This window comes from Olleya sp. AS48 (assembly GCF_038900355.1).
In the GTDB taxonomy this organism is placed as follows: Bacteria; Bacteroidota; Bacteroidia; order Flavobacteriales; family Flavobacteriaceae; genus Olleya.
The window spans coordinates 57,672-115,342 of record NZ_JBBMRD010000008.1 but is presented as its reverse complement, the minus strand read 5'-3'; the positions used below and the strand labels follow the sequence as shown (position 1 = coordinate 115,342).

Sequence of the window (57,671 nt, the reverse complement as noted above, 5' to 3'; positions counted from 1 at the left end):
GTAACTGTGAAGGCAGTTAAAAAATTTAAAGATAGAGATGGTACAATTGGTGGCGAAATTTTAAAGCGATTTAATCTAATTGTAGATTATTCAAACTCTAAGATTACTCTTAAAAAAAATAGTAGTTTTCATGATGCGTTTAGTTATAATAAAAGTGGTTTGCAAGTAGAGCACGATGGTGTAAGAGTGGTCATGGAGATTAATGTTGAAGAAAACAGTGCTCATATTAGAAGTGAACAGTCCAATTCCATTGCAGTTAATAGTGTAGTAAAGACAAATCGTAATTTTTCATTAAAACCAACATATATAGTACATAATGTTGTCAAAAACTCTCCTGCTTATTGGGCTGGAGTCCAAAAAGGTGATGTTATATTAACAATAAATAATAAAATTACTTTTGATTTAACATTAGATCGTATTGTTAATCACTTTTATAAAAAATCAGGTACTCAAATTAAATTGTTAGTCAATAGAAATGGTTATGAAAAAGAAATTAAATTTAGATTAAAATCTCCCATAGAATAGACCATAAAAAAAGCCGAAACATATGTTTCGGCTTTTAAAATATGATTTAAATAGAGAGCTTATTGCTCCATTACACTTTTTCCTTTTTTCTCTAAAACACTAGTTTTAGCAGGATCAATAACTTCTCCTCTTATTTTTAAAGATACTGTTGGTGTGTCAGCATTAGATAAAACAGTAATTGTTTTTCTAATAGGCATAACTCTGTTAGTATCATATTTTACTTCAATTTCTCCAGTTTCTCCAGGCATTACTGGTGCTTCTGGTTTTTTAGGTACTGTGCATCCACAGCTAGAGCTAACTTTAGATACAATTAAAGGTGCATTACCAGTGTTTGTAAACTCAAAAGTTCTTACACCATTATCTCCTCTGTTAATAGTTCCGTAGTCTATAGTCGTATCTTTAAACTCTATTTTTGCTACTTTGTCCTGAGCATTCATCGATAAACTAATAAGTCCGATAAATAATATTGTAAATAATTTTTTCATTGTATTTTGATTTTATTGGTTTGTAAATCTAATTACTTTTATTCCATTTTACAAAGTTATTAGATGTAATGCATACTTGCAAATACTTATAACATATTTAACTATACATTATTCATCGTTATAATTTCACAAAAACAGAAATATAAGTACTTTTGTAAGATATATTTCAAAAACTATTCCAAAGTATGCAAATTCCATCAAAATATAATGCTATACAAGCAGAAAATAAGTGGTATGACTACTGGATGAAAAATAATTATTTTCATTCAGAACCAGACGACAGAGAGCCTTACACAATTGTAATTCCTCCTCCAAACGTAACAGGAGTCTTACATATGGGACACATGCTTAATAATACTATACAGGATGTTTTAATTCGTCGCGCACGTTTACAAGGTAAAAATGCCTGTTGGGTACCTGGTACAGATCACGCATCAATTGCTACTGAAGCTAAAGTTGTTGCTAAATTAAAAGAACAAGGTATTGACAAAAATGACCTGACAAGAGACCAGTTTTTGGCACATGCTTGGGAATGGACAGAAGAATATGGAGGCGTAATCCTTGACCAACTTAAAAAATTAGGATGTTCTTGCGATTGGGATCGTACCAAATTTACAATGGACGACGACATGTCTGAAGCTGTAATTAAAGTGTTTGTGGATTTACACAACAAAGGATTAATATATAGAGGTTACCGCATGGTAAACTGGGATCCTGAAGCAAAAACAACCTTGTCTGATGAGGAAGTTATCCACGAAGAGCGTCAAGGAAACCTATATTACATAAATTATAAAATTGAAGGCAGTGACAATACATTAACTATCGCTACCACACGTCCTGAAACTATATTTGGAGATACAGCAATTTGTATTAATCCAGAAGACGAACGTTTTGCACACTTACGTGGAAAGAAAGCCATAGTGCCAATTTCTAATCGTGTTATTCCTATAATCGAAGATGATTATGTTGATATCGAATTTGGAACTGGGTGTTTAAAAGTTACACCAGCACATGACGAAAACGATAAGAATCTTGGAGATAAGCACAAATTAGAAGTTATAGATATCTTTCATGAAGATGCAACATTAAATAGCTTTGGATTACAATTTGAAGGTCAGGATCGTTTTGTGGCTAGAAAAAATGTAGCTAAAGAATTAGAAACATTAGGTGTTTTAGTGAAAACTGAAACCCACATGAATAAAGTAGGGACTTCAGAACGTACAAAAGCTGTTATCGAGCCAAGATTAAGTGACCAATGGTTCTTAAAAATGGAAGAGTTGGTTAAGCCAGCAATCGAAGCTGTTTTAGGAGAAGATGCTGAGATTAAGTTATTTCCGAAGAAATTTGAAAATACATACCGTCATTGGATGGAGAATATTCGTGATTGGAATATCTCACGTCAATTACTTTGGGGACAACAAATTCCTGCCTATTTTTATGGAGATGGTAAAGAAGATTTTGTAGTTGCAGAAACTATTGAACTAGCTGTTGAAAAAGCACAAAAAGTAACAGGAAAAGCAGATTTAAAAGCAGAAGATTTAAAACAAGATACAGATGCTTTAGATACTTGGTTTAGCTCTTGGTTATGGCCAATGTCTGTTTTTGATGGAATCCGTAACCCAGAAAACGAAGAAATTAAATATTACTATCCTACTAATGATTTAGTAACAGGACCAGATATTTTATTCTTTTGGGTTGCACGTATGATAATTGCAGGTTATGAGTATAAAGACCAAAAACCATTTAACAATGTCTATTTAACAGGTTTAGTACGTGATAAGCAACGTCGTAAAATGAGTAAGTCCTTAGGTAACTCGCCAGACGCTTTAAAATTAATAGAAGAGTATAGTGCAGATGGTGTTAGGGTTGGGTTACTATTAAGTAGTGCAGCAGGAAATGATTTAATGTTTGATGAAGCCTTATGCCAACAAGGTAAAGGTTTTGGAAACAAAATTTGGAACGCTTTTAACTTAACCAATTTATGGGAAGTTAGTGATACTATTGCGCAACCAGAATCTAGTAAAATAGCTTTAGATTGGTACCAGTCTAAGTTTAGTGAAGCTTTATTAGAAATTGAAGATCACTTCAGTAAATACCGATTAAGTGATGCTTTAATGGCTATTTACAAACTAGTTTACGACGATTTTTGTGGTTGGTTATTAGAGATTGTAAAGCCAGCATATCAACAACCAATTGATGCTGCTACATATAATAAAGTGATGTCTATTTTTGAGGATAACTTAAAAATATTGCATCCATTTATGCCTTTCTTATCCGAAGAAATTTGGCAGTATATTGCTGAAAGAACTCCGGAAGAAGCACTAATTGTTGCAAAATGGCCTGAAGCTAAACCAGTAAACAAAGAGTTAATTGCACAGTTTGAATTTGCTTCAGAGGTTATTTCTGGAATAAGAACCGTTAGAAAAGAAAAGAACATCGCTTTTAAGGATGCGATTGGTTTTTCAGTTATAAATAACGAAAACTCAAATACAGCGTTTGATACTGTAATTGCAAAATTAGGTAATTTAGAAGCTATCGATTATGTAAATGAACCTGTTGAAGGTGCATTAACCTTTAGAGTAAAATCTAACGAGTACTTTATTCCAATGGATGGTGCAATAGATGTAGAAGCAGAAATTGTTAAGCTAACGGAAGAGTTAAAGTACACAGAAGGTTTTCTTAAATCTGTACAAAAGAAACTATCTAACGAGCGTTTTGTTGCAGGAGCACCAGAGCAAGTAATTGCCAATGAGCGTAACAAAGAAGCAGATGCTTTAGCTAAAATAGAAACATTAAAAAGTAGCTTGGCTAGTTTAAAGTCGTAGCTTAAAATTATTTTATAAGTGAATAGCCTTTCCGTTTGGGAAGGCTTTTTTTTGTCTACGATTATTTGTTAATTTTTTGAATTATTCACATTTTAACATGTTGAATTTAACATTTTGTTTTATTAAAAGGTCTTATGTTCTCATTTTAATTAAATTAATGTTAATTTAATCTTCTTTTTTATGCTTATTTTATAATTTTTTGTGATTTAGTATTTCAAAAGTCTAATATCTTTGATTCAAACCAAAAATATTATTATGAAAAATTTAAAAAATGCAATCGGACTAATCACAATAACAGGACTTCTATTTACGTCTTGTATGGATGATAAAAAAAATAATCAATCTAATATGACTGATTCAGAAACTAGTCAAGACGTTAAATTAGACGCCAATTCAAAAGCAATGTCTTCAAATTCAGACAAAGTATTGACTAATAAAAATATGTCTAATGGTAATACAGCAACAACCAAGTCTGGAGATGTTGTCACTAGATCTATAAATACTAAAGTAAACGCAATGCAGATTAGTGGATGGGATGGATTTAATAAGCTTTCCATTCAAATGAAAAAAATTGAAGATGCAGACTTTAAAACTAAATCAGCTGCGATACCTAACATGGGATCTATAATTGGGTCACTTCAAAGTACACGACCAGATTGGATGAAAACAGAAGAAATCACTGAAGATATTGAAGACGTTCAAAAAGAATATAACGAATATATTAAGGAGCAAAACGGAAAGGAAAAACGTAATGTCAGAAATTTAGAAGAATTAAGTGAAGCTTATGATGACTTAGTTGAAGAGATTAATGAAACCTTTGATGAATATGTCAAAATTAATCGTAAAGCTAATGAAGAATATAAAGAAGAGATTATGGATGATGGTGATGTAGATGATGCTAGAGAAGAGTATAATGAAGAAATAAAAAAGCTAAATAAAGTAGCTGACGATAAATAATAAAGTGTTAATTATTACAGAAAAAAGCCACGTAAATTCGTGGTTTTTTTGTGCTTATAATTTTGGAGGTGTGGTTAAAATCACAATCATCGATGTAAAATACGCTTTATCGAAATGTATGTTAAACATAGTCTTAATTGCTTTAAGTAGGTTTTTTGTTTTTATACTTTAGTAGTCCCTAAATATTAATAGCATGTTTCAAAGTCCCTTTAAAGTAGTAATGCTTGTAGCATTATTTTTACCCATTTATTTGTTTTCTCAATCTGGTCCAGGTGGTGTTGGTAATTCAACAACGCAAGTGTTATGGTTAAAACCAGATGGTTTTTCTGTAGCAGATGGAACTGTATTGGATACTTGGGATGATACTTCAGGTAATGCAAACTCATTAACACAGCCTGACGCAACATTTAGACCAATAGTTAAAACTAATATTGTTAATAGTTATGACGTTGTTAGATTTGAAGCTGGTAATAGACGTTTAAGAAAAACTAATTTTACAGACTTTCCTTCAACACAAATTACTACGTTCTACATTAATAAAACTACTGATTCAGGTGATGGTATTTTGTCATATAATTCAACAGGACGTGATAATGATTATTTACTATTTAATAGTGGTAATTTACAGTACTATCGTGCAAACAATACAGGTTTAAATATTGATGCTAACGATGGTGCCTGGCATATGGTAGACATGAGTTGGATAAATACAGGTACTGGTTTGAAATCATACTTAGATGGTGTTTCAAAAAGAACAGCTAATCATAACAATGGAACAAGTATTACTCCAGGTGGAAGTCTTTCATTAGCAGGAGAGCAAGATGCGGTAGATGCTAATTATGCAGAAGGGCAATCTCATCAAGGTGATTTTGCTGAGGTTATTATTTTTAATCAATTTATCAATACTGCTGAAAGAGTTATTGTTCAAAACTACTTAACAGCAAAATATGGTTTAACTTTAGATAGTACTGTAGATTTTTACACTCAAGATAACGCTGTAAATGGTAACTTCGATTTTGATGTAGCCGGAATTGGTCAAGCTTCAGATGGAAGTAATCATACAGATTCTAGAGGAACAGGAATTGTAACAATTAATTCGCCTTCAGCCTTATCAAACGGAGACTATTTGTTTTGGGGAGAACAAACTAAAGATCCTGTATATACATTGGTAAGTGAAACCACTACTTATACAAATCAGTTAAACTCTAAATGGCGTGTTAGTAAGGTTGGAGATTTAGGTACAGTTACTGTGTCTTTTGATATTTCAAGTATCGCTAGTAGTATTCAATGTAATACATTACAATTAGTTGTAGATAATGATAGTAATTTTGGAAGTCCGTCCATATTTAATTTAGTAGTTTCAGGTAATACAGCAACAGCAACAGGCGTGTCTTTTACAGATGGAGATTATTTTACACTTAGAAATATAGATTCGATTGTTTGGGATGGTACGACATACTTTAATGGGTCTGGAGCATTAAATGCACCGAATAATACAGATTCATGCCTTAAGTTAATTGTTAAGTCCGGAAGTACTGCCTTTTTAACCGAAGATGCTTTTGTTAGAGACGTTGAGGTACAATCAGGCGCTACATTACAAGTTGAAGATGGTATTTTATTAGAAGTAGAAAATGGTATTGTAAATCAAGGTACTATAGAGTTGTTAGGCGACGCACAACTTATTCAAAAACATACAGGAACAAGTTTAAACTCTGGTTCTGGTGATTTAAAAATTAGACAACAAGGTTCTTATAATTTATATAATTATAATTATTGGAGTGCTCCAGTTAATAGAGGTGGAGATTGGCAAGTAAGTTTTTTAGAAACCGAAGCTGGTCCTGTAGGTTTTACGTCAGGTTATGATGCTAATCCTTTGGCTTCGCCAGGAGAAATTAGTAGTTATTGGTTGCATACTTTTAATAATTTAATTGATAATTATTATGGATGGAATCACATTTCAACCACCACACCACTTAGTCCAACAACGGGTTATATAATGAAAGGATCTGGAAATGTATCACCATCTCCATTCCCATCTGTGGATCAAAATTATGTATTTAGAGGCACAGCTAATGATGGCGATTACAATGTGTCAGCCTTAGGCGGAAATCAAATTTTAATAGGAAATCCTTATCCATCAGCAATTGATGCTGACCAGTTTATTACAGATAATTTATCAGTACTTGACGGAACTTTATATTTTTATGAACATTTTGAATCTAACAACTCTCATATTTTAGCCAATTATAAAGGTGGTTATGCAACTTACAATTTGTTAACGTCTATAGGTAGTCCTGCTCCTCCAACAAATGGAGGTACAACAACTAAAGGGGCTCCAACAAGTAATGTAGCTGTAGCGCAAGGCTTTTTTGTAAAGATTGCCAATTCTGGAACCATAATCTTTAATAATAATCAGCGTATTTTTGCTAAAGAGGCTGCAGGTGAAACTACTTTTTTTAGATCTGCTCAGGCAACTTTAGCGGATAACCGTATTAAATTTTGGCTTAAGTTTAAAGATAATAATGATAACGAGTCTACTATTGCTTTAGGTTATGATAATAATGCTAGTACAGATTTTGATAAAGGTTACGATAGTAAAATGTTTAACGATTTACCTAATGATTTATATTGGGTTATTCCTGATCAAAGATTAAGTATTCAAGGTCTAAATACTTTTGATGTTTCAGACGAGATTCCTTTAGGAATTGATATTTCAAATTCTGGTAATTTTACTTTTGAAATTAGTGAAACTTTGAACTTTCCAACAAATCAGAAAATCTATTTAAAAGATAATCAAACTAATACGTTATACGATATTAAATCTAATCCTGTAACATTAAATTTAGTGTCAGGAGTTGATGAGTCTAGATTCTCTATTGTATATCAATCATCAGAAACTTTATCTAATGAAGATTTTATAACCACACAGTCTTTAGTATACTTTGATAGTTCTAAAAATGCTTTAGTATTTAAAGGTGTTGAAAACCTGAATAGTATTAAAAATATAAATGTATTTAACCTATTAGGTCAAAATGTTAAAACTATAAATTCTATTGAATCTGAGGAAGTTGATTTGTCAAACATAATCTCAGGAGTATATATTGCTAAAATAGCAAAGGCTAATGGACAGTTGGTTAATCTTAAATTTATTAAACGTTAATGTCTAATAAAACTAAGTATTCTATATTAACAGCTTTAGTAATTATAGCATCGTATGGTGTAAATAATTATTTAGATTCCAAGGATAAAATAGACACTGTAATACAAGGTACAACAGTAAAAAACAATACAAACGAGTACTTTTTACCAACAAGCACGACTGGACAAATTATACACCATAATGGTTATAGTTTAAGTTATAGCGAGCCACATGAACAAGCAGAATGGGTAGCTTACGAACTAAAAAAATCTCATTTAAGTAATGCGGATTATAAACGTCCTTATTTTGAAGTGGATCATGCTGTAAAAACAGGTGCTGCACATTGGCGTAATTATAAAAAATCAGGTTACGATCGTGGACACCTTTGTCCAGCAGGAGACAGAAAATATAGCCAAGAAGCACATGACGAAACTTTTTTGACTAGTAATATCGCTCCTCAAAATCACGATTTTAATGCAGGAGTTTGGAATAGATTAGAACAAAAAACACGTTATTGGGCTAGTAAATACGATGGTGTTTTTGTAGTTACAGGAGGTGTTTTAAAAAATGGGTTAAAAACAATAGGAGAGGAAGAGGTGTCTATTCCTAATCAGTTTTATAAAGTATTAATTGACAATAATAATGGAGCTACCAAAGTGATTGCTTTTTTATTACCACACATGGAGTCTGAACAACCTTTATATAAATTTGTAACCTCTGTAGATCATATAGAACAATTAACTGGTATTGATTTCTTTTCAGAATTGGATGACGCTATTGAAGATAGGCTTGAAGCATCAAGCAGTTATAAAGGATGGAGCTTTTAAAATAATTTTTGCTTTACACCTTTCCATCTTAAATTTCTAATATATTGTCCTTCTGCCTTGGTAACTAAGCGTTCTGGTTTATTACTTGTGGCTTTTAAATACCCAACAATATAATCTTTAAAGTATCTAAAGCTTTTCTTTTTTACACTCATTTTTAAAGCAGTAATTAACGTCAGTGTAAAACCATAACGCATTTTATACATGGCTTCGCCTTGCAGGTGTTTTGCTCCTTTATTGTAGCTAGCTCCTGTAGGTTTTAAATGCTTAACATGTAAACTTTCGTCTAAGACAATAGACCAGTTGTTATACTTTGCTAAAAGCTCGTCAATTGTATCCCAACCCATTGATTTTTTTAATTGTCCTATGGCTTCAAAACAATCTTTTCGGTAGGCTTTAAGCGCTCCTCTTATGTGATCTTTACCAGTAATAGATTCTAAAACCCAGTCGTTATTCTTTTCGATATAACAATAGCCAGCAACCATACCAATGGATGCGTTTTTATTAAAATGAAAGGCTAATGTTTCTAAATAATTTAAAGGAAAAATTAAATCGGCATCAAATTTACAAATCACATCATAACTTTTGTTTGTAACCTGATAGCCTTTATAAAAGGCGTTAATTATTTTAGTTCCTGGTAAGTGCTTGTCAGATGAAGTCACATTGACTAAATCAATAAAATTATACTGTTTTTGAAAGTCTTCTACAATAGTTTTGGTGTTATCAGTAGAATTGTCATTAACCACCACAATTTGTTTAGGAGGCAACGTTTGATTGACTAGTGATTGTAATGTTACTCCAATGGACGAAGCTTCGTTATGCGCAGGAATGATTATACTGAAATTCACAATAGAAAATATTAGAATTTAAAGTTAGCTTTATTTAAGCTTTTTCAGCATAAATAATATAATATCTAGATGTAAACCATCTTAAAATAGGTCTGATTCCAATTTTTTTGGTGGGATTAGTCCATTTTTGTCTGTCAATAATTTTCCAACCTGTTTTTTCTAATAACCAATCTAATTGCCAATCTTCAAACTCGTGATAATGCCTATCCCAAGGATCTGATTTGCTTCGGTAAGCCGAAGAAAACCATAATTTAAGAGGTACGCTAATTACTAATTTGTCCGCTTTTATACTTTGTAAAACAGTAAAGGGGTTTAATAAATGTTCAAAAATTTCAAAAGCTGTAACGACTGTGGCTTGAGAGTTTTTGATACTTGAAACATCAAAATCTAAATCTTCGCCTTTAGTGTTTTCAACATTGTAACTATTGTCTTTTAATATTTTAGTAAATGGGTTTTCTACTCCTAAGTCTAAAATTGTTTCAGATTTAGATATATGTTTTTCTAAAAATTGATACGTTAGTTTAAAGCGTTTATGCGGAAAAGTTTGTTCGTACACAAAAAAAATGATTTAGTTTTATAATAAAATACAGACGTTTTATTGTTTGTAAACTATAGCATTAATATTCATACCAGCACCAACACTAGCAAAAAGTATAACATCACCTTTATTAATCTCTTGGTCTTTTAGTTTACCTTTTAAAATTAAATCGTATAAAGTAGGTACAGTTGCTACGCTAGAATTACCTAAAGTATTAATACTCATTGGCATAATGCCTTCTGGCATTTTCATGTCGTGTAGCTTGTAAAAACGTTTTACGATAGCTTCGTCCATTTTTTCGTTAGCTTGATGTATCAATATTTTTTTAACATCATTTATGTTGTAGCCACTTTTTTCTAAACATGATTTTAAAGCTAAAGGCACGTTGGTTAAAGCGAATTCGTAAATTTTACGACCATACATTTTAATGTATCTGCGTTGACTAGTAGATTCTAAATTATTGGTTTCTCCAAAAAAGATAAAATGAGCTTCATCTAATGCATAGGTAGCGGACTCGTGTGCAATAATTCCACTATCGTCATTGGTTTCTTCGACAATTACAGCTCCAGAGCCATCACTATAAATCATGGAGTCTCTGTCATGTTTATCTACAACGCGAGATAATGTTTCCGTTCCAATAACTAAACAGCGTTTTGCTATTCCTGATTTAATAAAAGCATTGGCTTGTATAACACCCTCTATCCAACCTGGACATCCAAATAGTAAGTCGTAACCAACACATTTAGGATTTTTAATTTGTAATAAATGTTTTACACGTGAGGCTATACTAGGGACAGTGTCACTTTGTTCTGTATTGTGTTTTATGTCACCATAATTGTGGGCAACAATAATATAGTCTAAAGTTTCTTTGTCGATTTTAGCATCAGCAATTGCTTTTTCGGCTGCATAAAATGCAATGTCAGAGTTTAATAATTCTGATTTTATGTAACGTCTTTCTTCAATACCTGTAATGGCTTTGAATTTATCAACGATAACTTCATTTGTGCTATTTATTTTAGAACCATCAGCATTTAAAAACTCATGATTATAAAAATCTTCATTTTTTTCAATAGTACTTGGAATGTAACTTCCTGTTCCAATAATCTTAATATTCATAAAAAAAGGATTGCCTTTAATTGTTTAACTGCTAAGATAAGCAGTTAAAAACTAAAGGCAATTTTATTGGTTAATTATTTACGATGTCCAACGTTTAGTTAGCATCCATATAAGCTTCAATTGGAGCACAAGTACATATTAAATTTCGGTCTCCATAAGCGTCGTCCACACGACGTACAGAAGGCCAAAACTTGTTGTCCACCACGTAATCCAAAGGATAAGCAGCTTTCTCACGAGTGTATGGTAATAACCATTCGTCACTTGTTAACATAGCTAATGTATGAGGTGCATTTTTTAAAGGATTATTATCGTCATCCTTAGTTGCAGCATCAATTTCTTTTCTAATAGAAATCATAGCGTCACAAAAACGATCCATTTCTGCTTTACTTTCACTTTCTGTAGGTTCAATCATCATAGTTCCTGCAACTGGAAAAGAAACCGTTGGAGCATGAAAACCATAGTCCATTAAACGTTTTGCAATATCCACAACCTCAATACCATGCTCTTTAAATGGACGACAATCTATAATCATCTCATGCGCTGCACGACCTTGTTCTCCAGAGTATAAAGTTTCAAAAGCACCTTGTAATCTGTGTTTGATATAATTAGCGTTAAGTATAGCTATTTCGGTTGATTTTTTCAATCCTTCAGCACCTAACATTTTTATGTAACCATAAGATATTAAACATGCTAAAGCAGATCCAAAAGGAGCTGCAGAAATAGCAGTTATAGCTTGATCACCACCAGTTTTTACAACAGGATTACCAGGTAAAAATGGCACTAATTGTTTAGCAACACAAATTGGTCCAACACCAGGTCCACCACCACCATGAGGAATAGCAAAGGTTTTGTGTAAGTTTAAGTGACAAACGTCTGCGCCAATATTTCCAGGATTAGTTAATCCAACTTGAGCATTCATGTTGGCTCCATCCATATAGACTTGACCACCATTATCGTGTATTAATTGTGTGATAGCTTTAATTCCAGACTCATAAACACCATGAGTAGATGGGTAAGTTACCATTAAAGCAGCTAGATTGTCTTTATGCAATTCGGCTTTTTCTCGTAAATCCTCTACATCAATATTACCATCTTCATCAGCTTTAGTAACCACAACTTTCATTCCAGCCATTACTGCACTTGCAGGATTGGTTCCGTGAGCAGAACTTGGTATTAAACAGATGTTTCTATGATGATCGTTTCTAGATTCGTGATACGCTCTAATAACCATTAATCCAGCATACTCACCTTGAGCTCCAGAGTTAGGTTGTAAAGAGGTGCCTGCAAAACCAGTGATTTCAGTTAATTGATCTTCTAATGCTTTTAGCATTTGTTGGTAACCTTCAGCTTGATCTAAAGGAACAAATGGATGGATGCTTCCCCAATTTGGAGAACTTAATGGTAGCATTTCTGAAGCAGCATTAAGCTTCATTGTGCAAGATCCAAGAGAAATCATAGAGTGGTTTAAGGCTAAATCCTTGCGCTCTAAACCTTTTATGTAACGCATTAATTCGGTTTCAGAATGATGCGTGTTAAACACGTCTAAAGTTAAAAACTCAGATTGACGTTGTATGCTGTTTTGTATATTGTTTGCTTCTGTAAAACTATCGATTGTTGTAGTCGGCTTTGTTTCCGCTTCAGCGAAAATTGCTATAATTTGATTGATATCTTTAACAGAAGTTGTCTCGTTGATTGAGATTGTAACCGTATTGTCATTAGGATAATAGAAGTTAACCTCGTGCTTTTCTGCAATTGTTTTTACAGTTGAAGCATTAGCTTTAACCTGAAGTGTATCAAAAAATGAACTGTTTAATTGCTCAATACCCATTTTAGTTAAGGCATTGGCTAATGTTGACGTTGCATTATGTACTTGATTTGCAATAAAAGTTAACCCTTTTGGTCCATGATAAACTGCATACATACCAGCCATAACTGCTAATAATACTTGCGCTGTACAAATGTTAGAGGTTGCTTTGTCACGTTTAATGTGTTGCTCTCTGGTTTGTAAAGCCATACGTAAAGCTCTGTTACCATTAGCATCTTTAGTAACACCAATAATACGTCCAGGAATATCACGTTTGTAAGCCTCTTTTGTAGCAAAATATGCTGCGTGTGGTCCTCCATAACCCATTGGAATACCAAAGCGTTGTGTAGTACCAACGACAACATCTGCACCAAATTTACCAGGAGCTTCTAATTTTACTAAGCTTAAAATGTCTGCAGCAACTGCTACTTTAATGTTATTTGCGTTAGCTTTTTCTATAAAGGTTTTGATGTCTGTAATTTGACCATCTTTACCTGGATACTGTAATATTGCTCCAAAAAAGTCTGTAGAAAAATCAAACGTAGTTTCATCACCTATTACTAACTCTACACCAATTGGAGTAGCACGTGTTTGTAATAAAGATAGGGTTTGAGGTAAAATAGTATTGCTAACAAAAAATTTAGAAACTCCAGCTTTTTTCTGATCACGTTCTCTAACAGCAAATAGCAAGCTCATTGCTTCTGCAGCAGCAGTGCTTTCGTCTAATAAAGATGCATTTGCTAATTCCATTCCTGTTAGGTCAGTAACCATAGTTTGGAAATTTAGTAATGCTTCTAAACGACCTTGAGCAATCTCGGCTTGGTAAGGCGTGTAAGCTGTATACCACCCTGGATTTTCTAGTATGTTACGTTGTATAACAGCAGGTAGAATAGTTGGATGGTATCCTAAACCAATATAGGTTTTGTAGGTTTTGTTAAGTTTAGACAGGTTATTAATATGATTTGAATACTCATATTCTGTCATAGCTTCATCTAGCTGTAAGTCTTTTTCAAGACGAATTGGAGCAGGAACAGTCTCAGATATTAATTGTTCAATGGTATCTGCGTTTACTGTTTGAAGCATTAGTTTTTGATCATTTTCTCTTGGACCAATGTGACGTAATGCGAATGCGTTTGTGTTCATTTGTGTTGTGTTGTTATTAACCTTTTTTACAAGGTTTGAGAAAAAATATAGTTGTTTTTTAATGTTTGCAAAATTAACGAAAACTAATAGTAAAATTTTGTTAAAAATTGAAAGTTTTCAACTAATCGGTTGCTTTATTAACAGATTAATTATTTTTGTCTAATGAAGGTCCTAAAACAGCTTTTAGATTTTTACATAAATAGTAGCATTCATGTTGCTTTAGCAGTCTATGCGTTAAGTTGGATTACTTTAAAAAAGTTGAACATAAATTATGACGCTACCATCCTTTATTTTAATTTTTTTGCTACTATAACAGGTTATAATTTTGTAAAATATTTTGGTATTGCTAAATGGCACCATCGTAGTTTGGCTAATTGGTTAAAAGTTATACAACTGTTCTCTTTTATATGCTTTAGTTTGATGTTGTATTTTGGGTTGCAATTACAACAAAACACTGTCTTGTTAATTCTAGGTTTTGGTGTTGTTACATTTTTATACGCCATACCTTTTTTACCAAAAAAATGGTATTTAGATACGCAACAAAACTTAAGGGATATTAGTGGTTTAAAGGTGTATGTTATTGCTTTGGTCTGGAGTGGTGTTACGGTAGTCTTACCACTATTAGATAACAATGGAGTATTTAATCAAGATGCTATTATTACAATTTGTCAAAATTTTATTTTGGTTATAGCACTAATGCTGCCTTTTGAAATAAGAGATTTAAGCTATGATAGTTTAAAGTTGGCTACCATACCACAAAAAATAGGCGTAAAACGCACTAAGTTATTAGGTTTTGGTTTTGTTTTAATTTTCTATTTTTCAGAATTTTTTAAGGACAGTATCTCTGTTTTGGGATTGCTACAGCAAGGTATTGTAAGTGTAAGTTTGTGCTTGTTTATCTATTTTGCTAATCAAAATAGAAACACCTATTATACATCGTTTTGGGTAGAAGCCTTACCTATATTTTGGATGTTACTGATGCTTCTGTAATTCTTTGTCAAAAGAAGATTTAAGTTCTTTTTTTTCGGTTACCGATAATTGGTTTCCTTTTATGCTATTTATTAAATGCGTTAACTTAGTATTGTTTTTAGAGTGCTGTCTGCAAACCGCACACATAAATGTGTGAAATTTAAACTTCACTTTTTCTAAAATAGTAGCTTCGTGATACTGAGCTTTATCGCAGATATGTCCTGATTCCTCACAAGAAATCATAAATTTTTTCATAAACATAATTAAAACCAATTTTTTTCTAAACAACCTGCCATAGCAGTTCTTGCTCTGTGGATGATTACCCAAAGATTAGACGCAGTTATTTCTAATTCATTACAAATTGTTTCGGTTTCATAATTTAAAATGGTTTTCATTTCAAATATTTGAGCTTGTTTTTTTGGTAATTTAGACAGGCAATCATCAATTGCGCTGGCTAATTCAGTATTTTCAATTTGGTCTTCTGCAGTTTTATCAAAAGGATCTGCAACGCGCTCTTCTAACCAATCACCTTCTGTTTCGCTATCAGAATTGTAAGACATTCTAACTTCAGCTTTACCTTTATTAGAATTAGATTTACGGTAATGGTCAATGACTTTTCTTTTTAAAATAGATACTAGCCAAGTACGCTCACTAGCTTCTCCTTTAAAGTTTTTCATACTTTTTAGACCAGCTAGAAAAGTGTCAGAAACTAAGTCTTGCGCTATTGCTCTGTCATTTACACGTGTAATGGTGTAATTAAAGAGGTAGTCGCTGTATAAATCTATCCATTTATTAGGATTAATTGTGTGATCTGACATGTTTAAGATTTCTTTTTCGGGCTAAAAATACTAAAATTACAATTAAGTAATTACGTTTTTTTACATCTAAATAATGGAATAGCTAAAACTTTGATATGTAAACTGGATAGCAAAGGGTTGAAAGAACCGTTATAATAGTTTGTTAGAAGGTGAGGAATAGTCAAAATGAATAATATTAGCTTTACTCCAAAACTCGTATTCTTCTTTTGCCTGATTTTAAAAATCTACTATTATAACTTATTTTACTATGTATTTTTGGTTGTGCTAAAAGTGATAGTTTTATTAGAATTACCTTTTAAATTTTAAAATGTATTGACTATTCTGTGGTATTATATTTTGAAATAAAATGTGTTATAGCTAAATGAAATCCAGCCAGTATGATAGCCATTAATGACCAAATAAAAAAGATTAATAATTGATTTAATACTATTATTTTGATGACTATTAATGCAATTACGACGCTAAGCAAATAGATAAAGCTTGATATTTTAATTGACTTAGGTAGATGTTTAAAATTAATTCCAATTTTTACACTTATAATAATTTGAATAATGCCTAATATGGGTAATGCTATTATTGCTCCATAAACAGTAAAGCTTATCAAAACACAAATTATAAACGCCCAACTATTAATAGTATATAGATTTTTCATTGTAATTAGTTTATAATTGTCTGTAAGTTTAAGATAAATAGCCACGTATAAATTATTGCAAAGCTTACAAATAGTGTATTCATGAAATAACTTCCTATTTTAAAAATTATTTTCTGCGGAATCTGATACATAGGGTAATATGCAATTTGAGTAGCCACTTTACCTACCCAATACATGCCTATTAAAGTGGTTAGTGCTAAAGCTAAGTGACTTCCGTTTTTTAAATCTGTAGGTATTAATATTGCAATCAATCCAAAACAAAAATTTAAACCTTGTATATAACGACCATATGTTTTTGCTATTTCTTGATTTAATGGTTTAAGTTTTTTAACATCATTATACCAATCAAAAACTTTATGACGGATGTAAGGATAGATTAAAGCTGTAAATATTTGACCACATCCTCCAAGAATTATTAACCAATTAGGAATTTGATATTTCATAGTTCAGTTTTTTTAAGATCGTTTAATATCCATGTAAAATAATATGCAAGACTCATTGGAATTATGATTATAAGTAAAACAACTAGGAATAATCCATTTAAATCTTTAACGATTAACCAACCTAAACCATAACACAGTGTTAAAATCCAATACAATGTTATATGCTTTTGTTGTTTATTATTATACTGTTTCCACAGAAAAAGGATACCTAACGCACTTATTAATTGAACAGCACCAAGTAATATTTGAGCGTATAAGCCTAGATAAAAGGTTAAATATAAAATGGTAGTAGCAATGACTAGAAATTTGTTGATGTTAAATACTGTTTTCATAGTTATTAAGTGTTTAAAACTTTCAATAATTATTGAAAGTTAGTTTCAAATTTTTTTATTTAAATAGTTTAAGTAAAGATTTAGTAATCCAATTTTGTTTTTGATTTACTAATTTATTTATCATCACGTCCATAGTTTCTGTTAACTCGTGAAGTGCTTTTGTCTGTTTGATTAATTCTTTAGTTTTTGCAGTGCCATCATCTTTAATACTTGAAACTTCATCTAAAACTTTGACTACAGGTTTAATTTCTCTTCTGCTACGTTCCACAGCAACAATTCTAGCTAATTCTTGTACATCTTTTTCAGTAGTAAAAAACTCTTTACGTTCACCAGCCACTAATGTTTTGGTTACAATTCCCCAATCCATTAATTGTCTTAAATTCATGCTAGTATTTCCTCTAGAGATTTTAAGATCTTCCATAATCTCTTCCATGGATAATGGTTTAGTAGAAATAAAAAGAAGCGCTTGTATTTGCGCCATAGCTTTGTTTATTCCCCAAAGTGAACCTAAACTTCCCCAAGTACTAATAAATTTATCTTTTGCTTCTTGATATTCCATGATACAAATATATTAATAATTTTTAAACTTTCAGTAATTATTGAAAGTTTATTTTTTTAAACAAAAAAAGCCATTCTTAAACGTAGTCAAGAATGGCAGATTTTAAATTATTATAACTAAATTACTTTATTAGTCCTGCGCGTTTTAATAGTGCCTCAGGTTTAGGTTCTTGACCTCTAAAACGTTTGTATAATACCATTGGATTATCTGTACCACCTTGAGATAATACATTGTCTTTAAATTTTGTTGCTACTTCTTTATTAAATATACCTTTTTCTTTAAAGTAGTCAAACGCATCTGCATCTAAGACTTCTGCCCATTTGTAGCTATAATATCCAGAGGAATAACCACCTTGAAAAATATGCGCAAAAGCAGTACTCATACAATTCTGTTTAACATCAGGATACAGGTTTGTGTCTTTAAAGGTTTTGTTTTCATGTTGTTTAACATTGGTAACGTCTGTTGGGTTAATACCATGCCAACTCATGTCTAATAAACCAAAACTTAGTTGTCTAAGGGTTTGCATTCCTTCTTGAAATGTGGCACTTTCTTTAATTTTTTGGACTAAATCCATTGGAATGATTTCTCCAGTTTGGTAATGTTTAGCAAATAATTCTAAAGCTTCTTTCTCATAACACCAGTTTTCTAAAACTTGACTAGGTAGCTCTACAAAATCCCAAAACACACTTGTACCAGATAAACTTGGGTAAGTTGTGTTGGCTAACATACCATGTAATCCATGACCAAACTCGTGAAATAATGTAGTAACTTCATTAAACGTTAGTAATGACGGTTTGCTTTTAGTTGGTTTTGTAAAGTTGCATACGTTAGATATTTGTGGTCTTTGGTTTATGCCATCTTTAATAAATTGTGGTTTGAAGGATGTCATCCATGCACCATTTCTTTTTCCTGCTCTAGGGAAAAAATCAGCATAAAATATGGAAACTAATTGATTGTTTTCATCTAAAACTTCATAGGTCATAACATCTTCATGGTACTTATCTATTGTGTCAATTTTTTTAAACTGAAGTCCAAATAATTTATTTGCAACTTGAAAGGCACCATCAATAACATTTTCTAATTTAAAGTAAGGTTTAAGTTGCTCATCATCTAAATTAAATAGTTTTTGTTTTAATTTTTCAGAATAGTAAGCGGAATCCCATTTTTCTAATCGATCTAAGTTATCAAGTTCTTTTGCAAAATCTTCTAATTCTGCAAACTCGCGCAAAGCAGCAGGTTTTGCTTTAACTAATAAGTCTTCTAAAAAGGTATTTACTTTTTCCGGAGTTTGAGCCATGCGTTCTTCTAAAACAAAATGTGCATGTGTGTCATAACCTAATAAATTAGCACGTTCAAAACGCAGTCTAGCAATGTCTAAAACGTTTTGTTGGTTATCTAATTTGTCATTATTAAATCCTTTGGCTCCAAAAGCTAACGCTAATTTTTTACGTAATGCTCTATTATCTGCATACGTCATAAATGGTATATAACTTGGGTAATCTAAAGTTATTAAATAACCCGCTTTGTTTTTAGACTCAGCTAATTGTTTTGCAGCTTCAATTGCACCTTCTGGTAATCCTGATAAATCAGCTTCATTGGTGATTAGCATTTCAAAAGCATTGGTTTCTGCTAAAATGTTTTCTCCAAACTTTAATTTTAAACTAGCTAATTGTTTGTCAATAGCTCTTAGTTTTTGCTTTTTATCTTCAGGAAGATTTGCTCCATTTCTAGAAAAGCTTTTATATTTTTTATCCAATAATGTAGTCTGTTCTATATTTAAATCAAGACTATCTTTATTGTCGTAAACGTGTTTTACTTTTTTAAATAACGCTTCGTTTAATGTTATATCATTCCCAAACTCGGTTAAAATAGGAGAGATGTCTTGTGCTATTTTTTGAAGGTCATCATTAGTCTCTGCGGAGTTAAGATTAAAAAATATACTGGTTACACGATCTAGTTGTTGTCCAGAAAACTCTAAAGCTTCGATTGTGTTTTTAAAAGTAGGAGCGTCAGTAGTTTTTATAATCGTCTCTATCTCTAATTTAGTATCCTCAATTAGTTTTAAAATGGCAGGTTTAAAGTCCTTATTTTTTATAGATTGAAAAGGTGGAGTGTTAAATTTTGTGCTAAAATTGTTTAAAAGTGTATTCATTATAACGTTATAGTAAAATTTTTGATGTTAAAATTAATATTTTTATTGCATATTAATTATTTAAATGATTATTTTTGCAAATGATTTTTTCCCGTGAGTTGGTTACTCACATAAAAATTATTGATTAATAGCGATAAAAAGCCTCAGACATGTCTGAGGCTTTTTTTTTATATCTTGTTATTTAACGATTTATTAAGACTCTTTAACTAATATTCTAAAATAATACAAAATGTTGGTTGCTTTTGTAAGAAAACATACTTTTTTGCAACTGTTTTTTGGATATGAGTATACATTCTCATAAATAGAAAATAATAGCGATGGAAGCCTCAGACTTATGTTTGGGGCTTTTTTTTATTATAAACTATTGTTAAACCGATAAAAGTGTTGTTTGTCGAAACCTCTAATTTTATTGGCTGTTAATTGTACATATAGAGGCTTAAGTTGCAACTTTGACATAAGTTTTTTTGATGTGAGAATATATGTCCACATATAGAAAGATTAATAGCGATTGAAAACCCCAACCTAGTTGGGGTTTTCTGTTTTTAACTATTTAATATCTTTTGAAGCTTGCTCTACTTTTACTTTTAAAGCTTCTTTGTAAGCTATAATTTTATCCAATACTGATGCATCAGATGCACCTATAATTTGTGCAGCTAATATTCCTGCGTTTTTTGCTCCATTTAATGCAACAGTAGCAACAGGAACACCTCCTGGCATTTGTAGTATGGATAATACCGAGTCCCATCCATCTATAGAATTACTACTTTTTACTGGCACTCCAATAATTGGTAATGGACTTAAAGAGGCTACCATACCTGGTAAATGTGCTGCACCACCTGCACCAGCAATAATGACGCTAATGCCTCTTTTATGAGCGTTTTTACTAAAATCAAATAGTTTTTCTGGTGTACGATGTGCTGATACAATATCAACTTCTATGTCTATTTTAAATTCTTTTAATATATCAATAGCGTCTTGCATGACTGGCATATCACTATTGCTTCCCATTATTACTGCTACTTTGCTCATAAATTGTGTTGTTTCAAAATTTAGTTGTTTTGCAAAAATACGTTTAATAATATTTTATTAAAGTAGCTAATGTTTATTTAAGGTAAAATAATTCCGTTTTTTATTCCAAATTTAATTAAATGGCTTACATTTTTAGTTCCAGTTAAAGCAAATAATTGTTGCTTGTGTGTTTTTAATGTTGCGATACTTATATTAAGTTTTTTAGCTATTAATTCTTCGTTTAATGAAGCAGATGTGTAAAGTTCTTGTAAAATATTAATTTTAGTATCTGTAAGTTTAACTGAAGCAATAGATGTTTTTTTATAGGAAACTTTTTGTGTGTTATTATTGTCTTCATGCTTTACAATTTTTATTAGCTCTAAATCAAAGTTGTGCAATGTTTCGTCTTTACTTTTAAAGTTAAAAACACCATTTGATGCAGCCAGCTTTTTTGTGTAATTATTGACTAGAGTTGTAAGAATTATAATTTTAAAAACATTTAATTTAGATTTTAATTGATCAATTATTAATAATGAATTTTCACCTTTAAAGTTAATATCTAAAATTAGTATGTCAAAGTAAAACGAACTACAGTTGTTTGCTAAATCGTCCAATTGATAGAACATCTTAATAATTTTTAATTTTGGATTTTTCTCTAAGCTTTCTTTTAGTGCTTGCGCAAAAAACTTATTATCATCTGCTATAATAATTTTGATTTGGTCTGTATCCATTAAATAGGTATTTCTATTTGTATTTGTGTTCCTGTTTTTTTATCCGAAATTATAGATAAGTTTCCGTTTAATAATTCTGTTCTAGAAGTTACATTCTTTAAACCATATCCATATCCATTTTTATTTGTTTCAAAACCTTTTCCATTATCTGAGACAGATAGTAATATATTAGACTTAATTTTAATTAAGTTAACTTTAATATTTGTTGCATTGGCATGCTTAATTGCATTAGTGACAAGTTCTGAGATGATATTGTACATGTGATAGCACTTGTCTTGCGGTATTACATGGTCCTTAATTTCAAAATTTAATTCTATTTTTAATGGAGTAAGCTTATCTAGTTTAAGACAAAATTCTTCTAAATTTTCATTAAAATTTTCAGTATTCACTTCAGGTGTGTAAAGTGAATTTAAAAGTTGACGATATTCTGTATAAAAGGCGTCTAGAATGATTTTAGTTTTGTCTGTCGTAGATTTATTTTGGTTTGAAAAGGTTAATTTAAGTGCTTCTAAATAACCTCCAAAACTATCGTGAACATTTGCTAGTAATCTATTTTTTTCATCAGTTTTAAGTTTTAATAAATTTTCTTGGAAGTTGTTTTTTAATATTAAGTTTTCTTTTTTCAGTGTTGTAGCTCTGTGTTTCTCTTTTATAATTTCAGTGATTATAAAATAACTTATCGCTATTATTTCAATAGCAACTGCTATGTATTGTAAATTATCAAATATTAAGGCTTGATTAATGGTTATGTTAACTCTTGGATTATAGAAAAAATTAATTTGAACAAGAAAAAGTGGCATCGAAAAAGCTAATCCTAAATATTTTGGAATTTTACCTTTTATGGCTAAAACAATATGGAATATAATTAGTAGTAAAGTTTGTAATCTTAAGAAAGGGATTATTGTAAATTTTAAGTTTTCAAAATATGCAGTATAATATTCAAAAGTAAATAAGCCTAAACATAATATGTTTGATGCAATACAAATTTTGAAACATAATTTAATAATCTTGTTAATTCTATACTTTCCATAAAAACTATTAATAAATAATAGTAAGCAAACTATGCTTAAGCATTGTGCTATTGTCCTAAAGTTAGTAATTAAGAATTTGCTTTCTGACCAAAAAATCATTGGGCCATATCCTTTGTAGGCCAGAAAATCTACGATATTAAAAAATATGAAGAAGCCATACCAAAAATAATGGGTTGTACTTTCTTTTTGAAAGAAAATTAGGTTTAGTATAATAAGGACAATTAAAAATGTAACTAAAACAGTAGTTGCAATAGTATCTTTTTGAACAAATTTTAAAAACTGGTTTTCGGTTTGATAAAGTAATTTGATGGAGCTCAAGGATCTACTGTTATTAAATCTTATAAAAATTTTATTATTTTTATTTGGTAAAATTGTCCATGTAGGCAACCTAAAATAGGTGTGTAAAAAACCAAAATTTTTAAATCTATTTACTTGGTGTATTCTTTTTAAAGAATTGTTTTTTAGATAAAAAACTTCTACTGCTTGGTAATAATGATTCCATAAAGTTAGGTAGCGTTTCTCGTTTATTTGTTCTCGTAAATCGCAGTAAATCCAATAGTTAATATTGTTCTTAAAATTGTGATAAATATCGTTTCCTAACGGAGTCTTGAAATGACCACTGTTATAATGGTTAACTATGTTTGTTGCATCTTCATTACTATATATGCTATCCAATAGGTAAATATTTTCATGGATTTTAAATGAGTCCATGGTCGTTGTTTGACTATGACAAAAGGAGATGTTTAATTGAAGAAAAAAAAGTAAGGTTAAGTATTTCATTAGCGCAATTTACCATCACAATATAAATAAAAAACCAAACTTTAGTATGGTTAAATGTCTTCAAGACACTTGTAATTTTGTTCTTGTTAGGTAACCAACCGCTTTATTTTATAAATAATGAGGTATTATTCTTCATGCGTAATTAATGAAGATTTGCTATTAATCTTAAAGCCCATAGTCTAGAAATAGAATACTGGGCTTTATAAGAAACATTAAAAAAAACAACAGCTATGAAATTAAAAATTACTTTTATTATACTTTTATATACAAGTTTAACTTTTAGCCAGTCCACGACACTAATACCTGATTCTAATTTTGAGCAATCATTGATAAATTTAGGTATAGACTCTAATGGATTAACTGGTGATATTTTAAACAGTGATGCCGAGTCTATTACTTTTCTTAGTTTGTTGAACGTTGATATTTCAGATTTAACAGGTATTAATAGTTTTACTAATCTTATATATTTAAATATTAGTAATAATTCTTTAGGTAGTATAGATATTTCTAATTTATCGAATTTAGAGACGCTTAGTGCCCAATATTGCAGTTTGTCAGGAGCTTTAGATTTAACTGGGAATACTAATTTAAAGCAATTATATGCAGATTTTAACCAAATAACTTCAGTAAGTTTTGCTAGCAGTAATGTAATAGAGAATATCAATTTAGATAGTTCTAACTTAGCAACTATAGATGTTAGTAATTTTAATAATTTACAAGCATTAGATGTTGGTTCTAATCCAAATTTATCTAATGTGAATGTAACACAAAACCCTAATTTGTATTTACTTTCGTTAGAAAACACACAGGTGATTAGTGTAGATTTGACGCAAAATCCCTTGTTGGAGTATTATTATCATAGTGGCGTTGCTTTATCTGGTTTAAATCTTTCAGCCAATACATTGCTTAAAGAATTAAATCTGTTTTATTGTAGTTTGTCTAGTTTAGATTTAAGTAATAATACTCTTTTAGAAAGATTGTGGATGGGAGCTAATAGAATATCTAGTATGGATTATTCTAATTTACCCAATCTTAAACTGCTGAATGTTTTTGATCCTTATCCAGGTTTTAAGTTTACGTCTATAGATTTATCAAATAATCTAGATTTAGAAACTTTAGTATTATCGTATAATAATATTGAAAATTTAGATTTAAGTAACCATGATAAACTGCTGGAGGTTTATATGTATAGCAATAATCTGTCAACCTTAAATATTAAAAATGGAGCCAATGGGATTTTACAAAGCTTAAGTACATCGTTAAATCCTAATTTAAATTGCATCGAGGTGGACGATGTAACACAAGCAGAAGCTAACGTTACTAATGGGACTTGGTACAAGGATGCATCAACAAATTATAGTACTGATTGCGTTTCACTTAGTTTGGAAGATCAAGATTTGCTATTAGATGTAAAACTCTCTCCAAATCCGGTTTTAAATGAGTTAAATATTTCTTTAATCAACAATATAAAAAGTGTCCAAGTCTCTAACATTATTGGGAAAACCATTTATAAAATTAATCAATCTGTTGAAAAAATAGATATGAGTTTTTATAAACCTGGATTATACTTGATAACTATTGAAACAGAAAAAGGAACAATTACAAAAAAAATAATAAAACAATAATAAGCTATTAATCCATTAAACCTAAAAACCCTTTACATGATTTGTAAAGGGTTTTTGTAAATTATTTATGGGTTGTATTTTCCTTTAATTACTTATCACTTCAATACTATTTTTAACCTTTTCAGCAATTTGACGTGCTGTATTTAAGTCTTCATCTACAATGGTAACATGACCCATTTTTCTAAATGGTCGTGTTTCTTTTTTACCATAAATATGAGGTGTCACACCATCCATAGCCATTATAGATTCTATGTTTTTGTAGTGTACTTGACCTGTATAGCCTTCAGCACCAACAAGATTAACCATAACACTTGCCACTTTATTCTCAGTTTTACCTAAAGGTAATCCTAAAATAGCACGAATATGTTGCTCAAATTGTGAGGTATAACTCCCTTCAATCGTTTGGTGACCAGAATTATGTGGTCTTGGTGCAACTTCGTTAATTAGTATTTTATCATCTTCGGTTTGAAATAACTCAACAGCTAATAAACCAACGTGATTAAAAGCTTCAGATGTTTTTAATGCAATATCTTGCGCTTTTTTAGCAACTTCTGGGCTTATTCTTGCAGGACAAATAACATATTCTACTTGGTTAGCTTCTGGATGAAACTCCATTTCTACCACAGGATAGGTTTTCATTTCGCCATTAGCACTTCTAGCAACAATTACAGCTAATTCGTTTTTAAACGGAATTAATTGTTCTGCTATGCATTCGCCTTTAGGCAAATCTTTTAAATCCGCAATGGATCTTACTATTTTCACACCATTACCATCATAACCAAATTGTGCAGCTTTCCATACAAATGGTAAGTTTAAACCACCATTATCAATAGCGTCTTCAATCTCAGACACATAAGCAAACCTACTAAAAGGTGCAGTTGGTAAATTATGATCTTGATAAAATAATTTTTGAGTCGCTTTATTTTGTATGCGTCTTAATGTTTTTGACGATGGGTAAACCGTAACACCTTCATTCTCTAATTTTTCAAGTGCAGCGACATTTACATTTTCAATCTCGATGGTTAAGACGTTAACCTGTTTGCCAAAATTATAAACAGTATCAAAATCCATCAAGTCACCTTTAGTAAACTCATTACAAGCCATACGACTTGGTGCCTCATTACTATTATCTAAAATACAAGTGTAAATATCAAATTTTCTAGTATTATAAAGTAGCATTTTGCCTAATTGGCCACCACCTAAAATACCTAATTTAAAGTCTGAAGAAAAATAATTCATTGGTCATAAATCGTGTTAGCCACAAAAATACATTTTAAAACCAAAAGAGGACCTAAAAATCGAATTCAAATATCTGTTAAGCAGTCACAAATGCGTATATTTGCGCTTTAAATTTATAAAATGCAAACTATTACGCTTCACGACAAACAGTTTAAGCCATTTATTTCTGAACAAGAATTGGATGATGCTGTAACAAGAATGGCTAATCAAGTCGCTCACGATTTAGGAGACGAAGTCCCAGTATTTGTTGGGATTTTAAATGGATCGTTTATGATTGTAAGTGATTTTGTGAAAAAATATCCAAAACCATGTGAGGTTACTTTTATTAAATTAGCCTCTTATGAAGGTGTAAAATCTACAGAGGATATACAACGCTTAATTGGTTTAACACAAGATTTAACAGGACGTACTGTAGTTATCCTAGAAGATATTATTGATACAGGAAACACGTTAGAAGAAGTACACCGCATTTTTAAATCCGAAAACGTAAAACAATTGTTAATCGCAACACTGTTTTACAAACCGGAAGCTTATAAAAAAGACTTTAAATTACACTATGTTGGTATAGAGATTCCTAATAAATTTATAGTAGGCTATGGTCTAGATTATGATGGGTTAGGTCGCGATTTACCAGCAGTATACCAACTAAAAACAACACAACACATGACTAATTTAGTGCTATTTGGACCTCCAGGTGCAGGAAAAGGAACGCAAGCTAATTTTTTAAAAGAAAAATATGATCTAGTACACATATCTACAGGAGATGTATTTAGGTATAATATCAAAAACGAAACTGCTTTAGGTACGCTAGCTAAGTCTTACATGGACAAAGGACATTTAGTACCAGATCAAGTAACTATTGACATGTTAGAGGCAGAGGTAGAGCGTAATGCTGGGGCTAAAGGATTTATTTTTGATGGTTTTCCAAGAAACGAAACGCAAGCGATAGCATTAGATAAAATTATGTCAGATAAAGACTCTGAAGTTAGCGCAATGGTAGCTTTAGAAGTAGAGGATGAGGTGTTAGTACAACGTTTGTTAGAACGTGGTAAAACTAGTGGAAGAAAAGACGACTCGGACGAGGCTATTATTAGAAACAGAATTAAAGTTTATTATAACGAAACTGCAATTTTAAAAGACTACTACGCAGCACAAAATAAATATTTTGGAGTAGATGGTATTGGTGGTATAGAAGATATTACCAAACGCTTAAACACTGTAATTGACAAATTGTAATACAAACAAACGTGTTTGAGTTAATAAGTATTAGTGAAAACTTTTAACTATTAACGTTTTAACTTTTTAACTAAATTATGACTGAGGGAAATTTTGTAGACTACGTAAAAATGCATGTCTCTTCTGGTAACGGAGGAAAAGGATCTGTGCATTTACATCGCGAAAAATTTATTACAAAAGGTGGACCAGATGGAGGAGATGGTGGACGTGGAGGACACGTTATATTAAGAGGTAACTCTAACCTTTGGACGCTATTGCATCTAAAATTTAAAAGACATATTAGAGCAGGACATGGTGGACATGGTAGTAAAAGTAGAAGCTCTGGAGAAGATGGAGAAGACATGTACGCAGACGTACCTTTAGGTACTGTCGTTAGAGATACAGAAACTAACGAGATCCTTTTTGAAATCACTGAGGATGGAGAAGAGCGTATTGTGGCAGAAGGTGGAAAAGGTGGTCTAGGTAACTGGCACTTTAAAACCTCTACAAACCAAACACCACGTTATGCACAACCAGGAATACCATTAGAAGAAAAATTTATAACCCTAGAACTTAAAGTTTTAGCAGATGTAGGTTTGGTTGGATTTCCAAATGCAGGAAAATCCACATTACTTTCTGTAGTAACCTCAGCAAAACCAAAAATTGCAGATTACGAGTTTACAACTCTTAAACCTAACCTTGGAATTGTAAAATACAGAGATTTTCAAACCTTTGTAATGGCTGATATTCCTGGGATTATTGAAGGTGCAGCAGAAGGTAAAGGATTAGGGTATTACTTTTTACGTCACATAGAGCGTAACTCGATTTTACTATTTTTAATACCAGCAGATGCGCCAGATATTAAGGCACAGTATGAGATCTTGTTGGACGAGTTAAGACGTTACAATCCAGAAATGTTAGACAAAGATCGTATGATTGCCATCTCAAAGTCTGACATGTTGGACGACGAGCTTAAAGCAGAACTGAAAACCGAATTGGATAAAACACTTCCAATTCCTTACCAATTTATATCAAGTGTAGCACAACAAGGTTTAACCGAGTTGAAAGACACACTATGGAAAATGCTTAACTAAATTATTTTGGGCGTTACCCACTTTTGCTTTTAAGTAGCAAAAGTGGGTCAGGCTGTCCATTATATCTTTTTTTGCCATATATGGCAGCAAAAAAAGGATGCCACTTCCATCCTTAACGCAAAGCCTACCAAGTACCAAAACAGCCAAGTATACTATAAAGGAATAGTAATTATTTAATGAATATAATTAAAAATTTAGCCATTCGTTTTTTTATTAGCCTTTTGGTTGCGGGACTAATATCCAAACAATTTCCGCAATTCGAGTTTATCCTATTAATAACAATAACCATTGCAATGTTTTTGTTATTAAGCAAAATGGCAAATAAATTTTAGAATCCTAAAATAGGTATTGTGCTATGATGCAAAATTAATAGTCACTAAAATCTAGCATGAATCCAATCTGATATTAATTTTAAAGCAACAGGAGAAAAAGTTTCCTCAATTTTAGCATACTCATTAATGTTTCCCGTTTTAGCAGTTTGAAACAAATGATTTAAACCTTCAATTTCGTGGATGGTTACATCATTATTCTTAGCAGTCTCAAGGTGTTTTTTAATGGCAGGTAAATTTATTTCTGGTAATACTTGTACATCTTTAGTTCCGTTAAGGACCAAAACAGGACACGTTACTTTTTCTAAATATGCTTTAGGGTCTAATGTAATAAACGCATAAAGCCAAGGATTAGTTAATTGTGAAGCTAATTGTTTAATTACTATATTATTTACATAAACCGCAAACGGACTTTGATTTGCTTCTAATTGTTTTTTATAGCTTTCTAAAGCTAAAGTTATAGCAGCCTTTTGCTTGTCTGTTTCAGTTTCAGAATGTAAAGCATCATAAGCTATAGTTGTTAATTGGTGGTTAAAAGCAATACCTTCTTTAGTAGTCCCTTGTAGTTCTGCAATTTTTTTGCTTTGTGACTGTAGTACTTCCTGTCCATTAACACCTGTACCAGCAAGCATGACAATAAAAGCGACGTTTGTATTGGTAGATGCTACTATTGGTGCAATTAATCCGCCTTCGCTATGACCAATTAATCCAATTTTTGATACATCAATATCTGTGCGTGATTTTAAAAAATTAATACCAGCTTCAACATCTTTAGCTAAATCAAAGGTGGTAGCTGTACTAAAATCACCTTGGGATTGTGCTGTACCACGTTCGTCATAACGTAAAACAGCAATTCCGTTATTGGTTAAATAATCTGCAATTACCCAAAAGGATTTGTGACCCATGATGTCGCAATCTCTATCATGAGCACCTGAACCATTAATTAAAATGGCAACAGGAGGATTGATAGTATCTTTAGGTAACGTTAATGTACCAGCTAACACTATGCTGTCTGCTGCTGTGTTAATAAAAGTAACGTCTTCAATTATATAATCAAAAGGTGCTTTTGGTGTTTGTGGTTTTTCGGTTTGTGCAACAGTCAAACTTGTAAATAATATAAACAGCGCAACTGATAGGTTATTTAAATACTTCATAATAACTATTTTATTTTTTTAAATTCAATATAAGAATGCACTAACGGTATTATGGTAATTAATACTGCTATTATTACAAATAAAGTAGCTGCTGTTTGTGCTGTAAAGATTAAGCTCATGCAAACAATTAGTAAACCACCAACAAACCATATTTTACCACCTAAAAGATGCGTTTTTTTCCAAACTGTTTCGTTTTCTAAAGTCCAAGGTGTTTTGATACCAATAAAGTAATTTGGTTTTACTGTTTTCATAAAATTACCAAGACCAGCAAATAATAAACCTAATAGTATGTATATAATGTTTGGGCTAGAAAAGCTTTGTGTTTTTGAGCTGTAAATTATAAATAAGGCTAGTATAGACATAAACAAGACTAAGAAAAATTTTAATTGCTTATACTTTTTTCCCATTGTAGCAATCTTATTTTTTGGATCAATTTTGGGTGCAATAGTCATAATAATATAAACCAAAACAGGTAACATAAACGGAATTAATAGCAAGCTGTTTTTACTACCATAACCATCTATTTCTCCACTAGCATTCCAATGGGTAGGTACCGTTTCTGGTAAAGTATTCCAGATGTAAGCTAAATATATAAATGGCAAAGCCATTAATATTATATACGGAAATTCTTTTTTAAGATTCATAATTCTATTGTTTTAAAGTTATAATCCATTGGAGTACATCTTCTAGGATGGTTGTATTTATGGCATATTCTACAAACTGACCTTTCTTCTCGCTGGTTACTAAATCTGCACGTTTTAAAATGTCTAAATGATGTGATATACTAGGTTTGCTAATATTAAAGGCGTTAGCAATTTGTCCTGCAGTAAGATTATCTTCTTTTAGAAGTTCTAAAATTTGACGTCTTGTGTCGTCGTTTAATGCTTTAAATAATAAATTCACTAATTAGGTATTTAGACAAATATCTAAATATTATTTTAAATAGCAAAAAAAAAGCCTCCTAGAGTGGAAGCTTTTAATCTGCATCTTTTAAAAAAAATTAAAATTTAATTTTTAAAATTCGTGTATTTTTTTTCTTTTTACCTGGTAAAATAACAGTGCGATCGTTAAGATTTACAACACCATCATTAACCTTGTAATAGACTTTAGAGTCTTTGTCGTCTATTAATTTTTCAAAATCAAAAGCGCCATTTTTATCAATAGATATCATATATAAATTAGACTTTTTGGCTTTAGTTTGTTTAAAAGCAATACGGTCTGCACTAAGTTTTTTAATATTATCAGAGCAGTTTATAAAAAAGTAAGTTGTTTCGTCTACTGGAATTGAAGTGTAAGAGCTATTAGTAAGACCAGTTTGTGCTTTATTGATGTTTCTAGCCCATTTTAAGCCTCCATCTTTATCTAATCTAACGCTTATAATATCATTAAAATGATAAATGGTATAAGTAGACATTCCACCACTACCATTCATAGATGTATGTGTAGTAATAAAAAACTCTTCTGCGTTTACAATAATGTCACCATTATCCATTGTAAAAATGCCTTTAAAATCTATATTTTTAATACCCTTTTTCTGTTTTCTTTTTTTTCTGTTTTCTTTATTACCATATTTATCAGTCATAAACTCATCAGAGAAAGGAGTAAATTTTTCAGTCTCCATAGCAAGCGTATCTGGATTTAAATTAAACAAACAAACACCATTATAATTACCTTGATCTTTAACTCCGTAAAAACCAACACAAGATAATCTGTCCTCTGTTTTGATTAACTCCATTGACGAAATAAATTTATCTGCCTTTTTAAACGCTGTTGTTTTTTGTCCTTCTGCATTTACTTTTAGCAATTCGAAGTGGTAGTTAGCTTCACCTTTTTTCTTAGACTTTCTGGAGTTGTTTTCAAAAGCTTTACCTAAAAAGTAAACGGTTCCGTCTTTGTCATCGACATCAATACTATTGTATTCAAACAATTTGTCTTTAATGTCTTTTTCTATTAATTTATCATAAACGCTTTCAAAATTAGTATTGAAAACAAATATTTTGTGCGTTTCCTTATCTTTATTATTAAAGTCAAAGTTGATAGCAAAAAACGTATTGTTTTTAGACATAATTACTTCTCCCATATGGTTTCCATCCATTTGAGAAAAGTTATTTATAAAAAAGGGAAAAATGCCTATTCCAAAATACTTTTGCATGTTGTCTTCAGAGAATGATAATAATTCTTTTTTGCTGAATTTTAGGTCTTTAAGGTTTGAAGACACCACATTAAATACTATTTTATCTGCTTTTTTGTCGTGGTCAAATTCTATAATATGCAATTGTCCATCTTTAATAAATGCATTTTGAATAAAATTATTGTCTACCTCATATTCAACTTCTTTGATTAATTTTAATTTAGCGTCAAAGTGCTGAATGTAATACCCTTTTAATTTAGGTATAAAGCCACCTATAAAAGATCTGATAGTAATTAGTCCTCCATTATCATCTTCTAAAGAAAAGACTAATGAGCTGTTTTTTTTGGAGTCTTTAAAAATTTCACTTTTAGTTAAAGACACGGTTTGTGCGCTTATTGAAAATGCAAAAAGCAAAGCAATAAGTAATACTGTTTTTTTCATTATGGATAGTTTAGTTTGGCCTAAAAATATAATTTTTAACCCTTTTGCAAACTATTGTATCCATTTTTTATAATGCAAAGTAGGTTGGTTAAATGCCTAAATCATTTTTTTTACACTGTAGTTTATTGTGGTTAAGTGAGTTATGTGTATAAAAAAAGCTTTCAAATTATTGAAAGCTTTTTTGTTTAGTTAAGCTAAATTTATTCGACCTTAATACGTACACCTTCACTATGACTACTAAATTCTGGAGCATACATACTTTGTATAGTTGTAATACCATTACTCATATTACCAGCATTATTAACACGTAAATCATATTCAAAGACAAAAACACCTTTTGGTAAATAGTCAAAAAAGAAGTTGGTAGATGCATCTTTAGTCGCTTCGTAATACCCTAAACCATCTTGGTATTTGTATTGACTAAGTACATTAATAGGTTCTAATCCTGCAGCACGCATATCCTTCATGTGTACAAATTCCATTGCACGATCACTTCGTAATTCTATACGTACTCTTATTAAATCTCCAACTTTAAGTTTAGTGTTTTTAGTAATAGCAGTAATGACTTCACCTTTATCTGTATTGGTTTTTAAGTATAATTGTTTTTTTAGTTTTAAAGGCGTTTCTGCTGATGTAATTTTATCTAAATCCTCAAAATATTGCCAGTATAAACTTCCCCAAGCAATGCCATTTCCTTTTTTAGTTAGTTTAACTTCAGCCATTTTAGGAGTAATGTCTTCTCCTGACCAAGAGGTTTTGTAGTAACCTGTTCCAGCTTCTACTTTTACATCTTCTAAAGTTTCTGGTGTTATTTTTTGGTCGCCTAAAACCACATCAACCATATCTGTAACACTTAGCCAATCGTTACCTTGAAATAGTAAAGCATAGACAGCATCTGTAGTTGCTTTTGTTGTTTTCCATTGGTTAGTCTGTTTGTTTTTAAGTAGCCAGATTTTTAGATTATCAATCGTTTCAATGTTTTTAGCTTCGGTTTGTAGTATTGTACCAGCTTCAGCAAATGCTTCAATCATTAAGGCTTGTGTTTCAATGGATGCTTGATACCAATAGTAAGAGTTTGTGTTTTCTTTCCAATACATACCTAACTCGTCAGACGTAATACTGTTTTCGCTAACCGATTTTAAAATGGCTTTAGCTGTTGTCGTATCGTCATTACGTTTCATTATTAAAGCCATCATCCCTTTAGCATATAATGGACGCTGTAACCAGTAGTTTCTAATTTGTGACAAGTAATAGTTGTGTATCTCTTGTTGTTTTTTAGACAGCTTAAATTCTGGAAAAAAGCTTCGCATGTATAAATAATGTAACTGCGTATAACTTAAGTGGTCTTTGGTGTAATCTATAGTGTTACTATATTTTGTTAAGTCGTTGTATTCTTTTTCAAATTCATCATCCAAATACTGTAATGCATTTTCCACCATATCTGTAATGTCTTCATCTTTATCACTTACCACATTTAGTTTTTTAAGATGTCCAAAACCTGTAATAATATGTTGTGTGATGTAACGGTTAACACGATAATCTCCAAACCAAGACCAACCACCATTATTCATTTGGTTGTTTTTTAATTTTGTTTTAGCACGTGCTAGCTCATTATTCATTTTATTTAAATCAAACAGTAAAGCAATACGTTTTTTCTGTTCTGTCTCTGACTGTGCATCACGTAACCAAGGTGTTTCTTGTATTAAAATAGATTTTAACTCTTCATTTTTTTCTAGATTACTCAATAACGCATCTGTATTTTTCCATTGGTTAAACACTTCTTTAACGCGTGGATTACTATTAACAATATGGCTAGCTAAGGCATTAGCATAAAATCTGCTAAAGGTTTGCTCATTACACTCGTATGGATATTCCATTAAATAGGGTAATGCTTGTATAGCATACCAAGCAGGATTGCTAGTCATCTCTAATGTTAATTTGTGATGCTTTAAAGTAGCCGACGTATTGGTCTTTAATTTATCCAATGTAAAGGTTTTGGTTTGGTTGCTTTTAATCCACATTGGAAGGGTTTCAGTCACCAATATTCTATTGGTTAAAACAGGTAAGGCATTTTGTTCACCATCGCTAAAATCGCCAGATTTTGCTAATATTTTATATTGAATCGCACTAACGTTAGCAGGAATGGAAAGCGTCCATGTGACTTGTGTATTACCTTTCGCTTTCGCGGAAAACGATTGCTGGTTTAAAGTATTGGCTAATTCCGAATCTATAGCTTTTCCAGTCAATGCATCAAACAACTGAAGCACTGCTGTACCTGTTAAATCCTTTGTGCTAAGATTTGCAATTTTTGTGCTAATCTGTATTTGGTCACCTTGACGTAAAAAACGTGGTACATTTGGTAACACCATTAAGTCTTTTTGTGTAACGGTTTGCAGTGTATTTTGGGCATAATTACCTTGTTTGTCATGTGCAAACACATTAAGATTCCATCTAGTTAATGCTTCTGGTGTTGTAAAGTTAAAGGACACATTACCATCTTTATCTGTAGCTAATTGCGGAAAGAAAAAGGCAGTTTCTTGTAAATTTGTTCTTGCTTTAACTTGAGAGAAATCTTCTGTTATACCTTTTTTTGTTGTGATAATTATAACACCATTGGCACCTTGAGATCCATATAAAGCAGTTCCGCCAGCACCTTTTAATACTTGAGTGTTTAGGATAGAATTTGGATCAAGATTACTAACTTGGTCTGCAGACATTATCACACCATCAACTACAATTAGCGCTGCATTGTCACCAGTTAAGGATCTATTTCCTCTAAGAGTGATTTTTTTTACAGTGCCATCTTCATTTATAGCTTTCTTTGTGTATTCATTTCCTCTATAATAGTCAAATTCATTTTCAGTTGCACCTGTAAGTTCATCAGCCTTTCTCTCAATACCTAATGCAGTTATAACCACTTCATCTAAAGCATTGTCAGGTTTTAGTGTTAAATTAATAACGTTATCAACTCCAATTGTTTTTTGCATTGTCCCATAGCCAACATAGCTAAAAGTTAAAATAGCGCCAGTTTTTGCTTTAATAATAAAGTTGCCATCAAAGTCTGTAGTTGTACTTTCTGTACTACCTTTAACTGCAATTGCAGCAGAAGGTAATGGTAATCCATTCTCATCACTTACAGTTCCTTTAACATAACCATCTTTAACTTTACCATCGTAAGAGGTTCTAGTTTTATTTGCTCTAAGCGAATTGATGTAATTCTTATAAAACCAACCGTTATTATTAATAGCAAATCCAAACCAATTAAATTGATCAAAGCTTTTTAAATTATTAAAACTATGGTATTCATAAACCCTATCCACTCTAAAATGGGTTACTCCAAAACTGTTCCCATTATTTTTTCTAAAAGTCGTATAATAGGTTAGAGGTTTAAATGGTGAGTAATTCCAGTTGTGTGATTTAAACTGATCAAGAGATGCATCATACATACTAGCTAAAAACTCGGATGCAATTTTTTCGCCTTTTGTTCCCTTAACTTTAAAGCTCCAAGTTTCGTCTGTTCCTGGTTGAAGTTTGTCTCTAAACGTAAGTGTTTCAATCTCTAAGTCTGTTTGCGGATAAGGCACATTTATGGTTAGACTACCATCTGAGTAACTATTAAATGCTGCCAAACTAAAATGAACACCAAAACCGCCTAAATCATTTTTGTCAATAGGTATACTTATCGTTTTTTTGTTTTGGTTTAAAGTAATAGTATGGTTTTCTGTGATTTGATAATCACGTTCTATACTAACTGTAACAGTTATATTTTTGGCAGCGCTTGCAAAGGTTAAAATTGCTTTGTCACCAACATTATAACTGGTTTCATCTGTTGTAACTGTAATTAATTGCTGGTCTGCAAGGGTTTTATCCTTGTCGGAAAACAACATGGTTTTAGCAATATCCTTAACCTCTTGACCAAATTTGTCTTTGGTTTCTAGTTCCAAAATGTATGCTCCAGACAGCCATTTTTTGATGTTTTTTAGGTCTATAGTTTTAGATTTTTCTGTGTCAAACGTTTTAGATAAAACTAAGTCGCCTTTTTCCCAATGTTCTGGATTATCCTCATTGTTGTAAGCATCATGCGGAAAGTAGTTTTTAAATTCTGTTTTGGTAAAACCTTCATAATCCGGAATGCTCCATGGTCGTGGTCTTAATACATTATCAGGAGCTTGCAATTTGTATATCTTTAAAGCGCCTTTGGCTGCTACAAATTGACCGTTTAGGTTTTGAGTGGTTATAGTAATTTGATTGTCTTTTTTTGTTTTGTTAATGGTAGCCGCAATGTCAATAGTCGCTGTTAAGGCATGATATCCTACTTTTACAATTGTTGAGGTGCTTCTAGTTTCGCCATTAATGTCTGTAACGTCTGCTGTGACTTTATAACTAAAAATTGGTAAACCAGATTTATCAACTTTTTCGTCTGGAATAGCTTTAAATACAAGCTCATAATTACCATCTGCATTTGTTGTTGTTTCGCCATGTGTTATTTCTTGCGATTCACTGGTATAACTTGGTCTATACCATCTGTACCAAGCAGGATATTGTACATTTCTAACCACACGATATACGACTTTTGCTTCTGTAATTTTACTACCTGCAAAAGCAATAGCTTCGCCTTTTATAGTAATGCTGTCATTAACTTTAAACGTTTCGGTAATGGGATTAAAATTGGTTTCAAACTTAGGACGCTTATATTCTTCAACCGAAATAGAAGTCTGACCATAAAGATCTGCATCGTTAATTTGTATGCTATAATTACCTGTTAATCCATCGTTAGGTAAAATAAATTCGCCAGAAACAGATCCAAAATCATTAGTAATTAAATCTAATGTGCTTGCTTTTTCGCCATTAGTATTATATAAAATGACTTGTATTTTTTTATTAGCATATACCTCAGTATTGTTGTTTTTGTTTTTTAAAGCAATTGCTTTAAAGTAAACGGTTTGCGATGGTCTGTAAATACTACGATCGGTAAAAACAAAAGCTTGATAATTGGTGTCATTATCTTCACGACTACGCTTATAATTATACATGTAATAACTACCAAAATAGGCAGTGTCATCATTAGTTTTTACAGTTAAATTAATATTACTGCGATTATAATTATTGGTTTTGCTTAAAGCAATAATACCTTTTGAGTTAGTTGTTGTGGTTTTAGTGTGAATTTTCTCGTTACGGTAGGTATAGTCAAGGTCTACTTTTGCGTTTGCTAAAGGTGCTCCGTTATTACGGTTAATGACTTGGAAAAAATCTTGATTATTATCTTGATAGTTTACAATAGCTATATCAGTCACTTGGGTTAAGGCTGATGCAAAAAAATCTGATTTTAAATCTGTAGTTTGTCCAACGATAAGGTATAATCCATTATCTAATTTAGGCACTAAAGTTTCAATGGTGTGTTGTTGGTAATCGTTTTTATCCTTTAAGGTAGACGACCAAGTTTTTGTTGTGCTTAGTTTTTTGATAAAGTCTTTTTTGTCTTCCTCTTTGTATAATTTTAAATACGCATCATACTTTTTTTTGCTTATAGCATATGCGTTAAAGGTTAAGTTTTGAATGTTTTTATAGCTAATTAAAAAACGCGAATACGTATTAATTGGTATGTTTTGTTCGGTTTGAATGGATAAACTAGGCTCTAATATTTGAGCCTGTAAAGCATTGCTTAAACCAGCACCTTTACTATCCGGAAACTTAGCAGTAACTTGTTTACAAATAGCTAAAGCATCTTTAATTTTAAATCTTACATCAGCATTTGTGTCTTTGTTATAGTTGTAACCTTGTGTGTTATAAAGCGTGGCTATTTTAAAAAGGTAAAGACCAGAAACTTCATGATTTTTATTTTTTTCAGCTTCTGTTTGTAGTGCTTTTAGATATATGTCGTCTTTATTTTCAAAAGTCGCATTGTAGTAGACATAGTCTAACCGCTCAGTATTTAATTCCGTTAAGGCATACGGTGTTTTGTCTTTTAAGTGAAATTTAATTAAATCCTGATATACTTTTAAAGCTTGTAATTGTAGTGATGTCGAATCTTTAGAGGTGATTTTTAAGTTAGAAAACTGTTTGGAGTCTGTTAAAAATTGCTCATTGTCAATACTAAACTTATAAGCTGGTTGCGTAATTCTGTTTTCTGGTGTTCTGTAAAATTCTAAGGCGTTATGACTTAAAAAATCAAATAAAGTTGGTCTATAAATTTCAGCGTCTTTTCCTTTAGTAATTATAGCTTCAAATTGAAGAGTTGGTGTTTGTTGAAGTATTAATCCATTTTGTAATGAGCTGTCAAAAAGTGTTTGGATTTCTGTAAAAAGCGTTTCTAAATCCCAAGTTCTAAAATCAATAGCATCTGCTTTTTGTGCAGTTTTTGTGCGTCTATAAAATTGATATCTGTTTTGCTGAAAGTATTGCCAATACAACGTTGCCAACATGTTTTCTAGTACGTTTTTTGTAGGTGCTTCTGTTTTAGAAATTTCTTCTTTAAAATCATTGATAATGCTAAGTTGCGCATCTTCCTCTAGTAATAATGCAAACTTGCTTTTAAACAGTAAAACTTTTATACGTTGCTCTGTGTTATTGTCTGTTAAGGCTTTGTCGTGTATGGTTTTTACAACTTCTAAAGCACTTTTTGGAAGACCATTAATTTCGTGATTTTCTACAGTTTCCCAAAGTTTGGAATAATTGTTGGTTTGTGAGTGGGACGTTGCAAAAAGTAATACCATTAATAGCGATAATATATGTTTCATTTTATTAATTTTTAAACAAGTTACTTTGCTTTTTACGATTTTAATAGCATAAATGTGTAAAGTAAACGTTTCAATGAGTGACGCGTGATAAATTTAAAGTTAAATAATATTTAACCAAATTAATCAAAAACAATACCAAGAGAATACTATTTTTGTAAACCTTTAACATTCAATATGAAATCATTTTTAGTAACCTTATTATTACCGTTAACTATTTTTGCTCAGACCTCAATAGAGAAAGGGAAGACCTATATTGATAGTAAACAATTTGCTAAAGCAGAACAGGAATTATCTGCATATGTAACTTATCATTCTGCAAATCTAGAAGCTATTGAGTTGTTAGGTGATGCGTATGGTCATCAAAAAAAATGGGATGAAGCTGCTGCAGAATATAAAAAGCTAGTAAATACTAAGCCTAATACAGCAAACTACCACTATAAATTAGGAGGTGCTTTAGGGATGAAAGCCTTATCTGTAAGCAAAATATCTGCTTTAGGAATTATTGGAGACGTAAAATCCTCTTTTTTAAAAGCTGCAGAATTAGATCCAAATCATATTGAAGCACGTTGGGCTTTAGTAGAATTATACATGCAATTACCAGGCATTATTGGAGGAAGTAAAAGTAAGTCCTTTAAGTATGCAAATGAGCTTGAAAACTTATCTAAAGTAGATGGCTATTTAGCTAAAGGTTATATTTATGAATATGACGATGAGCCAGAATTAGCAGAAGAATATTACCTAAAAGCAATAAAAGTTGGAGGCTCTTTAACGTGCTATGATAAGTTAACAGCGCTTTACGAAAAAGAAAAACAACCAGAAAAAGCAGTCTCTAATTTGGAAGCTGCACAAATAAAACACCAACGCAACAGTTTGCATTACCAAATAGGTAAGGTGTGTGCAGATTATAACGTGCAATTGGATAAAGGAGAGCGTTGTTTAAAAGTTTATATTCAAAATTATTCGGCTAAAGATGGTGTTCCAAAAGCTTGGGCAAATTACAGATTAGCGCAAATATATAAGCATAAGCAAGACGTAACAAATGCTAAAAAATATATTGATTTGGCTATAGCCGAATTACCAAGTATAGATGTGTTTAAGACGTTTAAGCAAGGATTATAAAATTATCCCATGCGTCTAAATAGTTTAAATAAAAAATAGGCAATACCTAAAGCGATTAATGCGTAATAACCAACGCCACGTTTTTTAACTTTTTTCTCTAATATTGGCTTTTGACCTCTAAATGTTGCGTTATCTTTACCTTTTTTTGAAGCTAAGTAAATGTGGTTTTCTGAAGCAGAATAGCTATCTATTTTCTGAAGATATTTTAAAATATCCTCTCTAGCAACATAAATATCTTTATAATGTTTAGGACTAATGTCTTCTAAAACATCACAGATATATAAGCAATATGCAATAAGTTGATTTTTATCTTTTTTTATAATTTCAGAGCTATCCAAACGGTTACAGATATTTAAAATAGTAACGTTTAGAGCATTTTTAACTAACGGAACATTAAAGTTTTCTGGCTTTTTATCTACTGTTTCTTTAGCATGTTTTAAAACGTCTAAAGTTTTAACCAGTTCTGGATGGTACTGGATTGCAACAACATCAATTACTTTTCTTGTGGCTAAAAATTGGATAGACCTTAAAAAAGCATTTGTTTTTGCAGTGTTAGTAGATTGTACAGCATAGGTATTGTAAATAGTTTTAAAGCTTTCAATATATTGGTCTTCGATATACGTTTTAAAAGCTTCATCAGCAAAATCAATTTTTGAAAAATCTGAAAAACCCGTAATTTCATTCTCATTTAAAAGTAAATGTAATGCTGTATCATTATTTATCAAGGTACTAAACGTCTCCGAAGTCATATGGTATATCTAAAATTATTAAACAATAATACCCTTAATATCATTTAACCACAAATTAATTTGCGCTAAGTAATTAAAAAAGATATTAAAAAGGGCATTTGCAATCCGTGATTTTTGTTGGCAATCACTATCTTTGAGTACTCTACAAAATAAGGATAATGAAAGTACATTTTATAGCTATTGGCGGAAGCGCAATGCACAATTTAGCGTTAGCATTATATAACAAAGGTTACCAAATTACAGGAAGTGATGATACCATTTTTGAGCCTTCTAAATCTAGATTAGCAGCAAAGGGATTATTGCCAGAACAATTTGGTTGGTTTCCGGAAAAAATTAGTGATAATCTGGATGCCATAGTTTTAGGTATGCATGCTAAAGCGGATAATCCTGAGTTGCTAAAAGCACAAGATTTAGGATTAAAAATTTATAGCTATCCAGAGTTTTTGTATGAACAATCTAAACATAAAACTAGAGTAGTTATCGGCGGAAGTCATGGTAAAACCACAATAACATCCATGATTTTGCACGTCATGCATTACCATGATCGTGATGTGGATTACATGGTTGGTGCACAATTAGAAGGGTTTGATGTTATGGTAAAACTAACAGACGATAACGACTTTATTGTGTTGGAAGGTGATGAGTATTTAAGTAGCCCAATTGATAGGAGACCAAAATTTCATTTATACAAACCAAATATTGCTTTGTTAAGCGGAATTGCATGGGACCATATTAACGTGTTTCCTACCTATGAAAATTATGTAGAGCAGTTTAGCATTTTTGTAGATAGTATTGTAAAAGGAGGAAGTATAAATTATAACGAAGAAGACACAGAAGTTAAACGTGTAGTTGAAGCATCTGCAAATCCAATACGTAAGATTGCATACCACACACCAGAATATACAGTGGAAGATGGCGAAACGTTATTAGATACTCCTGAAGGTCCAATGCCAATTGAAATTTTTGGAAAACATAACTTGAATAATTTAGCAGGTGCTAAGTGGATTTGTCAACATATGGGAATTGATGAAGACGATTTTTACGAAGCCATTTCTACTTTTAAAGGCGCAAGTAAACGTTTAGAGAAAATTGCCGAAAGTAAAACTAGCGTTGCTTTTAAAGATTTTGCGCACTCACCAAGTAAAGTAGAGGCGACTACTAACGCTGTTAAAGAACAATATCAAAACCGTACGTTAGTGGCTTGTTTAGAGTTACATACTTATAGTAGTTTAAATGCCGAATTTTTAAAAGAATATAAAGGAGCATTGGATGCTGCAGATGTAGCAGTAGTGTTTTATAGTCCACATGCTGTAGAAATTAAAAAATTAGATAAAGTATCTCATGAGCAAATAGCCAACGCTTTTCAACGTGAGGATTTAATTATTTACACTAATGCAGAAGCGTTTAAAGACTTTGTCTTTAAACAAAATTTTGATAACAAAGCCTTGTTATTAATGAGTTCTGGAAATTATGGTGGTTTAGATTTTGATGAGGTTAAAGGATTGATAAAGTAAAGTTTAGATAGACTTACTTTGTTGTTTACGTACATAAAGTAAGCCTATTGTGATTTTGTTTTAAGCGATGTAAATCCACTAAAACACAAACAAAACCTAATAAAAATATTAAAACCATAATTTAGCAGTACCTTTGCATTAAATTAAAAGAGGTAGCCTAACTAAATAGTGTTTATCTCAATAAACAGTATTTATGTCATTTCAATCTTTAGGCCTATCCGAAGCCTTACTAAAAGCAATTAGTAAAAAAGGGTACACTACACCAAGTCCAATTCAAGCAAAAGCAATTCCACCAGTATTACAAGGTCATGATGTTTTAGCATCTGCCCAAACTGGAACAGGAAAAACAGCTGGTTTTACACTACCTTTATTACATATTCTATCGGAAAACCCGAAAGAAAAATATAGACCTATTCGTGCTTTAATTTTAACGCCTACACGTGAGTTAGCAGCACAAGTTTATGCTAATGTAAAAGAGTATAGCGAGTTTTTAAACTTGCGTAGTGCAGTAATTTTTGGAGGAGTTAATCAAAAGCCACAAGCAGCAACCATCCGTCAAGGTATTGATGTATTGGTCGCTACTCCAGGTCGTTTAATTGATTTAGAAAGTCAAGGATTATTGTCTTTAAAACGTGTCGAGATTTTTGTTTTAGATGAAGCAGATCGCATGTTAGATATGGGGTTTTTACGCGATATAGAACGTGTCATGAAGCTTATGCCTGATAAGAGACAAAACTTAATGTTCTCGGCAACATTCTCTAAAGATATTAGAAAGTTAGCAAACGGGATTTTAAATCGTCCAGTCCAAGTTGAAGCTACACCAGAAAACACGACTGTAGAAGCAATTACACAAAAGATATTTAGAGTAGCTAAAGGAAAAAAAACCGACTTAATTATTAAGTTAATTACAGATGGTAACTGGAAGCAAGTATTAGTTTTTACGCGTACTAAGCATGGTGCAAATAAGTTAGTAGAAAAAATGATTAAAGCTGGTATTAAAGCAGCTGCAATACATGGTAATAAAAGTCAAGGTGCACGTACAAAAGCTTTAGCTGGTTTTAAAAGCGGAAGCGTTAGTGTATTAGTAGCAACAGATATTGCTGCACGTGGACTAGATATACCCTTATTACCACACGTAATTAACTTTGAAATTCCTAATATCTCTGAAGATTATGTACATCGTATTGGTCGTACAGGTCGTGCAGGAGCAAATGGAGAGGCCATTAGTTTAGTAAGTGCAGACGAAACTACTTTTTTGCGCGATATAGAAAAGTTAATTGGTATGAAACTACCAGTAGAGATTCTGGAAGGTTTTGAGCCTGATCCAAACGCATCAACTGCACCGATTAAACCAGGTCAAAATAGAAGACAACAACCTAGAAATAATAAGCCTAAAGGCGAAAAAGGTAAATCTAAAAGTAATACGTCATCTAATTCAGGTGGTCGTAATAGGTCAAGAACTAAAAGCAGAAACAACGACAGTAGACGTTAATTAATTACAAGTTATGACTATTGATTTAAAAGATAGAATAATTGAAGTTTGTAATAAAAAAATAGCTCAAAAAGGAGACACTGTTGGTGTCTCTTTTTATGCTTTTTTTAAAAATAAAAATGATAATCCAGAGTTATTAATGGAAGCAGCAACTTGGTGGATACAAAGACACCAATTAGATCATTTTGAAAAAGCAGTCAAAATTAAAAACTTAATAGAAAATAGTTAGTGGAAACACAAAAGAATAATCCTTTACACGGAATTAAGTTAGAACAAATCATAACGGATTTACAATCACATTATGGATGGGAATATATGGGTCATGTTGTGAAAATTAAATGCTTTACAGATAATCCTTCTATTAAATCTAGTCTTAAATTTTTGCGTCGTACACCTTGGGCTAGGACTAAGGTAGAAAATATGTATTTAAGCTATTTGAAAAAAAACAAATAGTTTTTAAAAAGGATTTTGCGACAAAAAGTTTGCTAGTTTTTCTCCCTTTTTTCGATCTAAATAGCGTCTTAAAACGCCACCTTTTACGTTGTTTACATCAAACTCTACAATAAAAGCATCATCATCTATATCAGATATAATACGGTACATTTTTTTGATATCAATACGGTTAATAATCGTATGAATAATATCTAATTCTTCGTTTTCATTTTTATTTACAAACCCTTTTTTTCCTTTGTAAATGGTCATTCCAGCACCAAGCTCTTTAATAATTGCGATTTTAATCTTTTCGTAATCTTTAGATACAATAGATACACCTATAAAGTCTTCAAAACCTTCAATTACCATATCAGTTACTTTAGCAGTTACAATATAAGTAAGTATAGAATACATGGCTATTTCTTTTGAAATAACAAAAGCTGTAATTGTAAACAATATGACATTAAAAAGTAGGATGGCTTTTCCAATACTTATTCCAAATCGGTCGTTAATAAAAACACCTAAAATTTCTGATCCATCTAAAACAGATCCATTTCTAATAGCTATTCCAATTCCTGCTCCTAAAAACAGACCACCAAAAATGGATATTAAAAACTTATCTTCTGTAATTATTTCGAAATTTTCAAAATGAATAAATAGTGCTAATCCAATTATACTAATAACTGACTTTAAAATAATGCGTCTTGAAACCGTAAAATAACCAATAATTAAAAACGGAATACTTAGCACAACTAATAATAAAGATATGTTTATATCAACTAATCTACTTATTAATAATGCTATTCCAGTTACACCACCATCCAAGAAACGGTTTGGAAGTAAAAAAGCTTTTAATCCAATACTAGCCAATATAATACCAAGTGCAATTTGAGCATATTCTGACAGTGATTTAATTATTTTACTTTTTTTTGAATCCATAAGTTATTTTTGTAGTTTTCTTAAGCCTTCATATACAACAATCCCAACAGAATTTGCTAAGTTTAAACTTCTTATATGCTCACTGTACAGAGGGATTTTATATAATGATGTTTTGTGCTTTTCTATTATAGTGCTTCCTAGTCCAACGGACTCTTTCCCGAAAACTAAAAATTGATTATCCTTAAAAGGAATGTCCCAATGTGATTTTGTTCCATGACTGGAAAAAAATGCAAAATCTGCGTCTTTATTAGTCTCAAAAAAGTCATCAACCGAGTCGTACATCACGACGTTTAAGTGTTTCCAGTAATCTAATCCAGCACGTTTTAAACGTTTATCACTTAGCTCAAAACCAAAAGGTTTTACTAAGTGTAATGTACTTCCGGAAGCTAGTGCTAACCTGCCAATATTCCCTGTGTTATTTGGTATTTCTGGTTCTATTAAAACAATGTTAAGCATTGGATTTGGTTGTTAATTTAACAATTATTACTCTAACTAATAGTATCCAAGGGAATCCATGTAAAAGTACATCAAACCAATCTTTAAGTTGCATACCTTTTGCACCACCTGCAATCCATTGTAATTTTCCCCAGATATGAGGTTCTGGAAAAAAAGGCGCTAAACCTAGGGTTAAACAGAGTAATATAATTAGTCGGAAGTCGTTGAGTAGTTTCATGAAATTGAATAAAAAAATGCCTATTCAAATATACTGAATAGGCATTTAATAAATAGGCTAATTTGGATTAGCTATTTGTTTTATTTTGCTGTTTTTTAATTGTCGACTTATCGATATCAAAATCATTAGTTTCCAACTTTGTATTTGCAGTTGGATTTGTAGGATTTGTTTGTCTAACCTTAGTTTCAAATTTCTTTCTATCTTTTATCATTCCCATAATTTATTGTTTTTTTGGTTCATAGTAAAGATACTATTAACTTAAGTTGTTTTCTCACAAGGCTTAGTTAAAGTCTTGTCAGTAAGTGTTAAACTATCTTAAAAGGTTTATTTAAGATCCATTTTCATTTCAAACATTCTGTTTTTAAACCCTTTTTTATGATACGCTTTTATTGCAGATTCGTTATCACTATAAACTTCTAGTCTAGTTTCAAAAATATTTAAACTAACTGACCATTGTTTTAATTGCTCGATTATATTTTGAATGACACCTTGACCTCTAAATTCTGGAGCTACATACATAAAACCCATATAAGTATATCTGTCGATGGTATGATACGGTTTTGCTTTTATAATTTTGGCGTATCCACAAGCTATTAAATGTTTGTTTAATGTAGCAACAATTAATTTAGCGTCATTAGATTTAATTAAATAATCTAAGTCATAATACACGCAATCTTCTTTTAAAATGGAATCAAATGGACGCTCATAGGCAATTAATTGTTGTTCAAATTGTAATAATTTTGGTTTGTCTTCCAAAGTTGCTTCTCTAAACGTAATTGCAGCCATACTTGATTTTTATTTTAAAATTGAATTTGTAAAAGTGTCAATTTTAGTATTACCGTGTTTGGTTAAGTGTTTTATAAAAGCACTTCCGATAATTGCTCCTTTGGCATATGTTGTGGCTTGCGTAAATGTTGTATTGTCCGAAATACCAAAACCTACTATTTGAGGGTTATTAAGTTTCATGTCTGCAATACGTTTAAAGTACTCTGTCTGTTCTGTTCCAAAACCAGAATTACCTCCTGTTACACTTGCGCTACTTACCATGTAAATAAAGCCATTAGATATAGAGTCAATAAAGTTAATACGCTCTACGCTAGTTTGTGGTGTGATTAAAAAGACATTTATTAAACCATATTTTTCAAATGTAACTTTGTATTGGTCGTTGTAAACATCTACTGGTAAATCAGGAATAATTAAACCATCTATTCCGATGTCTTGACATTTTTTACAAAACGCCTCAACACCATATTGTAACATAGGGTTAAAATAACCCATAATTATTAATGGTATTGAGACTGTTTTTCTAATGTTTTTTAGTTGGGTAAATAACGTCTCTGTTGTCATTCCGTTTTTTAATGCTTGCGTAGAGCTAGCCTGTATTGTTGGCCCATCTGCTAAGGGGTCACTAAATGGAAGCCCAATTTCAATCATGTCAACTCCGTTTTTTTCTAGGTTTTGTATTATTGAAACGGTGTCGTTAAGTGTTGGGTAACCTGCCGAGAAGTATATGCTTAATAGCTTTTTATCTTCTTTCAGTTTTTGATTTATTCTGTTCATTTTTAAATGAATTTATTTTTTGTTTAGGGATACTGAAGTTAGTTCAGTATGACCTTTTGTTGTGTTTTATTCTCTTGTGTGATACTGAAACGAGTTCAGCATGACGTTGCGGTTGTGACTTAATTTGTTATTACGTTTCGTCAATCTGAACTTGTTTCAGATTCACATTATTTTTAGTGTTTCAAGTATTGGATTTTTTTCTTTAATTAAATTTAGTTTCCATTCCTTTTTCCAATTTTTAATTTGCTTTTCTCTTGCTATAGCTTGATTAATATCAGTAAATTCTTCGAAATAAATCAAATCTTTCAAATCATATTTTTTTGTAAACTCAGAGCCAATTCCGTTTTGATGTTCAGTGGTTCTTTTGTTTAAGTTTGACGTTACACCAATATAAAATGTTGTTCTGTACTTATTTGTTAATATGTAAGTATAGCTTGTTTTCATTTTTATGTGATACTGAAACTGGTTTACTGTTTTTCTTTGTCTTGTGTGATACTGAAACAAGTTCAGCATGACGTTGTGGTTGTGATTTACGTTAGTACGTAGATATATGATTATGTCCTTATTTCGTTATTTCTGTGCATCGATAAGTCGTTATATCGTTATGTCAATCTGAACTTGTTTCAGATTTTCATCATTTTTACTAATTACTAACTGTATAGCTATACAGCGTTAAGGATTACTCAAAGATTATTATTTTAAAATATTGATTTCGCGAGACTTGAAAGCCTGACCCTTGTGGTAACGCCCAAATATTACAGTTTAAAATAGTCGATATAATTTTGTAAATCTTTATCACCACGACCTGATAAATTAATCACGACGATGTCTTCTGGGTTAAACTTTTTGTCTTCGAAAACAGCAAATGCATGGGAGCTTTCGATAGCCGGAATAATCCCTTCTAATTGACTTAATTCTAATCCAGCTTTCATGGCTTGATCATCGGTAATTGAGATAAACTCGGCACGACCAGTAGTATACAAATTAGCGTGCATTGGTCCAACACCTGGATAATCTAATCCTGCTGAGATAGAATAAGGTTCTGTTATCTGCCCATCTTGCGTTTGCATTAATAGAGTTTTACTTCCATGAATAATACCTTCTTTTCCTAATACTGATGTTGCTGCGCTCTCTCCAGAATGAATCCCTTTTCCGGCAGCTTCAACAGCTATAAGGTTAACATCTGTATCGTCTAAATAGTGATAAAAAGCTCCTGCTGCATTACTACCACCTCCAACACAGGCTATAACATGGTCTGGTTTTTCACGACCTTCTTTGTCTTTTAATTGCCATTTGATTTCTTCTGATACGACTGCTTGAAAACGGGCTACCATATCTGGATAAGGGTGTGGTCCGACAACACTTCCAATAATGTAATGTGTATCCACAGGATTGTTAATCCAATCTCTAATGGCCTCGTTAGTGGCATCTTTTAAGGTGCGACTTCCTGATAATGCTGGGCGTACTTCTGCGCCTAACATTTTCATTCTTGCTACGTTTGGTGCTTGGCGTGCAATGTCAATTTCGCCCATGTACACGATGCACTCCATTCCCATTAAAGCACATACAGTTGCTGTTGCTACACCATGTTGTCCAGCGCCAGTTTCGGCTATAATACGTGTTTTGCCTAAACGCTGTGCCATTAAAATCTGACCGATGGTATTGTTTACTTTGTGTGCTCCTGTATGGTTTAAATCTTCGCGTTTGAGATAGATTTTAGTATTATATTTTTCGCTTAATCGTTTTGCGAAATAGAGTGGAGAAGGACGTCCAACATAATCTTTTAATAAGTGGTCAAACTCTTCTTTAAAAGATGGTTCCGCCATTATTTTCAAATAATTTTGACGTAACTCTTCTACGTTTGGATATAGCATTTCTGGGATATATGCGCCTCCAAAGTCTCCGTAATACCCTTTGTCGTTAATATTAAAACTCATAATTGTGTGCTATCAATTTTTGTTTAAAATCGTTTAATTTTGTTGTGTCTTTTAAACCTGCAGCAGTTTCGAATTTGCTGTTAACATCAAATCCAAAACATAAGTAAGATTCTGGTCTTTTTAAAAATAGAAGAATAGCATCTATTTCGTTTAATCCAATACCACCACTTAAAAAGTAAGGTTTAGAGGATGGGTAGCTTTTTAAAACATTCCAGTTAAATGTGTAACCATTACCTCCAGGTTCTTTTCCTTTTGTGTCAAATAAATAATTATCGCAAACGTCCTCATACGGTTCTAAAACAGAGAAGTCGAATTGGTTTTTTATAGAAAACACTTTAATCACAGCAATGTCCAAATCTTTTAAACGTTGACACAATTCTGGTGTTTCTTGACCGTGTAATTGCACACCTTGTAAGTTGTGTTTATCCACTTTTCCTTTTATATATTCGAAAGTTGCATTTACAAACACACCAATTTTTTTGATGCTTTCTGGTAATTCTGGAATGACTCCGTTGAAATAACGAGATGATTTTTCGTAAAAAATGAAACCCATATAATTTGGATTAAGATCTGCAACATCTAAGATGTTGTTTTCATTTTTCATTCCGCATACTTTTAGTTTCATAGTCTTAGTTGTTTAATGTTTTGATAAATTGTTTGGCACTTAAACCAGCATTGTCCGTTTTCATAAATTTTTCGCCAATTAAAAACCCTTTATAACCAAATGGTTGTAGTGTTTTTATGGCTTCTATATTGCTTATTCCGCTTTCCGATACTTTTACAAAATCGTCAGGGATTAAATTACTTAATTGTTTGCTAGTATCTAAACTAACCTCAAAGGTTTTTAAATTACGGTTGTTTACACCCAGCATATCTAAACTTGGCATAATAGATTTATGTAATTCGTCTTGGTTATGCACTTCTAAAAGCACATCAAGATTTAAACTTTTAGCTAATTCTGAATAAGTTTTAATTTCTTCTCTGGTTAAGATTGCTGCAATTAGTAAAATAACATCAGCACCATAAGCTTTAGCTTCAATAATTTGGTACGGATCTATTATAAACTCTTTTCTTAATAAAGGTAAATTGCAACTTGCTCTTGCAGTTAGTAAATCGTCTAAACTTCCTCCAAAATATTTTCCATCGGTTAAAACAGACATACCGCAAACACCAGCATCTTGATACCCTTTAGCAACATCAAAGACATTTAAATCGTGATTGATTACTTGTTTTGAAGGCGAACGTCTTTTATGTTCTGCAATGATACCTGTCGTGCTATTTTTTAATTTTTCGGCTAGTGAAGCAGTCTTGCGTTCAAACAAAATGGAGTGTTCTAATTGCTTGATTGGGATTAATTGCTTGCGTAAGTTAACTTCAATACGTTTGTCGTTAACTATTTTAGTTAAAATATCCATTACTTACTTAATTCGATTAATTTTTCTAAACTCGTTTTTGCACGTCCGCTTTCCAAACTTTCTTTTGCAAGTTCAAAACCTTCTAAATGTGATATTTGTTTGGCTGTTGCAATTGCTAAACCTGCATTAGCACAAACCACATTGTTTTGCGCGTCTGTTCCTTTACCATTTATAATGTTTTTGAAAATTTTGGCAGCTTCTTTAACTGTGTTTCCACCAAATAGTTCGGATTGTTCAAGTTGTTTAAGACCCAAATCGCAAGGGTTTAATATCGTTTCAGCTGTATTGGAAATTATCTTTGTATTTCCAGTTAATGAAATTTCATCATATCCATCTAATGCGTGTACGATGCTATAATTTTTATCTGTATTTTGGTATAAGTAACCATATATGCGTTGTAGCTCTAAGCTAAATACACCTACCATTTGATTGTTTGGAAATGCTGGATTTACCATTGGTCCAAGCATATTAAAAAATGTTTTTACACCCAATTCTTTTCTAATAGGAGCAACGTTTTTCATTGCAGGATGAAACAGAGGTGCGTGTAAAACACAGATTCCTGCTTTTTCTAAGGCGTATTTTAAAAAATCTGTTTTGTTAGAAAAATGAATGCCTAAAGCTTCCATGACATTGGAAGATCCAGAAGCTGATGACACACCATAGTTACCATGTTTTGCCACATTAACTCCAGCTCCAGCAGTTACAAATGATGCCAAGGTTGAAATATTAAAAGTGTCTTTTCCGTCACCTCCAGTTCCGCATAAATCGATTGGATCAAATTCTGATAAGTTTACATGAATACATAATTCTAACAATGCATCTCTAAACCCTTGAAGCTCTTCTAGAGTTATACTTCGCATCATATAAACCGTTAAGAAAGAGGCTACCTGACTTTGATTATATGCGCCTTCAGATATGTTGACTAAAAGGTATTTAGCTTCTTCTGCAGTGATGCTTTCTTGATTAATTAGTCTGTTTAGTATTTGTTTCATATTAACTCTTAATCCAGTTTTCTAAAATTTGTTTTCCGTTTGGTGTTAGTACGCTTTCTGGATGGTATTGCACACCTCTTACGTCGTAAAATTTGTGTCTTAACGACATGACTTGTCCATTTTGGTCAAAGGATGTTGCTTCTAAAACCTCAGGTAAATTAGGGTCTACAACCCACGAATGGTAACGTCCGACTTCAATAGTTTTGTTCATGTTTTTAAACAGTACCTCATCGTCAACCACAATATCTACATTTGTTGATACACCATGATATACATTGTCTAAATTAATTAAACTACCACCAAAAACTTCTCCAATAGCTTGTTGACCTAAACATACGCCTAGAATACTTTTAGTAGGTGCATAAGTTTTAATTATTGCTTTAAGTAAACCAGCTTCGTCAGGAATTCCTGGACCTGGAGAAAGTACAATTTTATCAAAAGCTTCGACTTCGTCCAAGGTTAATTTGTCATTTCTTTTTACAGTAACTTCACAATCTAAGTCTTCTAAATAGTGAACTAAGTTATAAGTAAAACTATCGTAATTATCTATTACTAAAACTCTCATATCTCTTTGGCTAATTCTATAGCATTTGTTAATGCTCCTAATTTGTTATATACTTCTTGTAACTCGCTTTCTGGGTTAGATCTAGAGACTAGACCTGCTCCAGCTTGCCAATGTAAATGATGGTTTTTACTCATAAATGTCCTAATCATAATTGCGTGATTATAATTGCCATCAAAATCCATAAAACCAATTGCTCCACCATAGAAGGCTCTGCTAGTTTTTTCATATTTTTCAATAAGTTGCATGGCTTTGTGTTTTGGAGCACCACTTAATGTTCCTGCAGGAAAGGTGTCTGCTACTACCTGCATTGTTGGTGTATTTTCGTGTACTTTTCCGGTTACCTTACTAACTAAGTGAATAACATGAGAAAAGAATTGTGCTTCCCTATAGGTTACAACTTTGACTTCGCTACCATGTCTGCTTAAATCATTTCTGGCAAGGTCAACCAACATGACATGTTCTGCATTTTCCTTATCATCTTCGGCTAGTTGTTTAGCTAGCTTTTGGTCTTCCTCATCATTTCCAGTCCTTTTAAATGTTCCGGCAATTGGATGTATTTCGGCTTGACCGTTATTAACGACTAATTGTGCTTCTGGTGAGCTTCCAAAAATCTTGAAGTCACCATAGTCAAAGTAAAATAGGTAAGGCGATGGGTTTATGCTGCGCAAGGCACGATAGACATTAAACTCATCACCTTTAAAACCTTGCGAGAATTTTTTAGATAATACTAACTGGAACACATCACCTCTAGCACAATGTTTTTTGGCCAATAGGACCTGGTCTTTATACTCGTCATCCGTTAAATTTGATTGTATATCAGAGTTTGTTGTAAACTTATAAGTCGCAAAGTTTTTAGAGCTTATTAGTTGTAAAACTTCGTCTATATTGTTTTCTGTTTCAAAACAATGTGCAAAAATATAGGCTTCGTTTTTAAAGTGGTTTATAGCAATTATATTTTGGTAAACTGCATAGTAAACGTCAGGAATCTCTAAAGAATCTGGTTTTTTAGAAATCTCTACATCTTCAAAGTGTTTAACAGCATCATAAGCTGTGTAGCCAAATATTCCGTTGTTGATAAACTTAAAATCCTCGTCCGATTTTACTTTAAAGCGTTTGGTAAACTTATGTATCATCTCGGTTACATTACGCACCTTGTTTTTCATTTCACTACCATCAGGAAATGTTTGTGTAATTGCTTTATCGTCAACTTTAATTGAGGCGATTGGGTTAAAGCATATATAAGAAAAACTATTGTCATTAGCGTGATAATCGCTACTTTCTAACAAAATACTATTAGGATATTTATCTCTAATTTTTAAATAGATACTAACAGGAGTAATGGTGTCTGCTAATATTTTTTTGTAATGTGTGTATAAACTGAATGTTTTCATTTTTATTATGCTGAATTTATTTCAGTATCTCCATTATTAGAGATATTATTAATTTTGTTTGTGTTTTCTGAAACAAGTTCAGAAATAAAAAAAAGGCTTGTCGTGAATGACAAGCCTTTTTTGTATAGTTACTTAAATAATACGTATAGCGTTAGTTCACGAAGTTTGATTTCGATTATTCCACCACCAAGTATGATTTAAAATTGTGTTCATGTTTATTATAAAGTTCAAAGATATAAATCAAAAGTTAGTTTACAAATTATTTTCCCCTTTAATTATTTGTTAAAACTGAAAAGATGAAAACAATAAATATTAAATTTACTTTATGAAACACTTATTTTTAATATTGACCTTTACTTTTTTTGCTTTTGGAAACCAGTATATTAGTATATTGAATAGTAATCAAATAAAAATAGTAGACGCACCTTATTTAAAGCAAGATTTAAAAATTGTCGATTTTGACGGTTTAGAACAATACCTTGCTGCTAAGGATAAGAGTAAAACTTATGTGATAAATTTTTGGGCGACCTGGTGTGCACCATGCGTTAAAGAATTACCTTATTTTGAACAATTAAATACAACGTATGCAGACAAAAAGGTAGAAGTTATTTTGGTGAGTTTAGATTTTCCAAAGCAGATTGAAAGTAAATTAAAACCTTTTTTATTGAAAAATAAATTAAAAAGTGAGGTTATAGTTTTAAACGATGTTGATGCTAATACATGGATACCTAAAGTAGATAAAAATTGGTCAGGAGCAATTCCTGCAACATTAATTTACAATACCCAAAAGACAGTTTTTTATGAACAATCATTTGATTATATAGCGTTAGAAACAGAATTAAAACAATTTTTAAAACAATAAATTATGAAAAAAATTTTTAAATTAACCTTAGTGTTGGTCGTTATAATAACGGTTAGTGCTTTTACAACAAAGACTAATAGTGCTGATTCAGGATATAAAATAGGTGATGTAGCAACGGATTTTGAACTTGAAAATATTGATGGTAATGTGGTGTCTTTGTCAGATTTTGAAGATGCTAAAGGATTTATAGTTGTATTTACCTGCAATACTTGTCCCTACGCAGTAGCTTATGAGGATAGAGTGCAAGGTTTAAATAAAAAGTATGCAGATGTAGGTTATCCAGTAATTGCCATTATGCCTAATAATACAACCGTTAAACCAGGAGATAATATGGAAGCTATGAAAACTAGAGCTAAGGAAAAGGGATTTACTTTTCCTTATTTGATGGATGCTGGTCAGGACATTTATCCGCAATATGGAGCAACAAAAACACCACATGTGTATGTTTTGCAAAAAGAACAAAAAGGAAATGTAGTTAAATATATTGGTGCAATTGATGATAATTATCAAGATGCAAATGCTGTAAAAACTAAGTATGTAGAAGATGCGGTTGATGCCCTATTAAATAATAAAGAAGTAAAAATTAACGAAACTAAAGCTATAGGTTGTTCTATTAAAGTTTAAAAAAAACTATCAATTATAATAAATAAAAATCCGAGATGTAACATTTCGGATTTTTTTACGTCTATATACTATATATGTGTTAATTTTGTGCTAAAATTAATTGTATAAATATTATGGCAGATTTAATTCAATCGGATTGGGTAAACCAATTAGAAAAAGACGATAACGCAGTCATCCTTGATGTAAGAACAGATGAAGAGGTTGCAGAAGGAAAAATACCTAATGCAATACATATTGACATTTATAAAGGACAGGGATTTATTTATGCTGTCGAGGAGTTAGATAAATCTAAGAATTTTTACGTGTATTGTAGATCAGGTGGAAGAAGTGCCCAAGCATGCGCAATAATGAATCAATTAGGCTTTGATACTACTTACAATCTTCTAGGAGGATTTAGTGAGTGGTCAGGACCAGTTGAATAATAAAAAAGGTATGAAAAAAATAGCATTAGTATTAAGTTTGTGTTTAGTTTTTGTTGCACTGAGTTGTGAAAAAAATGTTGAAGGTGAAATAAAGGTTGTCTCTCCAGAGGAAATGCAAACACTATTGACTCTTGATAATGTTCAGTTTATAGATGTTAGGACACCAGCGGAATACAATTCTGGATTTATTGCATCAGCACAGAATATAGATTTTATGTCGCCTACATTTGAGGATGATATTAAAACCTTAGATAGGGAAAAACCTGTGCTATTGTATTGTCAAAAAGGCGGTAGAAGTGCTAAGTGTGCCGAAAAAATGATAGACTTAGGATTTAAAAAAATATACGATATGCAAGGTGGTTTCTCTAAATGGAAACATGATGGATTACCTTATAAAAAGAATTAATTAAAAATCCCAATCTTTTCAGATTGGGTTTTTTTTTGCTAGATGTTACAAATAGACTTCAATTAGTTTAGCAGAATTTGCATGAATTGTTATTAGATTAATACAAGCAGGAATAATAATAGTTTGTCCCATTTTTAAGCTGTAATTAGTAGCGTCGTCAGGCGTGTTAATTATAACCTCTCCCAGAACACATATATAAATTATAAACGAATCTATTGCTGTAACATCCCTTGTTAACTTGGTGTTTAATTCGATTATATTAGTTTTAAAATACTCGGAATTTACCAATTGATTTGGTGTGTTTAATACCTGATTGTAATCCGTTTTATATTTTTTGTAAAAATCGTAGTTTATAGCGTCTAAAGCTAGATTGGTGTGTAGCTCTCTTTTTTGTCCTGTTTTTTTGTCAACCCTATCATAATCATAAATACGATAAGTAATATTTGAGGTTTGTTGGATTTCGGCAAGTAAAACACCTGCTCCAATAGCATGTACACGTCCAGTAGGAATATAAAAGGTGTCTCCAGATGTTACTGTTTCAATATTTAAAATATCTTTTAAGGTGTTGTTTTTAAGGTGGTTTACGTAGTCTTCTTTACTAATTTTTTGATTAAAACCTACAATTAATTCGGCTTCATTTTCAGCTTGCATTACGTACCACATTTCATTTTTACCAAATGAATTATGTCTTTTTTTAGCTAACTGATTACTAGGATGTACTTGTATGGATAAAGGTGTTTTGGCATCAATAAATTTTATTAGCAACGGAAAGTTGTTGCCAAATGTTTGATATACTTTATGTCCCAGAAAATTACCTTTAAATGTCTTAATTAAATCTTTTAGCGTATTCCCTTTTAAATTACCATTATTTACAATGGTTTGGTTATCCTCAACATCAGAAATCTCCCAAGATTCGCCTATGTTGTCTTGGGAGT

Annotated in this window: 54 protein-coding genes (2 of these 54 cut by a window edge); 18 read left to right on the top strand and 36 right to left on the bottom strand. The window is 31.6% G+C overall.

Annotated features, from left to right (window positions below; all coding sequences use genetic code 11):
* Window positions 1-525, top strand: the end of a protein-coding gene (locus tag WNY60_RS11200) for an aspartyl protease family protein (RefSeq protein ID WP_342862417.1). The gene continues 813 nt to the left of window position 1, outside the view; only the last 525 of its 1,338 coding nucleotides appear in the window; its start codon lies beyond the left edge, outside the window; its stop codon occupies window positions 523-525.
* A 59-nt stretch (window positions 526-584) separates the two neighbouring features.
* Here WNY60_RS11200 and WNY60_RS11195 read toward each other — a convergent pair whose 3' ends face one another.
* Window positions 585-1,010, bottom strand: a complete 426-nt coding sequence (locus tag WNY60_RS11195) for a DUF1573 domain-containing protein (protein WP_145002836.1) — start codon at window positions 1,008-1,010, stop codon at window positions 585-587.
* Between the two features lie 185 nt (window positions 1,011-1,195).
* On the opposite strand from WNY60_RS11195, the gene WNY60_RS11190 reads away from it, so the two are divergent.
* The 4 genes from WNY60_RS11190 (at window position 1,196) to WNY60_RS11175 (ending at window position 8,758) form a co-directional block, all read left to right on the top strand.
* Window positions 1,196-3,835 carry a valine--tRNA ligase gene (locus tag WNY60_RS11190; protein ID WP_342862416.1) on the top strand — a complete coding sequence of 880 codons (2,640 nt, stop codon included), beginning with the start codon at window positions 1,196-1,198 and terminating at the stop codon, window positions 3,833-3,835.
* A 255-nt stretch (window positions 3,836-4,090) separates the two neighbouring features.
* Entirely contained in the window at window positions 4,091-4,792 is a 702-nt protein-coding gene (locus WNY60_RS11185) for a hypothetical protein (protein ID WP_145002832.1), read from the top strand.
* Between the two features lie 193 nt (window positions 4,793-4,985).
* A complete protein-coding gene (locus WNY60_RS11180) occupies window positions 4,986-7,952 on the top strand; it encodes a T9SS type A sorting domain-containing protein (protein ID WP_342862415.1) in 2,967 nt (988 codons plus the stop codon).
* Entirely contained in the window at window positions 7,952-8,758 is an 807-nt protein-coding gene (locus WNY60_RS11175) for a DNA/RNA non-specific endonuclease (protein ID WP_342862414.1), read from the top strand. The genes WNY60_RS11180 and WNY60_RS11175 overlap by 1 nt, the downstream gene beginning before the upstream one ends.
* Here WNY60_RS11175 and WNY60_RS11170 read toward each other — a convergent pair.
* The 4 genes from WNY60_RS11170 to gcvP form a co-directional block, all read right to left on the bottom strand.
* Window positions 8,755-9,603 (bottom strand): glycosyltransferase family 2 protein, encoded by an 849-nt coding sequence (locus WNY60_RS11170; protein WP_342862413.1) that lies wholly within the window; start codon window positions 9,601-9,603, stop codon window positions 8,755-8,757. The genes WNY60_RS11175 and WNY60_RS11170 overlap by 4 nt on opposite strands.
* Window positions 9,604-9,637: 34 nt before the next feature.
* Window positions 9,638-10,159 carry a methyltransferase gene (locus WNY60_RS11165; protein WP_342862412.1) on the bottom strand — a complete coding sequence of 174 codons (522 nt, stop codon included), beginning with the start codon at window positions 10,157-10,159 and terminating at the stop codon, window positions 9,638-9,640.
* A gap of 39 nt (window positions 10,160-10,198) precedes the next feature.
* The gene (locus tag WNY60_RS11160) at window positions 10,199-11,257 is read right to left on the bottom strand and encodes a ketoacyl-ACP synthase III (RefSeq protein ID WP_339808360.1); all 1,059 of its coding nucleotides are present in this window, start codon (window positions 11,255-11,257) and stop codon (window positions 10,199-10,201) included.
* A 94-nt stretch (window positions 11,258-11,351) separates the two neighbouring features.
* The gene (gcvP, locus tag WNY60_RS11155; RefSeq protein WP_342862411.1) at window positions 11,352-14,204 is read right to left on the bottom strand and encodes an aminomethyl-transferring glycine dehydrogenase; all 2,853 of its coding nucleotides are present in this window, start codon (window positions 14,202-14,204) and stop codon (window positions 11,352-11,354) included.
* Between the two features lie 162 nt (window positions 14,205-14,366).
* On the opposite strand from gcvP, the gene WNY60_RS11150 reads away from it, so the two are divergent.
* Entirely contained in the window at window positions 14,367-15,194 is an 828-nt protein-coding gene (locus WNY60_RS11150; protein ID WP_342862410.1) for a hypothetical protein, read from the top strand.
* Here WNY60_RS11150 and WNY60_RS11145 read toward each other — a convergent pair.
* From WNY60_RS11145 to WNY60_RS11100, 10 genes are all read right to left on the bottom strand, one after another.
* Entirely contained in the window at window positions 15,177-15,428 is a 252-nt protein-coding gene (locus WNY60_RS11145) for a hypothetical protein (RefSeq protein WP_261375348.1), read from the bottom strand. The two genes, WNY60_RS11150 and WNY60_RS11145, sit on opposite strands and share 18 nt — an antisense overlap.
* Before the next feature lie 8 nt (window positions 15,429-15,436).
* On the bottom strand, window positions 15,437-15,991 hold the full coding sequence (locus tag WNY60_RS11140; protein WP_145002810.1) for a sigma-70 family RNA polymerase sigma factor: 555 nt from the start codon (window positions 15,989-15,991) through the stop codon (window positions 15,437-15,439).
* Window positions 15,992-16,307: 316 nt separating this feature from the next.
* Complete coding sequence (locus tag WNY60_RS11135) at window positions 16,308-16,643, bottom strand: hypothetical protein (protein ID WP_339808363.1); 336 nt, start codon at window positions 16,641-16,643, stop codon at window positions 16,308-16,310.
* A gap of 5 nt (window positions 16,644-16,648) precedes the next feature.
* Window positions 16,649-17,086, bottom strand: coding sequence for a hypothetical protein (locus WNY60_RS11130; RefSeq protein ID WP_342862409.1), 438 nt, complete (start codon window positions 17,084-17,086; stop codon window positions 16,649-16,651).
* Window positions 17,083-17,418 carry a hypothetical protein gene (locus tag WNY60_RS11125; protein ID WP_342862408.1) on the bottom strand — a complete coding sequence of 112 codons (336 nt, stop codon included), beginning with the start codon at window positions 17,416-17,418 and terminating at the stop codon, window positions 17,083-17,085. Before WNY60_RS11125 ends, WNY60_RS11130 begins: the two co-directional genes overlap by 4 nt.
* A 55-nt stretch (window positions 17,419-17,473) precedes the next feature.
* Window positions 17,474-17,977 (bottom strand): ArsR family transcriptional regulator, encoded by a 504-nt coding sequence (locus WNY60_RS11120; protein ID WP_028283705.1) that lies wholly within the window; start codon window positions 17,975-17,977, stop codon window positions 17,474-17,476.
* Window positions 17,978-18,098: 121 nt separating this feature from the next.
* Window positions 18,099-20,129: a M3 family metallopeptidase gene (locus tag WNY60_RS11115; protein WP_342862407.1), complete on the bottom strand. Its 2,031-nt coding sequence runs from the start codon at window positions 20,127-20,129 to the stop codon at window positions 18,099-18,101.
* A 546-nt stretch (window positions 20,130-20,675) separates the two neighbouring features.
* On the bottom strand, window positions 20,676-21,158 hold the full coding sequence (gene purE / locus WNY60_RS11110; protein ID WP_145002798.1) for a 5-(carboxyamino)imidazole ribonucleotide mutase: 483 nt from the start codon (window positions 21,156-21,158) through the stop codon (window positions 20,676-20,678).
* A 77-nt stretch (window positions 21,159-21,235) separates the two neighbouring features.
* Window positions 21,236-21,868, bottom strand: a complete 633-nt coding sequence (locus tag WNY60_RS11105) for a response regulator (RefSeq protein ID WP_339808368.1) — start codon at window positions 21,866-21,868, stop codon at window positions 21,236-21,238.
* Window positions 21,868-23,610: an ATP-binding protein gene (locus tag WNY60_RS11100; RefSeq protein WP_342862406.1), complete on the bottom strand. Its 1,743-nt coding sequence runs from the start codon at window positions 23,608-23,610 to the stop codon at window positions 21,868-21,870. Before WNY60_RS11100 ends, WNY60_RS11105 begins: the two co-directional genes overlap by 1 nt.
* A 299-nt stretch (window positions 23,611-23,909) precedes the next feature.
* Here WNY60_RS11100 and WNY60_RS11095 point away from each other — a divergent pair, with 299 nt between their 5' ends.
* On the top strand, window positions 23,910-25,304 hold the full coding sequence (locus WNY60_RS11095) for a T9SS type A sorting domain-containing protein (protein ID WP_339808370.1): 1,395 nt from the start codon (window positions 23,910-23,912) through the stop codon (window positions 25,302-25,304).
* A gap of 84 nt (window positions 25,305-25,388) precedes the next feature.
* Here the strand turns inward: WNY60_RS11095 and WNY60_RS11090 are convergent, their stop codons facing one another.
* On the bottom strand, window positions 25,389-26,543 hold the full coding sequence (locus tag WNY60_RS11090) for a 5-(carboxyamino)imidazole ribonucleotide synthase (protein ID WP_339808371.1): 1,155 nt from the start codon (window positions 26,541-26,543) through the stop codon (window positions 25,389-25,391).
* Between the two features lie 120 nt (window positions 26,544-26,663).
* On the opposite strand from WNY60_RS11090, the gene WNY60_RS11085 reads away from it, so the two are divergent.
* Window positions 26,664-27,779: an adenylate kinase gene (locus WNY60_RS11085; protein WP_145002784.1), complete on the top strand. Its 1,116-nt coding sequence runs from the start codon at window positions 26,664-26,666 to the stop codon at window positions 27,777-27,779.
* Between the two features lie 77 nt (window positions 27,780-27,856).
* Window positions 27,857-28,852, top strand: coding sequence for a GTPase ObgE (gene obgE / locus WNY60_RS11080; RefSeq protein WP_145002781.1), 996 nt, complete (start codon window positions 27,857-27,859; stop codon window positions 28,850-28,852).
* 376 nt (window positions 28,853-29,228) lie between these two features.
* Here obgE and WNY60_RS11075 read toward each other — a convergent pair whose 3' ends face one another.
* The 5 genes from WNY60_RS11075 to WNY60_RS11055 all read right to left on the bottom strand — a co-directional run bounded on the left by WNY60_RS11075 (window position 29,229) and on the right by WNY60_RS11055 (window position 39,644).
* The gene (locus WNY60_RS11075) at window positions 29,229-30,335 is read right to left on the bottom strand and encodes an alpha/beta hydrolase (protein ID WP_342862404.1); all 1,107 of its coding nucleotides are present in this window, start codon (window positions 30,333-30,335) and stop codon (window positions 29,229-29,231) included.
* 5 nt (window positions 30,336-30,340) lie between these two features.
* Entirely contained in the window at window positions 30,341-30,979 is a 639-nt protein-coding gene (locus WNY60_RS11070) for an SdpI family protein (RefSeq protein ID WP_145002775.1), read from the bottom strand.
* A gap of 4 nt (window positions 30,980-30,983) precedes the next feature.
* Entirely contained in the window at window positions 30,984-31,238 is a 255-nt protein-coding gene (locus tag WNY60_RS11065; RefSeq protein WP_342862403.1) for an autorepressor SdpR family transcription factor, read from the bottom strand.
* Window positions 31,239-31,335: 97 nt separating this feature from the next.
* The gene (locus WNY60_RS11060) at window positions 31,336-32,907 is read right to left on the bottom strand and encodes a hypothetical protein (protein WP_342862402.1); all 1,572 of its coding nucleotides are present in this window, start codon (window positions 32,905-32,907) and stop codon (window positions 31,336-31,338) included.
* Between the two features lie 200 nt (window positions 32,908-33,107).
* Window positions 33,108-39,644: an MG2 domain-containing protein gene (locus WNY60_RS11055; protein ID WP_342862401.1), complete on the bottom strand. Its 6,537-nt coding sequence runs from the start codon at window positions 39,642-39,644 to the stop codon at window positions 33,108-33,110.
* Between the two features lie 174 nt (window positions 39,645-39,818).
* Here WNY60_RS11055 and WNY60_RS11050 point away from each other — a divergent pair, with 174 nt between their 5' ends.
* Complete coding sequence (locus WNY60_RS11050; RefSeq protein WP_339808375.1) at window positions 39,819-40,763, top strand: tetratricopeptide repeat protein; 945 nt, start codon at window positions 39,819-39,821, stop codon at window positions 40,761-40,763.
* Window positions 40,764-40,765: 2 nt separating this feature from the next.
* On the opposite strand, the gene WNY60_RS11045 is transcribed toward WNY60_RS11050, so the two are convergent.
* Window positions 40,766-41,512 carry a hypothetical protein gene (locus WNY60_RS11045; protein WP_342862400.1) on the bottom strand — a complete coding sequence of 249 codons (747 nt, stop codon included), beginning with the start codon at window positions 41,510-41,512 and terminating at the stop codon, window positions 40,766-40,768.
* Between the two features lie 158 nt (window positions 41,513-41,670).
* Here WNY60_RS11045 and WNY60_RS11040 point away from each other — a divergent pair, with 158 nt between their 5' ends.
* The 4 genes from WNY60_RS11040 to WNY60_RS11025 all read left to right on the top strand — a co-directional run bounded on the left by WNY60_RS11040 (window position 41,671) and on the right by WNY60_RS11025 (window position 44,971).
* The gene (locus WNY60_RS11040; RefSeq protein WP_342862398.1) at window positions 41,671-43,026 is read left to right on the top strand and encodes a Mur ligase family protein; all 1,356 of its coding nucleotides are present in this window, start codon (window positions 41,671-41,673) and stop codon (window positions 43,024-43,026) included.
* 193 nt (window positions 43,027-43,219) lie between these two features.
* Entirely contained in the window at window positions 43,220-44,518 is a 1,299-nt protein-coding gene (locus WNY60_RS11035) for a DEAD/DEAH box helicase (RefSeq protein WP_341588100.1), read from the top strand.
* Window positions 44,519-44,531: 13 nt separating this feature from the next.
* A complete protein-coding gene (locus tag WNY60_RS11030; protein WP_339808378.1) occupies window positions 44,532-44,747 on the top strand; it encodes a DUF6500 family protein in 216 nt (71 codons plus the stop codon).
* Window positions 44,747-44,971 carry a VF530 family protein gene (locus WNY60_RS11025; RefSeq protein WP_028283691.1) on the top strand — a complete coding sequence of 75 codons (225 nt, stop codon included), beginning with the start codon at window positions 44,747-44,749 and terminating at the stop codon, window positions 44,969-44,971. Before WNY60_RS11030 ends, WNY60_RS11025 begins: the two co-directional genes overlap by 1 nt.
* A 3-nt stretch (window positions 44,972-44,974) precedes the next feature.
* On the opposite strand, the gene WNY60_RS11020 is transcribed toward WNY60_RS11025, so the two are convergent.
* From WNY60_RS11020 to WNY60_RS10960, 13 genes are all read right to left on the bottom strand, one after another.
* Window positions 44,975-45,889: a YitT family protein gene (locus WNY60_RS11020; protein WP_342862397.1), complete on the bottom strand. Its 915-nt coding sequence runs from the start codon at window positions 45,887-45,889 to the stop codon at window positions 44,975-44,977.
* A gap of 3 nt (window positions 45,890-45,892) precedes the next feature.
* Window positions 45,893-46,345 (bottom strand): tRNA (cytidine(34)-2'-O)-methyltransferase, encoded by a 453-nt coding sequence (locus WNY60_RS11015; RefSeq protein ID WP_339808381.1) that lies wholly within the window; start codon window positions 46,343-46,345, stop codon window positions 45,893-45,895.
* Window positions 46,338-46,562, bottom strand: a complete 225-nt coding sequence (locus WNY60_RS11010) for a hypothetical protein (protein ID WP_145002747.1) — start codon at window positions 46,560-46,562, stop codon at window positions 46,338-46,340. Before WNY60_RS11010 ends, WNY60_RS11015 begins: the two co-directional genes overlap by 8 nt.
* A 67-nt stretch (window positions 46,563-46,629) precedes the next feature.
* Entirely contained in the window at window positions 46,630-46,779 is a 150-nt protein-coding gene (locus WNY60_RS11005) for a hypothetical protein (protein ID WP_186439202.1), read from the bottom strand.
* 107 nt (window positions 46,780-46,886) lie between these two features.
* Window positions 46,887-47,348: a GNAT family N-acetyltransferase gene (locus WNY60_RS11000; RefSeq protein ID WP_342862396.1), complete on the bottom strand. Its 462-nt coding sequence runs from the start codon at window positions 47,346-47,348 to the stop codon at window positions 46,887-46,889.
* A gap of 9 nt (window positions 47,349-47,357) precedes the next feature.
* The gene (gene trpA, locus WNY60_RS10995) at window positions 47,358-48,122 is read right to left on the bottom strand and encodes a tryptophan synthase subunit alpha (RefSeq protein ID WP_342862395.1); all 765 of its coding nucleotides are present in this window, start codon (window positions 48,120-48,122) and stop codon (window positions 47,358-47,360) included.
* Between the two features lie 162 nt (window positions 48,123-48,284).
* Window positions 48,285-48,566, bottom strand: a complete 282-nt coding sequence (locus tag WNY60_RS10990; RefSeq protein ID WP_342862394.1) for a GIY-YIG nuclease family protein — start codon at window positions 48,564-48,566, stop codon at window positions 48,285-48,287.
* Window positions 48,567-48,877: 311 nt separating this feature from the next.
* On the bottom strand, window positions 48,878-50,059 hold the full coding sequence (trpB, locus tag WNY60_RS10985; protein WP_145002735.1) for a tryptophan synthase subunit beta: 1,182 nt from the start codon (window positions 50,057-50,059) through the stop codon (window positions 48,878-48,880).
* Window positions 50,049-50,684: a phosphoribosylanthranilate isomerase gene (locus WNY60_RS10980; protein ID WP_145002732.1), complete on the bottom strand. Its 636-nt coding sequence runs from the start codon at window positions 50,682-50,684 to the stop codon at window positions 50,049-50,051. The genes trpB and WNY60_RS10980 overlap by 11 nt, the downstream gene beginning before the upstream one ends.
* A 4-nt stretch (window positions 50,685-50,688) precedes the next feature.
* A complete protein-coding gene (trpC, locus tag WNY60_RS10975) occupies window positions 50,689-51,474 on the bottom strand; it encodes an indole-3-glycerol phosphate synthase TrpC (RefSeq protein ID WP_342862393.1) in 786 nt (261 codons plus the stop codon).
* Entirely contained in the window at window positions 51,474-52,466 is a 993-nt protein-coding gene (gene trpD, locus WNY60_RS10970; RefSeq protein WP_145002726.1) for an anthranilate phosphoribosyltransferase, read from the bottom strand. The genes trpC and trpD overlap by 1 nt, the downstream gene beginning before the upstream one ends.
* A gap of 1 nt (window position 52,467) precedes the next feature.
* The gene (locus WNY60_RS10965; RefSeq protein WP_145002723.1) at window positions 52,468-53,031 is read right to left on the bottom strand and encodes an aminodeoxychorismate/anthranilate synthase component II; all 564 of its coding nucleotides are present in this window, start codon (window positions 53,029-53,031) and stop codon (window positions 52,468-52,470) included.
* Window positions 53,028-54,422 carry an anthranilate synthase component I family protein gene (locus tag WNY60_RS10960; RefSeq protein WP_342862392.1) on the bottom strand — a complete coding sequence of 465 codons (1,395 nt, stop codon included), beginning with the start codon at window positions 54,420-54,422 and terminating at the stop codon, window positions 53,028-53,030. Before WNY60_RS10960 ends, WNY60_RS10965 begins: the two co-directional genes overlap by 4 nt.
* Window positions 54,423-54,747: 325 nt before the next feature.
* On the opposite strand from WNY60_RS10960, the gene WNY60_RS10955 reads away from it, so the two are divergent.
* The 4 genes from WNY60_RS10955 (at window position 54,748) to WNY60_RS10940 (ending at window position 56,736) form a co-directional block, all read left to right on the top strand.
* Complete coding sequence (locus WNY60_RS10955) at window positions 54,748-55,284, top strand: TlpA disulfide reductase family protein (RefSeq protein WP_145002717.1); 537 nt, start codon at window positions 54,748-54,750, stop codon at window positions 55,282-55,284.
* 3 nt (window positions 55,285-55,287) lie between these two features.
* Window positions 55,288-55,908: a thioredoxin family protein gene (locus WNY60_RS10950; RefSeq protein WP_339808387.1), complete on the top strand. Its 621-nt coding sequence runs from the start codon at window positions 55,288-55,290 to the stop codon at window positions 55,906-55,908.
* A 113-nt stretch (window positions 55,909-56,021) separates the two neighbouring features.
* The gene (locus WNY60_RS10945; RefSeq protein ID WP_145002711.1) at window positions 56,022-56,330 is read left to right on the top strand and encodes a rhodanese-like domain-containing protein; all 309 of its coding nucleotides are present in this window, start codon (window positions 56,022-56,024) and stop codon (window positions 56,328-56,330) included.
* A 10-nt stretch (window positions 56,331-56,340) separates the two neighbouring features.
* Window positions 56,341-56,736: a rhodanese-like domain-containing protein gene (locus tag WNY60_RS10940; protein WP_145002709.1), complete on the top strand. Its 396-nt coding sequence runs from the start codon at window positions 56,341-56,343 to the stop codon at window positions 56,734-56,736.
* A gap of 45 nt (window positions 56,737-56,781) precedes the next feature.
* Here the strand turns inward: WNY60_RS10940 and WNY60_RS10935 are convergent, their stop codons facing one another.
* Window positions 56,782-57,671, bottom strand: the 3' portion of a protein-coding gene (locus WNY60_RS10935; protein ID WP_342862391.1) for a type I phosphomannose isomerase catalytic subunit. 88 nt of this gene lie beyond the right edge of the window; only the last 890 of its 978 coding nucleotides appear in the window; the start codon falls outside the window, past its right edge — the gene reads right to left on this strand; the stop codon is at window positions 56,782-56,784.

Excerpts from the sequence above, each read along its gene's own strand:
- WNY60_RS11195 (WP_145002836.1), bottom strand. The coding sequence starts at position 1,010 with ATGAAAAAATTATTTACAATATTATTTATCGGACTTATTAGTTTATCG.
- WNY60_RS11190 (WP_342862416.1), top strand. The coding sequence starts at position 1,196 with ATGCAAATTCCATCAAAATATAATGCTATACAAGCAGAAAATAAGTGG.
- WNY60_RS11185 (WP_145002832.1), top strand. The coding sequence starts at position 4,091 with ATGAAAAATTTAAAAAATGCAATCGGACTAATCACAATAACAGGACTT.
- WNY60_RS11180 (WP_342862415.1), top strand. The coding sequence starts at position 4,986 with ATGTTTCAAAGTCCCTTTAAAGTAGTAATGCTTGTAGCATTATTTTTA.
- WNY60_RS11175 (WP_342862414.1), top strand. The coding sequence starts at position 7,952 with ATGTCTAATAAAACTAAGTATTCTATATTAACAGCTTTAGTAATTATA.
- WNY60_RS11160 (WP_339808360.1), bottom strand. The coding sequence starts at position 11,257 with ATGAATATTAAGATTATTGGAACAGGAAGTTACATTCCAAGTACTATT.
- gcvP (WP_342862411.1), bottom strand. The coding sequence starts at position 14,204 with ATGAACACAAACGCATTCGCATTACGTCACATTGGTCCAAGAGAAAAT.
- WNY60_RS11150 (WP_342862410.1), top strand. The coding sequence starts at position 14,367 with ATGAAGGTCCTAAAACAGCTTTTAGATTTTTACATAAATAGTAGCATT.
- WNY60_RS11145 (WP_261375348.1), bottom strand. The coding sequence starts at position 15,428 with ATGAAAAAATTTATGATTTCTTGTGAGGAATCAGGACATATCTGCGAT.
- WNY60_RS11140 (WP_145002810.1), bottom strand. The coding sequence starts at position 15,991 with ATGTCAGATCACACAATTAATCCTAATAAATGGATAGATTTATACAGC.
- WNY60_RS11135 (WP_339808363.1), bottom strand. The coding sequence starts at position 16,643 with ATGAAAAATCTATATACTATTAATAGTTGGGCGTTTATAATTTGTGTT.
- WNY60_RS11130 (WP_342862409.1), bottom strand. The coding sequence starts at position 17,086 with ATGAAATATCAAATTCCTAATTGGTTAATAATTCTTGGAGGATGTGGT.
- WNY60_RS11125 (WP_342862408.1), bottom strand. The coding sequence starts at position 17,418 with ATGAAAACAGTATTTAACATCAACAAATTTCTAGTCATTGCTACTACC.
- WNY60_RS11120 (WP_028283705.1), bottom strand. The coding sequence starts at position 17,977 with ATGGAATATCAAGAAGCAAAAGATAAATTTATTAGTACTTGGGGAAGT.
- WNY60_RS11115 (WP_342862407.1), bottom strand. The coding sequence starts at position 20,129 with ATGAATACACTTTTAAACAATTTTAGCACAAAATTTAACACTCCACCT.
- purE (WP_145002798.1), bottom strand. The coding sequence starts at position 21,158 with ATGAGCAAAGTAGCAGTAATAATGGGAAGCAATAGTGATATGCCAGTC.
- WNY60_RS11105 (WP_339808368.1), bottom strand. The coding sequence starts at position 21,868 with ATGGATACAGACCAAATCAAAATTATTATAGCAGATGATAATAAGTTT.
- WNY60_RS11100 (WP_342862406.1), bottom strand. The coding sequence starts at position 23,610 with ATGGACTCATTTAAAATCCATGAAAATATTTACCTATTGGATAGCATA.
- WNY60_RS11095 (WP_339808370.1), top strand. The coding sequence starts at position 23,910 with ATGAAATTAAAAATTACTTTTATTATACTTTTATATACAAGTTTAACT.
- WNY60_RS11090 (WP_339808371.1), bottom strand. The coding sequence starts at position 26,543 with ATGAATTATTTTTCTTCAGACTTTAAATTAGGTATTTTAGGTGGTGGC.
- WNY60_RS11085 (WP_145002784.1), top strand. The coding sequence starts at position 26,664 with ATGCAAACTATTACGCTTCACGACAAACAGTTTAAGCCATTTATTTCT.
- obgE (WP_145002781.1), top strand. The coding sequence starts at position 27,857 with ATGACTGAGGGAAATTTTGTAGACTACGTAAAAATGCATGTCTCTTCT.
- WNY60_RS11075 (WP_342862404.1), bottom strand. The coding sequence starts at position 30,335 with ATGAAGTATTTAAATAACCTATCAGTTGCGCTGTTTATATTATTTACA.
- WNY60_RS11070 (WP_145002775.1), bottom strand. The coding sequence starts at position 30,979 with ATGAATCTTAAAAAAGAATTTCCGTATATAATATTAATGGCTTTGCCA.
- WNY60_RS11060 (WP_342862402.1), bottom strand. The coding sequence starts at position 32,907 with ATGAAAAAAACAGTATTACTTATTGCTTTGCTTTTTGCATTTTCAATA.
- WNY60_RS11055 (WP_342862401.1), bottom strand. The coding sequence starts at position 39,644 with ATGAAACATATATTATCGCTATTAATGGTATTACTTTTTGCAACGTCC.
- WNY60_RS11050 (WP_339808375.1), top strand. The coding sequence starts at position 39,819 with ATGAAATCATTTTTAGTAACCTTATTATTACCGTTAACTATTTTTGCT.
- WNY60_RS11045 (WP_342862400.1), bottom strand. The coding sequence starts at position 41,512 with ATGACTTCGGAGACGTTTAGTACCTTGATAAATAATGATACAGCATTA.
- WNY60_RS11040 (WP_342862398.1), top strand. The coding sequence starts at position 41,671 with ATGAAAGTACATTTTATAGCTATTGGCGGAAGCGCAATGCACAATTTA.
- WNY60_RS11035 (WP_341588100.1), top strand. The coding sequence starts at position 43,220 with ATGTCATTTCAATCTTTAGGCCTATCCGAAGCCTTACTAAAAGCAATT.
- WNY60_RS11030 (WP_339808378.1), top strand. The coding sequence starts at position 44,532 with ATGACTATTGATTTAAAAGATAGAATAATTGAAGTTTGTAATAAAAAA.
- WNY60_RS11020 (WP_342862397.1), bottom strand. The coding sequence starts at position 45,889 with ATGGATTCAAAAAAAAGTAAAATAATTAAATCACTGTCAGAATATGCT.
- WNY60_RS11015 (WP_339808381.1), bottom strand. The coding sequence starts at position 46,345 with ATGCTTAACATTGTTTTAATAGAACCAGAAATACCAAATAACACAGGG.
- WNY60_RS11010 (WP_145002747.1), bottom strand. The coding sequence starts at position 46,562 with ATGAAACTACTCAACGACTTCCGACTAATTATATTACTCTGTTTAACC.
- WNY60_RS11005 (WP_186439202.1), bottom strand. The coding sequence starts at position 46,779 with ATGGGAATGATAAAAGATAGAAAGAAATTTGAAACTAAGGTTAGACAA.
- WNY60_RS11000 (WP_342862396.1), bottom strand. The coding sequence starts at position 47,348 with ATGGCTGCAATTACGTTTAGAGAAGCAACTTTGGAAGACAAACCAAAA.
- trpA (WP_342862395.1), bottom strand. The coding sequence starts at position 48,122 with ATGAACAGAATAAATCAAAAACTGAAAGAAGATAAAAAGCTATTAAGC.
- WNY60_RS10990 (WP_342862394.1), bottom strand. The coding sequence starts at position 48,566 with ATGAAAACAAGCTATACTTACATATTAACAAATAAGTACAGAACAACA.
- trpB (WP_145002735.1), bottom strand. The coding sequence starts at position 50,059 with ATGAGTTTTAATATTAACGACAAAGGGTATTACGGAGACTTTGGAGGC.
- WNY60_RS10980 (WP_145002732.1), bottom strand. The coding sequence starts at position 50,684 with ATGAAACTAAAAGTATGCGGAATGAAAAATGAAAACAACATCTTAGAT.
- trpC (WP_342862393.1), bottom strand. The coding sequence starts at position 51,474 with ATGGATATTTTAACTAAAATAGTTAACGACAAACGTATTGAAGTTAAC.
- trpD (WP_145002726.1), bottom strand. The coding sequence starts at position 52,466 with ATGAAACAAATACTAAACAGACTAATTAATCAAGAAAGCATCACTGCA.
- WNY60_RS10965 (WP_145002723.1), bottom strand. The coding sequence starts at position 53,031 with ATGAGAGTTTTAGTAATAGATAATTACGATAGTTTTACTTATAACTTA.
- WNY60_RS10960 (WP_342862392.1), bottom strand. The coding sequence starts at position 54,422 with ATGAAAACATTCAGTTTATACACACATTACAAAAAAATATTAGCAGAC.
- WNY60_RS10955 (WP_145002717.1), top strand. The coding sequence starts at position 54,748 with ATGAAACACTTATTTTTAATATTGACCTTTACTTTTTTTGCTTTTGGA.
- WNY60_RS10950 (WP_339808387.1), top strand. The coding sequence starts at position 55,288 with ATGAAAAAAATTTTTAAATTAACCTTAGTGTTGGTCGTTATAATAACG.
- WNY60_RS10945 (WP_145002711.1), top strand. The coding sequence starts at position 56,022 with ATGGCAGATTTAATTCAATCGGATTGGGTAAACCAATTAGAAAAAGAC.
- WNY60_RS10940 (WP_145002709.1), top strand. The coding sequence starts at position 56,341 with ATGAAAAAAATAGCATTAGTATTAAGTTTGTGTTTAGTTTTTGTTGCA.